The organism is Pseudomonas sp. GW821-FHT07E12 (genome assembly GCF_058986605.1).
This window is the reverse complement of sequence record NZ_JBYSVX010000025.1, coordinates 1-57671: the sequence shown is the minus strand read 5'-3', so window position 1 is coordinate 57671 and position 57671 is coordinate 1. Positions and strand designations below refer to the sequence as shown.

Annotated in this window: 48 protein-coding genes and 2 pseudogenes (1 of these 50 running past the window's edge); 30 read left to right on the top strand and 20 right to left on the bottom strand. The window is 65.5% G+C overall.

Annotated elements, in window-relative coordinates; all coding sequences use genetic code 11:
* From AC3WJE_RS14140 to AC3WJE_RS14130, 3 genes are all read left to right on the top strand, one after another.
* Positions 1 to 594, top strand: the final stretch of a protein-coding gene (locus AC3WJE_RS14140; protein ID WP_493731450.1) for a UDP-glucose dehydrogenase family protein. The gene continues 744 nt to the left of window position 1, outside the view; 594 of the gene's 1338 nt are visible here — the last part of the coding sequence; the start codon falls outside the window, past its left edge; its stop codon occupies positions 592 to 594.
* Positions 587 to 826 carry a SlyX family protein gene (locus AC3WJE_RS14135; protein ID WP_493731449.1) on the top strand — a complete coding sequence of 80 codons (240 nt, stop codon included), beginning with the start codon at positions 587 to 589 and terminating at the stop codon, positions 824 to 826. The genes AC3WJE_RS14140 and AC3WJE_RS14135 overlap by 8 nt, the downstream gene beginning before the upstream one ends.
* Positions 827 to 888: 62 nt before the next feature.
* The gene (locus AC3WJE_RS14130; protein ID WP_493731448.1) at positions 889 to 1530 is read left to right on the top strand and encodes a DUF2058 domain-containing protein; all 642 of its coding nucleotides are present in this window, start codon (positions 889 to 891) and stop codon (positions 1528 to 1530) included.
* 142 nt (positions 1531 to 1672) lie between these two features.
* Here AC3WJE_RS14130 and AC3WJE_RS14125 read toward each other — a convergent pair whose 3' ends face one another.
* From AC3WJE_RS14125 to AC3WJE_RS14115, 3 genes are read right to left on the bottom strand one after another with little or no spacing between them, the layout of a single operon-like run.
* On the bottom strand, positions 1673 to 3241 hold the full coding sequence (locus tag AC3WJE_RS14125; RefSeq protein ID WP_493731447.1) for an efflux transporter outer membrane subunit: 1569 nt from the start codon (positions 3239 to 3241) through the stop codon (positions 1673 to 1675).
* A 7-nt stretch (positions 3242 to 3248) separates the two neighbouring features.
* Entirely contained in the window at positions 3249 to 6377 is a 3129-nt protein-coding gene (locus tag AC3WJE_RS14120; protein ID WP_493731446.1) for an efflux RND transporter permease subunit, read from the bottom strand.
* On the bottom strand, positions 6374 to 7531 hold the full coding sequence (locus AC3WJE_RS14115; RefSeq protein WP_493731445.1) for an efflux RND transporter periplasmic adaptor subunit: 1158 nt from the start codon (positions 7529 to 7531) through the stop codon (positions 6374 to 6376). Before AC3WJE_RS14115 ends, AC3WJE_RS14120 begins: the two co-directional genes overlap by 4 nt.
* A 78-nt stretch (positions 7532 to 7609) precedes the next feature.
* On the opposite strand from AC3WJE_RS14115, the gene AC3WJE_RS14110 reads away from it, so the two are divergent.
* From AC3WJE_RS14110 to AC3WJE_RS14075, 8 genes are all read left to right on the top strand, one after another.
* A complete protein-coding gene (locus AC3WJE_RS14110; protein WP_493731444.1) occupies positions 7610 to 8281 on the top strand; it encodes a response regulator in 672 nt (223 codons plus the stop codon).
* A complete protein-coding gene (locus tag AC3WJE_RS14105; protein WP_493731443.1) occupies positions 8274 to 9644 on the top strand; it encodes a sensor histidine kinase in 1371 nt (456 codons plus the stop codon). The genes AC3WJE_RS14110 and AC3WJE_RS14105 overlap by 8 nt, the downstream gene beginning before the upstream one ends.
* A gap of 139 nt (positions 9645 to 9783) precedes the next feature.
* Positions 9784 to 10758, top strand: a complete 975-nt coding sequence (locus AC3WJE_RS14100) for an alpha/beta hydrolase (protein ID WP_493731442.1) — start codon at positions 9784 to 9786, stop codon at positions 10756 to 10758.
* A gap of 97 nt (positions 10759 to 10855) precedes the next feature.
* The gene (locus tag AC3WJE_RS14095; RefSeq protein ID WP_493731441.1) at positions 10856 to 12919 is read left to right on the top strand and encodes an acyltransferase family protein; all 2064 of its coding nucleotides are present in this window, start codon (positions 10856 to 10858) and stop codon (positions 12917 to 12919) included.
* 182 nt (positions 12920 to 13101) lie between these two features.
* Complete coding sequence (locus tag AC3WJE_RS14090; RefSeq protein ID WP_493731440.1) at positions 13102 to 14217, top strand: LacI family DNA-binding transcriptional regulator; 1116 nt, start codon at positions 13102 to 13104, stop codon at positions 14215 to 14217.
* Positions 14218 to 14278: 61 nt separating this feature from the next.
* The gene (gene fucP, locus AC3WJE_RS14085) at positions 14279 to 15565 is read left to right on the top strand and encodes an L-fucose:H+ symporter permease (protein ID WP_493731439.1); all 1287 of its coding nucleotides are present in this window, start codon (positions 14279 to 14281) and stop codon (positions 15563 to 15565) included.
* A complete protein-coding gene (locus AC3WJE_RS14080; protein ID WP_493731438.1) occupies positions 15562 to 16554 on the top strand; it encodes a carbohydrate kinase family protein in 993 nt (330 codons plus the stop codon). Before fucP ends, AC3WJE_RS14080 begins: the two co-directional genes overlap by 4 nt.
* Positions 16551 to 17759: an AGE family epimerase/isomerase gene (locus tag AC3WJE_RS14075; RefSeq protein ID WP_493731437.1), complete on the top strand. Its 1209-nt coding sequence runs from the start codon at positions 16551 to 16553 to the stop codon at positions 17757 to 17759. Before AC3WJE_RS14080 ends, AC3WJE_RS14075 begins: the two co-directional genes overlap by 4 nt.
* A gap of 213 nt (positions 17760 to 17972) precedes the next feature.
* On the opposite strand, the gene AC3WJE_RS14070 is transcribed toward AC3WJE_RS14075, so the two are convergent.
* The 4 genes and pseudogenes from AC3WJE_RS14070 to AC3WJE_RS14055 all read right to left on the bottom strand — a co-directional run bounded on the left by AC3WJE_RS14070 (position 17973) and on the right by AC3WJE_RS14055 (position 24197).
* Positions 17973 to 18869, bottom strand: coding sequence for an NAD-dependent epimerase/dehydratase family protein (locus AC3WJE_RS14070; protein ID WP_493731436.1), 897 nt, complete (start codon positions 18867 to 18869; stop codon positions 17973 to 17975).
* Positions 18870 to 18990: 121 nt separating this feature from the next.
* Positions 18991 to 21735: pseudogene (metH, locus tag AC3WJE_RS14065) on the bottom strand (methionine synthase); the annotation flags it as partial.
* A gap of 357 nt (positions 21736 to 22092) precedes the next feature.
* Positions 22093 to 23220, bottom strand: a pseudogene (locus AC3WJE_RS14060) (homocysteine S-methyltransferase family protein); the annotation flags it as partial.
* A gap of 2 nt (positions 23221 to 23222) precedes the next feature.
* Positions 23223 to 24197, bottom strand: a complete 975-nt coding sequence (locus AC3WJE_RS14055) for an ArsR/SmtB family transcription factor (protein WP_493731435.1) — start codon at positions 24195 to 24197, stop codon at positions 23223 to 23225.
* Between the two features lie 103 nt (positions 24198 to 24300).
* On the opposite strand from AC3WJE_RS14055, the gene AC3WJE_RS14050 reads away from it, so the two are divergent.
* Positions 24301 to 25470 carry an acyl-CoA dehydrogenase family protein gene (locus AC3WJE_RS14050; RefSeq protein WP_493731434.1) on the top strand — a complete coding sequence of 390 codons (1170 nt, stop codon included), beginning with the start codon at positions 24301 to 24303 and terminating at the stop codon, positions 25468 to 25470.
* Positions 25471 to 25602: 132 nt separating this feature from the next.
* Here the strand turns inward: AC3WJE_RS14050 and AC3WJE_RS14045 are convergent, their stop codons facing one another.
* Entirely contained in the window at positions 25603 to 26430 is an 828-nt protein-coding gene (locus AC3WJE_RS14045; protein ID WP_493731433.1) for an inositol monophosphatase family protein, read from the bottom strand.
* A gap of 116 nt (positions 26431 to 26546) precedes the next feature.
* Between AC3WJE_RS14045 and AC3WJE_RS14040 the strand changes: the two genes are divergently transcribed.
* Positions 26547 to 27323, top strand: coding sequence for an RNA methyltransferase (locus AC3WJE_RS14040; protein ID WP_493731432.1), 777 nt, complete (start codon positions 26547 to 26549; stop codon positions 27321 to 27323).
* A 218-nt stretch (positions 27324 to 27541) separates the two neighbouring features.
* Positions 27542 to 29674, top strand: a complete 2133-nt coding sequence (locus AC3WJE_RS14035) for a putative bifunctional diguanylate cyclase/phosphodiesterase (RefSeq protein WP_493731431.1) — start codon at positions 27542 to 27544, stop codon at positions 29672 to 29674.
* Positions 29675 to 29804: 130 nt separating this feature from the next.
* Here AC3WJE_RS14035 and epmB read toward each other — a convergent pair whose 3' ends face one another.
* On the bottom strand, positions 29805 to 30806 hold the full coding sequence (gene epmB, locus AC3WJE_RS14030; protein WP_493731430.1) for an EF-P beta-lysylation protein EpmB: 1002 nt from the start codon (positions 30804 to 30806) through the stop codon (positions 29805 to 29807).
* 123 nt (positions 30807 to 30929) lie between these two features.
* On the opposite strand from epmB, the gene efp reads away from it, so the two are divergent.
* The 5 genes from efp to AC3WJE_RS14005 all read left to right on the top strand — a co-directional run bounded on the left by efp (position 30930) and on the right by AC3WJE_RS14005 (position 35435).
* Positions 30930 to 31496, top strand: coding sequence for an elongation factor P (efp, locus tag AC3WJE_RS14025; protein WP_493731429.1), 567 nt, complete (start codon positions 30930 to 30932; stop codon positions 31494 to 31496).
* A gap of 330 nt (positions 31497 to 31826) precedes the next feature.
* Positions 31827 to 33173: a TRZ/ATZ family hydrolase gene (locus tag AC3WJE_RS14020; RefSeq protein ID WP_493731428.1), complete on the top strand. Its 1347-nt coding sequence runs from the start codon at positions 31827 to 31829 to the stop codon at positions 33171 to 33173.
* Between the two features lie 81 nt (positions 33174 to 33254).
* Positions 33255 to 33971: a bifunctional 2-polyprenyl-6-hydroxyphenol methylase/3-demethylubiquinol 3-O-methyltransferase UbiG gene (gene ubiG / locus AC3WJE_RS14015; RefSeq protein ID WP_493731427.1), complete on the top strand. Its 717-nt coding sequence runs from the start codon at positions 33255 to 33257 to the stop codon at positions 33969 to 33971.
* Positions 33953 to 34726 carry a phosphoglycolate phosphatase gene (locus AC3WJE_RS14010; protein ID WP_493731426.1) on the top strand — a complete coding sequence of 258 codons (774 nt, stop codon included), beginning with the start codon at positions 33953 to 33955 and terminating at the stop codon, positions 34724 to 34726. The genes ubiG and AC3WJE_RS14010 overlap by 19 nt, the downstream gene beginning before the upstream one ends.
* A gap of 19 nt (positions 34727 to 34745) precedes the next feature.
* The gene (locus AC3WJE_RS14005) at positions 34746 to 35435 is read left to right on the top strand and encodes a hypothetical protein (RefSeq protein WP_493731425.1); all 690 of its coding nucleotides are present in this window, start codon (positions 34746 to 34748) and stop codon (positions 35433 to 35435) included.
* 101 nt (positions 35436 to 35536) lie between these two features.
* On the opposite strand, the gene eutC is transcribed toward AC3WJE_RS14005, so the two are convergent.
* The 6 genes from eutC to yidD form a co-directional block, all read right to left on the bottom strand.
* The gene (gene eutC, locus AC3WJE_RS14000; protein ID WP_493731424.1) at positions 35537 to 36346 is read right to left on the bottom strand and encodes an ethanolamine ammonia-lyase subunit EutC; all 810 of its coding nucleotides are present in this window, start codon (positions 36344 to 36346) and stop codon (positions 35537 to 35539) included.
* Entirely contained in the window at positions 36343 to 37746 is a 1404-nt protein-coding gene (locus AC3WJE_RS13995; protein WP_493731423.1) for an ethanolamine ammonia-lyase subunit EutB, read from the bottom strand. Before AC3WJE_RS13995 ends, eutC begins: the two co-directional genes overlap by 4 nt.
* Positions 37743 to 39107, bottom strand: a complete 1365-nt coding sequence (gene eat / locus AC3WJE_RS13990; protein ID WP_493731422.1) for an ethanolamine permease — start codon at positions 39105 to 39107, stop codon at positions 37743 to 37745. The genes AC3WJE_RS13995 and eat overlap by 4 nt, the downstream gene beginning before the upstream one ends.
* Positions 39108 to 39499: 392 nt before the next feature.
* Complete coding sequence (locus tag AC3WJE_RS13985) at positions 39500 to 40345, bottom strand: M23 family metallopeptidase (RefSeq protein WP_493731421.1); 846 nt, start codon at positions 40343 to 40345, stop codon at positions 39500 to 39502.
* Entirely contained in the window at positions 40345 to 41697 is a 1353-nt protein-coding gene (locus AC3WJE_RS13980) for a dihydroorotase (protein WP_493731420.1), read from the bottom strand. Before AC3WJE_RS13980 ends, AC3WJE_RS13985 begins: the two co-directional genes overlap by 1 nt.
* Positions 41694 to 41945 carry a membrane protein insertion efficiency factor YidD gene (yidD, locus tag AC3WJE_RS13975; protein ID WP_493731464.1) on the bottom strand — a complete coding sequence of 84 codons (252 nt, stop codon included), beginning with the start codon at positions 41943 to 41945 and terminating at the stop codon, positions 41694 to 41696. Before yidD ends, AC3WJE_RS13980 begins: the two co-directional genes overlap by 4 nt.
* Positions 41946 to 42069: 124 nt before the next feature.
* On the opposite strand from yidD, the gene dksA reads away from it, so the two are divergent.
* Together dksA and AC3WJE_RS13965 are read left to right on the top strand one after the other, a co-directional pair.
* Entirely contained in the window at positions 42070 to 43098 is a 1029-nt protein-coding gene (dksA, locus tag AC3WJE_RS13970; protein WP_493731419.1) for an RNA polymerase-binding protein DksA, read from the top strand.
* 180 nt (positions 43099 to 43278) lie between these two features.
* Positions 43279 to 44142, top strand: coding sequence for a DUF72 domain-containing protein (locus AC3WJE_RS13965; protein WP_493731463.1), 864 nt, complete (start codon positions 43279 to 43281; stop codon positions 44140 to 44142).
* Positions 44143 to 44265: 123 nt separating this feature from the next.
* On the opposite strand, the gene AC3WJE_RS13960 is transcribed toward AC3WJE_RS13965, so the two are convergent.
* Positions 44266 to 44421: a hypothetical protein gene (locus tag AC3WJE_RS13960; protein ID WP_493731418.1), complete on the bottom strand. Its 156-nt coding sequence runs from the start codon at positions 44419 to 44421 to the stop codon at positions 44266 to 44268.
* Between the two features lie 525 nt (positions 44422 to 44946).
* Between AC3WJE_RS13960 and AC3WJE_RS13955 the strand changes: the two genes are divergently transcribed.
* Positions 44947 to 45150, top strand: a complete 204-nt coding sequence (locus AC3WJE_RS13955; RefSeq protein ID WP_493731417.1) for a hypothetical protein — start codon at positions 44947 to 44949, stop codon at positions 45148 to 45150.
* 214 nt (positions 45151 to 45364) lie between these two features.
* On the opposite strand, the gene AC3WJE_RS13950 is transcribed toward AC3WJE_RS13955, so the two are convergent.
* The 4 genes from AC3WJE_RS13950 to cysS all read right to left on the bottom strand — a co-directional run bounded on the left by AC3WJE_RS13950 (position 45365) and on the right by cysS (position 49430).
* A complete protein-coding gene (locus AC3WJE_RS13950; protein ID WP_493731416.1) occupies positions 45365 to 46096 on the bottom strand; it encodes a S24 family peptidase in 732 nt (243 codons plus the stop codon).
* Between the two features lie 141 nt (positions 46097 to 46237).
* Positions 46238 to 47485: an MFS transporter gene (locus tag AC3WJE_RS13945; protein WP_493731415.1), complete on the bottom strand. Its 1248-nt coding sequence runs from the start codon at positions 47483 to 47485 to the stop codon at positions 46238 to 46240.
* Positions 47482 to 47922: a SufE family protein gene (locus AC3WJE_RS13940; RefSeq protein WP_493731414.1), complete on the bottom strand. Its 441-nt coding sequence runs from the start codon at positions 47920 to 47922 to the stop codon at positions 47482 to 47484. The genes AC3WJE_RS13945 and AC3WJE_RS13940 overlap by 4 nt, the downstream gene beginning before the upstream one ends.
* Before the next feature lie 140 nt (positions 47923 to 48062).
* Positions 48063 to 49430, bottom strand: coding sequence for a cysteine--tRNA ligase (gene cysS / locus AC3WJE_RS13935; RefSeq protein WP_493731413.1), 1368 nt, complete (start codon positions 49428 to 49430; stop codon positions 48063 to 48065).
* A 220-nt stretch (positions 49431 to 49650) separates the two neighbouring features.
* Here cysS and AC3WJE_RS13930 point away from each other — a divergent pair, with 220 nt between their 5' ends.
* The 8 genes from AC3WJE_RS13930 to argC all read left to right on the top strand — a co-directional run bounded on the left by AC3WJE_RS13930 (position 49651) and on the right by argC (position 57609).
* On the top strand, positions 49651 to 50160 hold the full coding sequence (locus tag AC3WJE_RS13930) for a hypothetical protein (RefSeq protein WP_493731412.1): 510 nt from the start codon (positions 49651 to 49653) through the stop codon (positions 50158 to 50160).
* 455 nt (positions 50161 to 50615) lie between these two features.
* The gene (locus AC3WJE_RS13925; RefSeq protein WP_493731411.1) at positions 50616 to 51632 is read left to right on the top strand and encodes an N-acetylornithine carbamoyltransferase; all 1017 of its coding nucleotides are present in this window, start codon (positions 50616 to 50618) and stop codon (positions 51630 to 51632) included.
* A gap of 85 nt (positions 51633 to 51717) precedes the next feature.
* Positions 51718 to 52959: an argininosuccinate synthase gene (locus AC3WJE_RS13920; RefSeq protein ID WP_493731410.1), complete on the top strand. Its 1242-nt coding sequence runs from the start codon at positions 51718 to 51720 to the stop codon at positions 52957 to 52959.
* Between the two features lie 148 nt (positions 52960 to 53107).
* On the top strand, positions 53108 to 53551 hold the full coding sequence (locus AC3WJE_RS13915) for a GNAT family N-acetyltransferase (RefSeq protein ID WP_493731409.1): 444 nt from the start codon (positions 53108 to 53110) through the stop codon (positions 53549 to 53551).
* A gap of 10 nt (positions 53552 to 53561) precedes the next feature.
* Positions 53562 to 54686, top strand: a complete 1125-nt coding sequence (locus AC3WJE_RS13910; RefSeq protein WP_493731408.1) for an acetylornithine deacetylase — start codon at positions 53562 to 53564, stop codon at positions 54684 to 54686.
* Between the two features lie 34 nt (positions 54687 to 54720).
* The gene (locus AC3WJE_RS13905) at positions 54721 to 56046 is read left to right on the top strand and encodes an acetylglutamate kinase (RefSeq protein ID WP_493731407.1); all 1326 of its coding nucleotides are present in this window, start codon (positions 54721 to 54723) and stop codon (positions 56044 to 56046) included.
* A 1-nt stretch (position 56047) separates the two neighbouring features.
* Positions 56048 to 56659, top strand: a complete 612-nt coding sequence (locus AC3WJE_RS13900) for a GNAT family N-acetyltransferase (RefSeq protein ID WP_493731406.1) — start codon at positions 56048 to 56050, stop codon at positions 56657 to 56659.
* Entirely contained in the window at positions 56656 to 57609 is a 954-nt protein-coding gene (gene argC / locus AC3WJE_RS13895; RefSeq protein WP_493731405.1) for an N-acetyl-gamma-glutamyl-phosphate reductase, read from the top strand. Before AC3WJE_RS13900 ends, argC begins: the two co-directional genes overlap by 4 nt.
* The last annotated feature ends 62 nt before the right edge of the window (positions 57610 to 57671 follow it).

Sequence of the window (57671 nt, the reverse complement as noted above, 5' to 3'; positions counted from 1 at the left end):
CCGCGCATCGGTTGGCACTTTATCTACCCGGGTGCCGGCTATGGCGGCTCGTGCTTCCCGAAGGATGTGCAGGCGCTGGCCCGTACCTCCGAGCAGTATGGACACGAGCCCAGGCTGCTGAACGCGGTGGAGGCGGTCAACGATGCGCAGAAGGGCCACTTGTTCGAGCTGATCCAGCGCCACTACGGCGGCTCGGTCGCGGGCAAGACCTTCGCGGTGTGGGGGCTGGCGTTCAAGCCCAATACCGACGACATGCGCGCGGCGTCCAGCCGTCGGCTGTTGGCCCAGTTGTGGGAGGCCGGCGCCAAGGTGCGGGCTTATGATCCGGAAGCGATCGAGGAGGCCAAGCGCATCTTCGGCCAGCGTGACGATCTGGTGTTCTGTGATTCGGCTTTCGCGGCACTGGACGGCGCCGATGCGCTGGTCGTGGTGACCGAGTGGAAGCAGTTCCGCAGCCCGGATTTCGCCCGGATCGGGCAGGCGTTGAAGGACGACGTGGTGTTCGACGGTCGCAATCTGTACGATCCGCCGGAAATCGAGTCGGCCGGCCTGGCCTACTACGCCATCGGACGAGGTCGTTCGCTGCATGCATGAAGAAATGACGCCGCGCGAACAGGCCATCGAAGCGCGGCTGGTGGAGCTGGAGATGCGCCTGTCCTTCCAGGAACAGGCGCTGGCCGAACTGAGCGAGGCACTGGCCGATGCACGCATGGCCGGTGCACGCAATGCCGAGGTGATCCGTCACTTGCTGGATGACCTCGGCAAGGTGCGGTCGGCGTTGTACTCCGAAGATCCAGCGGACGAACCGCCGCCGCCGCATTATTAAGTCTCGGTAGGCTCGGCTCCACCGATTCCGTTCCATCGACGTTCCATCGAGTTGTCTGTCCCATGAGCGATACACTGCGCGACCAGTTACTTGGCCTGGGCTTCAAGCCTGCACCGAAGCCCGAACGCAAACCCGAGCGTAAACCCGAGCGCAGGCCTGACCACAAGCCTGACCAGCGTGGTGCGCATCCCGGCAAGGGCGCCAGGCCCGCAGGCGGCAAGCCGCATCCGGGGCAGGCGAAGGGTCAGCGTCCACATGGCGGCAAACCGCGCGAGCGCGAGGACATCGAGCTGGCCAAGGCCTATGCGATCCGTGCACAGAAGGAAAAGGACGAGCGGATCGAGGCCGAGCGACTCAAGCAGGAAGAAGCTCGCCTGCGTCGCGAGGCACGCACGAAGCTGGAGGAGATGCTCAAGGACAAGGGACTCAACCAGCCCGATGCCGAGATCGCCCGCCACTTCCCGTATGGCGGCAAGATCAAGCGCATCTACGTGACGGCCGACCAGCTCAAGGCGCTCAATGCCGGCGAGCTGGGTGTGGTCCAGCTCAACGGGCGTTATCTGCTGGTTACCGCGCAGGTGCTGACCGAGGCCGAGGCGATCTTCGCTCAGGCGGTGGCGCTGAGAGTCGATCCGAATGCGTCGGCGGAAGAGGATCCGTATGCGGATCCGAGGTATCAGGTGCCGGACGATCTGGTCTGGTAAGCGGCTGAGCCGGCATCTTCGTCCGGGACATCGTGCAATTGCCGGTGTCCCGCGACGGATGCGGATGAAAGCGCTGCGATTGTTTTTTCTACGGGCGGGCCGGTGACGGCGCCGCCCGTAATTTATCCGCTCACGAAGTTGCTCACGAAGCCGGGCGTGGGACTGGTTTGTCTTCGGGAGGGTTCTCCGCCTGCCACCAGCCACCGCCCAGCGCCTGGAACAGCGTGGCGGTGTTGCCCAGACGACTGGCCACGGCCTCGGTCTGGCCCAGCAAGGCTTCCCGATAGGTCTGTTCGGCCTGGATCAGCGCCAGTCGATCCAGATAGCCGCGATCGTGCTGGCGGCGGGTCAGGTCCAGCGCGGTCTTGGCCGCGGTCGTGGTTTCATCGGCGGCTTGCAGGGCCTCGGCATCGCTGTGGATCGCCTGCAGCGTATCGGCCACGTTCTGGAATGCGCTCAGCACGGTCGATCGGTACTGCGCTGCCGACTGACGCAGCGATTCGCGCGCGGCACGTTCGCGATGCTTCAGCGTGCCGCCGTCGAACAGCGACTGGCTGATGCCGAGCACCACTTCGAAGAACTGGCCGCTGGGCCAGAACATCTGATCGAAATGGCTGGCCGATCCGCCGAAGTTGGCGTCGATCGAGAACTGCGGCAGCCGTGCGGCGCGCGCCACGCCGACCTGCGCGGTGGCCGAGTGCAGTTGTTCTTCTGCCGCGCGCACGTCCGGGCGTTGCTCGATGAGCTGTGATGGCAGGCTCAGTGGCAGCTCTTCAGGCAGCTTGAAACTGTCCAGATCGAACGCCGGAACCTCTGCCTCTTGGGTCGCGCCGATCAAGGTGCGCATCAGATTGCGGTTCTGCTCGAACTGCTTGCGCAGCGGCGGCAACTGCTGCCTGGCCTGTGCCAGCGCGCTTTCCTGAGTGGCCAGATCCAGGCGCGAGGCATAGCCGGCCTGCAGTTGTCGCTGTGCGAGCCCGACCGCAACGACGTTGTCGTCGATCATCGCCTGGGTGATCTCGATCTGCCGGCGCAGCAGGGCATCCTGGAGCGCGGCGGCGACCACGTTCGTCGCCAGGGTGATTCGGGCCGCTTCGAACTGGAAGCGCTGGGCGTTCATTTCCGCCTGGGCCGACTCGACCTGACGGCGAATGCCGCCAAACACGTCCGGTGCATAGCCCACTGTCAACTGCGCGGTGTGGAAGTTGTAGATGACCGGCGAGTTGTAGGGCGCGGTGCCGCCGTCGCTGGCAGGCGTGCCTTCACCGGTGCTGATGACCGAGCCGTCGCCCTGGATGCCCGGCGAATTGCCTCCTTCGTTGCCGGCGAGCTTGGTGCGCGATGGCGAGTAGCTGGCCTGCAAGGTCGGGAAGAAGAAGCCGCGTTGCGCGTAGACGTTCTCCTGCGCGGCGCGCAAGGATGCCTGCGCCGCTTCCAGGTCCGGGTTGGCGGCGAAGGCTTGCTGGATCAGTGCATCGAGTTGCGATGACTGGAACAGCGTCCACCAATCGGCCTGGATATCGCGCTGTGCAGAGAAATGCTGCGCCGGCGCGGCTGCCGATGACACCGTGCTGTCGGGCAGCGCGGTGGGCGAATAGCCGTTGGCCTCGGGCAGGGTGGGGCGGACGTAGTTCGGTCCCACCGCGCAACCGGACAGGAGCGTGATGGCGGCCGCGAGCGTGGTGGTGACGAGAGCAGGTGCGGATTTCATGGTGCGCTTATGCCTCGCCTGGCTCGGCTGCGGTGAAGGTCAGGTCCGGCTCGGAGAATTTTCCAAACCGGCGCAGCGCCAGCGGCAGCACCAGCAGCGTGAACAGCGTGCCGGTGACGATGCCACCGACGATGACGCAGGCGAACGGGCGCTGGGTCTCGCTGCCGATGCCCTGCGAAAGCGCGGCAGGCAACAGGCCAAGCCCGGCCATCAAGGCGGTCATCAGGATCGGGCGCAGACGGATCACCGCACCTTCCACGGTGGCCAATGCCAGTTGCGATCCCTGACGCATGCGATGCATCACTTCTTCCACCATGATCACGCCGTTCTGGACCGAGATGCCGGCCACCGCGATGAAGCCCACCGCTGCGGATACCGACAGGTGCAAACCCGCCAGACCGAGTGCGGCCAGGCCGCCGACCACGGTGAACGGCACCATGCCCAGCACCAGCGCGGCCAGACGCACCGAGCGGAACGCCCAGAACAGCAGTGAGAAGATCAGCAGCACGGTCAGCGGGATGATCACCATCAAGCGCTTCGCGGCGCGCTGCGAGTTCTCGAACTGGCCGCCCCAGCTGAGGTTGTAGCCGGATGGCAGTTTCACCTGCTCGGCCACCACGCGCTGCGCCTCGGCGACAAAGCTGCCCTGGTCGCGACCTTGCAGGTTCATCTTCACGATCACGCTGCGCGAGCCTGCTTCGCGCAGGATGCGCGCGGCACCCTGACGAACTTCGACCGTGGCCACATCGCTCAGTGCGATGGTGCCGTTGCCCGAGGTGCTGTCCGGCAGCGCGAGTTGCAGTTGGCCGATGGCATCGGCGCTGTTGCGATCCTTCTCGGCGATGCGCACCACCACGTCGAAGCGGCGGTCCTCTTCGTAGAAGCTGGTCACACCGACCCCGGACATGGCCTGGGTCACCAGATCGTTGACGTCGCCGATGGTCAGGCCGTAGCGGGCCAGGCGCTGGCGATCGGGCGTGACCACCAGTTCGGTCTGCCCGCCGATCTTGGTGGCCTCGACGTCGGTCGCGCCGCGGATGCGCTTGATGACATCGACCACCTGATTGGCCTTGTCCTCAAGGATCTCCAGGTTGTTGCCGGTGATCTTGGCGACGATCTCGCCGCGGAAGCCCGACAACGATTCCTCGACGTTGTCCTGGATCACCTGCGAGAAGTTGGTGGTGATGCCGGGAATCGTCGCCAGATTCTTCGACATGTCGGCCACCAGCGCCTCCTTGTCGGAGAAGCGCCATTCACCGCGCGGTTTAAGATCGACCAGATTCTCCAGATTGTTCGGGCCCTTCGGATCGGAGCCGTCGTCGGGACGTCCGACCTGGCTGATCACGTGCCTGACCTCCGGATAGGCGAGCAGCCTGGCGCGGACCTGGCGTTCGATCGCCTTGGTGGTGTCCAGCGAGGCGGCGGTCGGCAGGGTGATGGTCAGCCAGATGTTGCCCTCGTCGAGCTTGGGCATGAACTCGCTGCCCAGTCGTGGTGCAAGCAGGAATGCGATCACCACCGGCAACCCGGCCAACAACAACGTGGCACGCGGGGTGCGCATCGTGAGATCGAGAAAACGCCGGTAACGCGTTTGCAACCATTCCAGCCAGGGCTTGTGCTTCTCGACCAGTGGGCGCTTCTGCACCAGGAACGACAGCAGCGTCGGCAGCAGCGTGTAGGTCAGCAGCACCGCACCGAGCAGCGCGAAGGTGAGGGTCAGCGCGACCGGCGTGAAGATCCTGCCTTCGACACGCTGGAAGGTGAAGATCGGCACGAACGCCAGGATGATGATGGCCTTGGAGAACAGCACCGGCGCCGACATGTCGCTCATCGTTCGCTGCAGCACGTGCATGCGATGGGTGCGGGCGGCTACCGGATCGGCGTTCTGGATCGGATTGATCGCCAGCCGCACCATCAGGGCTTCGACGATGACGACGGCGCTGTCGATGATGATGCCGAAATCGACCGCGCCCAGCGAAATCAGGTTGGCCGACACCCCCTGCAGATTCATCAGGATGAAGGCGAACAGCAGCGACAACGGAATCACCGTGGCCACCACCAGCGCGGCGCGCCAGCTGGACAGGAACACCACCAGCACCGCGATCACCAGCAAGGCGCCGACGATCAGGTTGTGGGCCACGGTGCCGACGGTGTGGCGTACCAGCTCGGTACGGTCGTAGATCGGCACGATCTTCACACCGGGCGGCAGTCGGGTCTGCAATTGCGCGATGCGTTCTTTCAGGTCCGCGTTGATCTTGGACGGATTGCCGCCACGGATCATCGACACGATGCCTTCGACGATGCTGTCGCGATGATCGGCGCCGACGATGCCGAAGCGCGGACGCTCGCCAATGCGCACCGTCGCCACGTCGCCGACCGTGATGGGGCGGCCTTCGTGTGCGGTGATCACGGTCCTGCGGATGTCGTCGAGATTGGTGAACAGGCCACTGGCGCGCACCACCAGCGAGGCATCGCCCTGATCGACCAGGCTGCCGCCGGCATTGCCGTTGCCATTGCCGACCGCGCGGCTGACCTGATCGAGCGTGATCTGGTATTTGCGCAGCGCAAGCGGATCGACCTCGATCTGGTACTCCTTGATCGCGCCGCCGAAGCTGACGATGTCGGCGACGCCGGGGGTCATGCGCAATGCGGGGCGGATCGTCCAGTCCTGCAGCGTGCGGATGTCGGCGTCTGACATCCCGGGGGCCTCGATGGTGTAGCGATACACCTCGCCGACGGCGGTGGAGAGCGGTGCCAGTTCCGGTTGCACGCCGCTGGGCAGATCGACGGTGGTGAGCTTCTCCAGCACCTGCTGGCGGGCGAAGTAGTTGTCGGTGTCGTCGGCAAAGGTGAGCGTGACGATCGACAGCCCGCTCATGGTGACCGAGCGGATGTTGATCAGCTGCGGCACGCCGGCCAGTTCGCGCTCGATCGGCATGGTCACCGAGCGCTCCATGTCCTCCGGCGCCTGGCCCTGCATCTGCGAGATGACCTGGACCTGCACGTCCTGCACGTCAGGAAACGCTTCGATCGGCAGATTCGACAACGCATGTACGCCGAAGCCAACCAGCGCGGCGACCAGTACCAGAATGAATACACGCTGGGTCAGCGTGAACGCGATCAGCCTGTCGATCATGACGGATCGTCCACGCCTGCATCCATCTGCGCATCGAGCAGCAACGCGCCCTTGGTGACGATGCGTTCGCCACCACTGAGGCCATTGCCGACGTAGCTGAAATCGCTGCCGCGGGTCAGCAGTTCGACCTGGCGCCGCTGGAATTCACTGGGCTTGGTCTCCACGAACACGTAGGCGTGCACGCCGCCGATCACGATCGCGCTGTTGGGCACGCGCACGCCGGTGCCGTTGGCCTGCAGGATCGAGGCGCGGACGAACATTTCCGGCAGCAGCTTGCGTTCGGGGTTGTCCAGGCGCGCGCGTACCGTCACCCGGCGGGTGCTCGGATCGACCACGCCGCCGATCTGCACGATCCTGGCGGTGAAGCGTTCGCCCGGATAGGCATCGCTTTCGATCTCGACCGCGCTACCGGTCTTGACCCGGCCCAGCAGAGCTTCGGGAAGGTCGATCATCAGCCACAGTCTGCTCGGGTCGGTGACCACGAACAGCGGGCTCGCCAGGCCTGGACCGACTTCCAGCGCGGGCGTCGCGTTGCGTTCGGTCACCACGCCGTTCAACGGGCTGGCCAGGCTGACACGCTGTCCCTGCACGGCGAGTCCGTGCGGATTGAGGTTCTTCAGGTGCTGTGAGGCGCGTGCGGTTTCGGCCTGGGCCTGCGCGTAATCGGCTTGTGCGGCCTCCCATTCCTTCGCGGCGATCGCTTCGCCCGGCACCAGATCTTTCGCGCGTTCCAGCGCCTGATGGGCCTGCGCTTCCTCGGCGCGTGCCTTGTCCAGCTCGGCACGCGCGGTGCCGAAGTCGGGCGAATCGATTTCTGCAAGGGGCTGACCGACGCGGACGGTGTCGCCCGGTTCCGCACGCAGCGCGACGATGCGGCCGGAGAACGCGACGGCGATACGGGCGGTCACATCCTCGTCATAGGCCACTCGTCCGCTCAGTACTTCGGTCAACGGCAATGGCGAAGCGGGAATGCTCTGCGACTGAATCATCGCCAACTGGGGCGCGCCACGCGGGTAGCGCACGGACTCCGGATCGCTACCGGCGGACGCCGCCGGTGGTGCATCCGTGTTCGGTTGATGCTGCTTGCTGCAGGCTGTCACGCCGATTGCCGCCAGTACCAGCAGGGTCGGTGTGACCCATCTCCAATTCGTCATGACCAGATTGAGTAAGCCCCAGGGTGCGGCGTAGATTGGGCGCCCAACCTTGCTTGAACCTTGCCCGGTACCGACCACGTGCGACTGCTGCTGATCGAGGATGACCTGGAACTGGCCAATGGGCTGATGAATGCCCTGGCGCAGTCCAACCACGCCACCGATGTGGTTCATTCGGGGGCTGCTGCCGTTGCCGCCTGCGCCACGACCCAGTACCAGTTGCTGGTCTTGGACCTCGGGCTGCCGGACGAGGACGGGATCCAACTGCTGAAACGTTTGCGGCAGCGTGGTGTGATGGCACCGGTGTTGATCCTCACCGCGCGCGATGAACTGCAGGATCGCGTGCGTGGCCTGGATGCCGGTGCCGACGACTATCTTTCCAAGCCGTTCGCACTGGTCGAACTGGAAGCGCGGATCCGCGCTTTGCTGCGAAGGGGGAATTCGTCGGGCGCTTCGGTGAGTTTCGGCGATGTCGAGTTCGATTCGACATCCAAGCGGGTCACGGTAAAAGGGCAGGAAATCGTGCTGACCGCACGGGAACTGGCGGTGCTGGAATTGCTGCTGCGTCGGCCGGGGCGCGTGGTGAGCAAGCAGCAGATGATGGAGTCGTTGTACACCTGGGATCAGGAGGCCAACCCGACGACGATCGAGGTGTTCGTGAGCCGGCTGCGTCGAAAACTGGAAGCGGCCGGTGCCGCCGTCGGTATCCGCGCTCTGCGCGGCCTGGGTTATCGGTTGGAACAGAATGGATAGACATCACGACCACAGCTTGCGGCGGCGATTGCTGGTCCGCCTGTGGGTGCCGTTGTTGCTGGTGATGGTGGCCAGTGCCTTGGGAACCTACGTGCTCGCGCAGCGGATCGGTACCTCGGTCTACGACCGCTGGCTGACCGACTCGGCGATGACGCTTGCGCAGCAGGTGCGTGTGCACGGCGATCGATCGACGTTGGATGTGTCCGACTCGGCCATCGCGATGTTCGAGTGGGACAGCGTGGATCGCATCTTCGAGGAAGTGCGTTCACGCAAGGGCGAGACGGTGTTCCGCAACGCGGCGTTTCCGCCGGCGCCACCTGATCTTGCCGCCGGTGAGCCGCACTTCTACGACGCGGTGATCGACAAGCAGCCTGTCCGTGTCGTCGCCGTGCTCGCCAGGCATCCGCGCGATGCGAGCGATGCCATCATCGTGCAGGTCGCCGAGACCAAGAACAAGCGCAAGTCGCTGGTCACCGATATTCTTTCGCTGGTGATCCCGTTGCAGACACTGATCATCATGCTGGTCGGTATTTCGATCTGGTATGCAGTGACGTCCAGCCTGCGCACGGTCGACAACATTGCCGCGCGTCTGGCGTCGTATCGCCCGGAAGGGCTTTCGGCAGTCGGTGATATCGCCGAGGCGCCGACCGAAGTCCGGCCGTTGCTGGATTCGATAAACCGGTTGATCGCCAAACTTGCCGATGCTCAGGAGACGCAGCGGCGCTTCATCGCCAATGCCGCGCATCAGCTGCGAACGCCGCTGGCGACGCTGCAGGTACAGACCGAGCGTGCCCTGCGCGAGTCCGATCCGGTGAAGCATGTCGATGCGCTGTCTCACGTCTTGACTGCGCTGGCGCGTTCGCAGCATGTGGCGCATCAGTTGCTGACCCTGGCGCGCTCGGAGCGTGTCGGTGAGCCCGGATTGCCGATGATGACCGTGGACCTGGCCGTCCTGGCGCGGGCCGAACTGGAGCGCTGGGTCGACAAGGCATCGACGCGCGATATCGACCTGGGGTACGACGGCCCGGAATCCGAGGTTTTCCTGCCAGGCGAGCCGCATCTGTTGCAGGAGTTGATGGGCAATCTGGTCGACAACGCGATTCGCTATGGTCGAGCGGGAGGCGTGGTTACGCTGAGCGTGAGCCCTTCACCGGTGGTGTTGCGCGTCGATGATGACGGGCCGGGTATCCCGGGTGAGGACCGGGATCTGGTGATCGAGCGTTTTTATCGTCGTCCTGCGAGCGCGGGTGATGGCTGCGGTCTTGGGTTGGCGATCGCGCGCGAGATTGCGGACAGGCATGGTGCGCAGTTGCGGATTGTGGACAACCCGCAGGGCGGTACGCGTGTTGAGGTGGTGTTCTAGGGCGCATCGATAGGCGGTCGGCACGTTTGCATCTGCAGTCCTTGCAGGTATTGCGGATGTCGATTCGACAAACGAGCATGTGATTGTTGGACGATGTGCATACCGGGCCAGCAGGCGCCGATGATTCAGGAGAACGAGGTTGGGTAAGTCGCTATCGATGGTGTTGGTTGCGTTGTTGCTTGCAGGTTGTGTCGATACGCAGAAGGAATCGGTGGTCAAGTCACCGCAGGAAAAGCCGGCCGAGGCCGCATCCGAACGCGCGGTAGCCACCGCGAAGGGCGGGCAGAGGGGCAACGGGCAACCCTATGAAGTGGTCGGCAGTGAGGTATGGGACGTGCCCGATCCGGTGTCCGGTCGCGATTACCAGGTATTCGTCGCCTTGCCGCCGTCGTACGCCGACAGCCCGGAACGGCGCTACCCGGTGCTCTACGTTACCGATGCTGACTACGGGTTTCCGCTGATCCGGCAGATCGCCCGGCGTTTGAATGGCAATGGCCCGGCGATCGATGACTTCATTCTGGTGGGGCTGTCCTACGCCAAGGGCGACGATGGCATGACCAGCCGCCGCCGCGACTACACGCCCACATCGAAGGGACCCAGCACGGCTCCTGCCGGCGCGGTGCACGGCATGGGCGCTGCCTATGTGACCTATCTGCGCGACCAGGCCCTGCCATTCGTGGCACGGCGTTATCGCACCGATGAAAGCAAACGGCTGTTCCTGGGACACTCCTACGGGGCGCTGCTGGGCACGCAGGTCCTGCTGACTGAGCCTGAGCTGTTCTCCGGATACATTCTGGGCAGTCCTTCCTACTGGTATGACGACCATTACATGGACGGTGTGGAATCGGCTTTCGCTGCTACCCACAAGGATCTGCCGGCCCGGGTCTACATGTACGTGGGCCAATACGAAGACATGAAGCCCGGTGATCCCCGCTATGCTCAAAGCGAAAACATGGTGACCGATGCTCGAAGAATGGAGCGGGTACTGCGCTCCAGGAGTTATCCGTCGTTGCGCTTGAAGCTGGACGTCCTCAACGACGAGGATCACCTGAGCGGGGCACCGCGTGGTTTCATCCATGGGCTGAAGTATCTGCTGGGTGCCGATGCGCACTGACCGCCCTCACGTCGTTGCAGCGCACATGGCCGTGACCGGCAGGACGGCCGGTCGGGAACGTGCTCCACAGACGTTCCACCCATAGGGGATAGGGATGATGTCGCGCCCGGGGAACGGTTATTTCGCGCATGTCGACGGCCTGCGTGCGATCGCGGTGCTGGCGGTCATCGCCTATCACCTGGATGCGCGTTGGCTGCCGGGCGGGTTCACCGGCGTGGACGTGTTCTTCGTCATCTCCGGTTTCGTGGTCAGTGCTTCGGTGGATCGGTTGCCGCGCGTCGGTGGCATGGCGGAGTTGCTGCGGTTCTATGCGCGCCGGCTGCGTCGGATCGCGCCGGCGCTGGTGGTGTGCCTGTTGCTGACCGCAATCGCCAGTGCGCTTTTCATTCCCGAGTCCTGGCTGAGCGAGACCAGTGACAGAACCGGGCGGATGGCGTTCGTCGGCCTGAGCAACTGGGTGCTGGCCAGTACCGGCAACGATTATTTCTCGCCGCGTACCGAGTTCAATCCGTACACGCACACCTGGTCATTGGGTGTGGAGGAGCAGTTCTATCTTCTGTTCCCGCTGCTGTTCATGGCGTGGACGCGTGGCCGTGGCGGGCGTGCACTGTCGCTGGCGTTGTTCGCGCTGGTGAGCGCCGCGTCGCTGGCATATGCGTGGATGCGTTCGCATGTGCCGGGCCACGAGATCGACTCGTTCTATCTGACGACCACGCGCTTCTGGCAGCTCGGGGCCGGGGTGCTGCTCTATCAGGGGATGACGCTGCGCGCGCGCGGCGGGCATGCGTGGATACCCGCGTGGCTGCGGACATGGCTTGCGCTGTGTTCGCTGGCGATCGTGGCTTACGGCCTGTGGTACGCACGGCCGGGGCATTCGCCCTGGATCGATGGCATCTGGCCGGTGTTGGGGACGTTGGGCCTGCTTGCGTTGCTGCATGGTCACGCCGGGTATGGGGTTGGGCGCTGGTTGTCGGCCGTACCGGTGGTGGCGATCGGTCGCATTTCCTATTCGCTGTATCTCTGGCACTGGCCGGTGCTGGTGGTGTTGCATTGGACCATCGGCCTCGACTCGCTGGCGGTGAAGGCGGGTGCATTGGCGCTCACGTTCGCGTTGGCGGCTGCGTCGTATCGCTGGGTGGAGTCGCCGCTTCGACACGCCGGCCCGCGCGCGTGGCGCAACGGCGGGCTGGTGCTGGCCGGTGTCGCCGCGCTGGTGTTCGCGGCGGGCTTGCAGTCGTTGGTGGTCAAGAGCCAGCCGTACACGTCGCTGAGTACGGTCAGCCGGCATCCGCTGGACTGGTATGCCTACGCGCGTGGCTTGCGCAAGGAATATCCGAATTGCAGGCAGGCTTCCTCGGTCGAGTCGGTCGACGGCATGCAGGTGCGGATCTATGGGCGCAGGGCTTGCGACCTCCCCGTCACGATGCAGCGCCAGTTGTTCGTGATCGGCGATTCGCATGCGCTGGCCTACAACGAACTGCTGCGGCGGCTGTCGGTGATCGATGGCGTGCCGGTGCGGTTGTACGGCCTGGGCGGTTGCGCGGTCGCGGACATGCAGGCCTGGCAGGGGCCCGATCCAGGATGCACGGCGCATTTGCAGGCGGCGATCGGGGACGTGCTTGCACGCGCACGGCCCGGCGACGTGGTATTCCTGCCCGGGTTGAGGATGCCGCGGCTGACCGATCAGGACACCCTGTTCGATCTCGCCTCGAACCTGGCCGAGATCCGCAGCCAGGCTGCCGTGCAAGGCCGTGCCGCCCTCGTATCGGCCACGGTCGCGCAATTGCGACCGTTGGACGAGCACGGCGTGCGGATCGTGATCGAAGCGCCCAAACCGCTGTTGCTGGCACCGCCGTATCGGTGTTCGGATGGGTTCAATCGCGGCAATCCGGTCTGCGCGAGGGGGATCCCGGTCGAGCGGAGGCTGATGGAGGCTTATCGCACCCCTGCGCTGGAAGCTCTGCGGGGGATCGCCGCGGCGCTTCCGGACGCCAGCCTCTGGGATCCGTTCCCGCAGTTGTGCGGCCCGGCGCGGTGCACCGGCGAGCAGGACGGGCATCCGCTGTACTTCGACGCCGACCACCTCAGCGGTTACGGCAACCGGGCCTTGCTGCCGTCGTTCCGGGCGCACCTGCTGCAACTGCCGCCGCCGGCCGGCTGACCAGGGCGGATACCTGTCGGGCTGCGGCCCGGCAATGCTGCGGTGCGGCATGCGTCCTGGCGGGCGAACACGTCTAATTGGATCGATCCAATTACAGGCCAGTTGATCCCGATGCCTAGGGCGTGTCATCAATTCCCAAGCAGGTCGCGCCCTGGCGCCGCCCTCCTGCTCGTGTCGTCTGCGTGGCGCCGTCTCGCGTGAAGGCGGCTGGTCGCAGCTCGGACGGGCAGGGGGCCAGCGTCACGCTGGTCGACGTGGCGCGCGCGGCCGGCGTGTCCCGTTCCACTGTGTCGCTGGTGCTGCGTGGCAGCCCACTGGTGCGGGCCGACACGCGCGCGCGGGTGGAGGCCGAACTGGACCGCCAGCAGTACGTCTACAACCGTGCCGCCGCTGCGCTGCGCCAGCGCACCTCGTCCAGCGTCGCGCTGGTCATCAACGATCTGTCCAACCCGTTCTTCGCCGAATTCGCCGCCGGTGCGGCCGAGGCGCTGGGCGAAGCCGGCTACGTCACGTTGCTCGGCAGTACCGGCGAGTCGCCGCAGCGCCAGCGGGCGGTGCTGGCCTCGCTGCTGGAACACGCGCCTGCCGGCGTGATCCTGTCGCCGGCCGAAGGCAGCGAGCCGACCGGGTTGCGCAATGCACTGGGGCGGATACGTAACGTGCTGTTGTTCAATCGTGAGGTGGAAGGTACGCCCTGGGACCTGCTGGCGCTCGACAACGAGGCCGGCGCCGGGCTGGCCACGCGCCACCTGATCGAATTGGGCTACCGGCGCATCGTGTTCTTCGGCGATCACGCCTCCAGTGCATGTCGCCAGCGCCGGGCCGGCTATCGGTATGCGATGGAGGCGGCAGGATTGCCGACGCGCGTCGTCGCCGCGCCACCGGTCCGCCAGGACGCCACGGCCGCCGCATTGCAGCTGTTCGGGAACCTCGACGCTTCTGATCGTCCCGACGCAGTCGTCTGCTACAACGACAGCGTCGCGCTTGGGCTGATGGCCGGATTGAGCATGCATGGCCTGCGTGCCGGCATCGACGTGGCGATCACCGGCTTCGATGACATCGCCGAAGCCGCGCTGGTGACGCCGGCCTTGACCACGATTGCCGCCGATCCGCGCTCACGTGGGCGCGAGGCGGCGGGCCTGCTGCTGCAACGCCTGGAGGTTCCGGATGCACCGCCGCGCAACGTCACCGCCGCAGTGGCCTTGCGCGTACGCGCCAGCAGCGGCGCACCGGCACAGACCTCTCCGTTCTTGCATGACCCTGGCGCCGCGGGCGCGCAGGTTTCCCTTGTTTTGTGAGCCCCTCACAAGAGCGCCGCACATCCCTGTGCGGGTGTCCTTTCCTACCAGCCAGTACCCCATGACCACCACTCAACATTCCGTCACCAATCGTGTCGCACTGACGGTCGTCACCACGATCTTCTTCATGTGGGGCTTCCTGACCTGTCTCAACGACATCCTGATCCCGCATCTGAAGGGGGTGTTCGAGCTGAATTTCGCGCAGGCGATGCTCGTGCAGTTCACCTTCTTCGGCGCCTATTTCCTGATGGCGCTGCCGGCCGAGCGGCTGGTCGCGCGGTTGGGCTACAAGAACGGCATCGTCGCCGGCCTGGCGATCGCCGGTGTCGGTGCGCTCGGCTTCTGGCCGGCGGCGGAGCTGCGCGTCTACAGCGCCTTCCTCGGTGCGCTGTTCGTGCTGGCCACCGGCATCACCGTGTTGCAGGTGGCGGCCAATCCGTACGTCTCGCTGCTTGGACCGGAGCGCAGCGCGTCTAGCCGGTTGACGCTGGCGCAGGCGTTCAACTCGCTGGGTACTGCGATTGCACCGCTGATCGGCGGCTGGCTGATCCTGTCCAACACGGTGATGAGCGGCGACCAGCTCGCGCAGCTGCCGCAGGCCGAGCAGGTTGCCTACCGGGTGCAGGAGGCGCAATCGGTGCAGGGGCCGTACCTGGGGCTGACCGTGGTGCTGCTGTTGCTGGCGGTGTTCGTCTATCTGTTCCGCCTGCCGAAGCTGGCCGAGGCCACCGAGAAGGGTGACGTCGCCCACCACCACACGCTGGGCGAGGCGCTGCGTCATCCGCATGTCGCCTTCGGCGTGCTGGCGATCTTCTTCTATGTCGGTGCCGAGGTGTCGATCGGCAGCCTGATGGTCAACTACTTCTCGATGCCGCAGATCGGCGGTTTCAGCGAGGCGCAGGCGACCCATTACGTGTCGGCCTACTGGACGATGGCGATGATCGGTCGCTTCATCGGCTCGGTGCTGCTGACCAAGGTCTCGCCGCGCCTGCTGTTGTCGCTGTTCGCGCTGATCAACGCCGCGCTGCTGATCGTGTCGGTGTCCACCACCGGCATGACCGCCGTGTACTCGCTGGTGGTCATCGGCCTGTTCAACTCGATCATGTTCCCGACCATCTTCGCGCTGGGCATCGAGCGGCTGGGGCCGCTGACCGGTCGTGCGTCGAGCCTGCTGGTGATGGCGATTGTCGGTGGCGCGATCGTGCCGTACGTGCAGGGCCTGCTGGCCGATCACATCGGCCTGCATCCGTCGTTCCTGCTGCCGGCGCTGTGCTACCTGTACATCGTGTTCTACGGCCTGTGGGGTTCGCGCCTGCGTGGTGAACTGGCAAAGGAGGCCCGCGCGTGAGTGAGGCAAGCAAGATTGTCTGTTTCGGCGAAGCCCTGATCGACATGCTGGCGCAAGCGCCGGCCACTGCCGACGCGCCACGTGCGTTCCTGCAGTTCGCCGGCGGTGCGCCGGCCAACGTGGCGGTGTCGGTGGCACGGTTGGGTGGCGACAGCCACTTCGCCGGGATGCTGGGCCAGGACATGTTCGGCGACTTCCTGCTGCAGAGCCTGCAGGACGCCGGCGTTGCCACCGATGGCGTGGTGCGTACCGGAGCGGCCAAGACCGCGCTGGCATTCGTCGCGCTGGATGAGCATGGCGAGCGCAGTTTCAGTTTCTACCGGCCGCCGGCGGCGGACCTGCTGTTCCGCGCCGAGCATTTCGCGCCCGGTCTGTTCGAACATGCGGCGGTGCTGCATGTGTGCTCCAACAGCATGACCGAGCCGGACATCGCCACCGCTACGCTGGAAGGCATGCGTCGTGCCCAGGCAGCCGGCGCGATCGTCAGTTTCGATCTCAACCTGCGGCCGATGCTGTGGCCGACCGGCGTGGATCCGGCGCCATGGCTATGGCAGGCATTGGCATTGGCCGATGTGGTCAAGCTTTCGCGCGAGGAGCTGGACTACCTGGCCGGCAAGCTCGATGCCGACGCCACGGCGGTCGAACGCAGGCTGTGGCAGGGACGCAGCCAGTTGCTATTGGTCACCGACGGCGGTGGCCCGCTGCGCTGGACTACGCGCGATGACGCCGGCGCAGTGCCGGCGTACCGCGTGCAGGTGCAGGACACCACCGCGGCTGGCGATGCCTTCGTCGGTGGACTGCTCTACCAGCTTGCGCGCCAGTTGCACGGCGTTGCCGCACTGAGGGGCTTCTGCGCTGATCGCGAGGCGATCGCGCGCACGCTGCGTTTCGCGGCGGCAGTCGGTGCATTGGCGGTGACCCGAAAGGGTGCTTTTGCGGCGATGCCGACGCTCGCCGATGTCGATACCTTGATCCAGGAACAATCATGACCCCACTTCCCGAGACCCCGACGCCGGATTTCCGTTCGGCCGATTTCCTGCGTGCCCACATCGCCGACACGATGGCGTTCTACCACCCGCGCTGCATCGACCCGGCCGGTGGCTTCTTCCATTACTTCCGCGACGACGGTTCGGTGTACGACGCCGGTCATCGCCATCTGGTCAGCAGCACGCGCTTCGTCTTCAACTACGCGATGGCGTATCGCGAGTACGGCAATGCCGAGTACCTGGATGCGGTCCGGCATGGCCTGGCCTATCTGCGCGATGTGCATCGCAACCCGGCCACCGGTGGCTACGCCTGGACCCTGCGCGACGGCAAGGTCGAGGACGACATGAACCACTGCTACGGCGTGGCGTTCGTGCTGCTGGCGTATTCGTGCGGGCTCAAGGCCGGCATCGAACAGGCGCGCGAGTGGATGGACGAGACCTGGAAGCTGCTGGAACTGCGCTTCTGGGAGCCGGAATTCGGCCTGTACAAGGACGAGGCCGACGCGCAGTGGAACTTCACCGGCTATCGTGGTCAGAACGCCAACATGCACATGTGCGAGGCAATGCTGGCGGCCTATGAGGCCAGCGGCGAGCAGCGCTATCTCGACCGTGCACTGCTGCTGGCCGACCACATGACCCGCCGTCAGGCGGCCAAGGCCGATGGCCTGGTGTGGGAGCATTACGACACGCACTGGGAGATCGACTGGGACTACAACCGCGACAATCCCAAGCACCTGTTCCGTCCGTGGGGTTTCCAGCCCGGCCATCAGACCGAGTGGGCCAAGCTGCTGATGCTGCTGGATCGCTACACCGGCGCCGAGTGGCTGCTGCCGGTCGCGCGGCATCTGTTCGATGTCGCCGCGGCGCGCTCGTGGGATGAGGAGCGGGGCGGTTTGTATTACGGCTTTGCTCCCGATGGTTCCATCTGCGACGACGACAAGTATTTCTGGGTCCAGGCCGAGTCGCTCGCGGCCGCCGCGCTGCTGGCTGCACGCACCGGCGATGAGGCCTATTGGCAGTGGTACGACCGGCTCTGGGCGTATTCGTGGAAGCACTTCGTCGATCATCGTTACGGCGCGTGGTATCGCATCCTGGATGCGGACAACCGCAAGTACAGCGATGAGAAGAGCCCGGCCGGCAAGACCGACTATCACACCATGGGCGCTTGCCATGAGGTGCTCAACGCGGTGAGGCCGAAGAAGGGCTGAGTGCGGTCAAGTCGAGGGAGCGACGAGGTGTTTTTTCTTGTCGCTCCCGCGCAGAGCCTGCCCCCGCGAAGGCGGGGGTGGTAGCCCAGTGACTTTGATCGCGATCTGACCACAAGTCGCTGGGTCCCCGCCTGCGCGGGGACGACGGGAGGGGCACCTCTGTAACAGGTAGCAACGTGTCTTGACGACGGAGCTTGTCGTTCCGGCAATGAGCTACTCGCGAGCGATGCCCGCCTCGGCGCGATAGGGCAGTACCTCGGGCACGCCAGCGTCATACTGCGCCAGCACTTCGTCGAAACCGAAGCGCGGCCGCCAGCCCAGCTCGGCGATGGCCCGTGCCGGGTTGTAGACGCGATCGATGCTCGTTGGCAGCGCCCAGTCGCGTTCGGCATAACGTCGCACCAACGCGGGCGCGCGTTCGGCCAGCATGGCCGGGGCGTTGTGCGCCAAGGCCACGGTGTCTTCCGGCCGGAACGGCGTAGCGCCTGAAATCATGAAGCGTTCCACTGTAGCGCCAGCATGTTCCACCGCTAGTGCGTGCGCGGCTGCCACGTCGCGCACGTCCACACCGCGATGCAGCCGGAACGCGGCCATCACCTGCACCGGCTCGGGAAAACAGCGCGACATGCGGATGATCCGCAGCGACGGGCCGCCTTGTTGCGCGGCCTGTTCGAGCAACTGTTCGGCTTCCAACTTGGTGTGGTGGTAGATGGTCTGCGGCTCTGGCAGCAGGTCTTCATCAACCCAACCGGCGCGCCCCGCTGGCGTCGCTGCCATGCCGTACAACGCGGTGGTGCTGGTGAACACGATGCGCCGCACGCCGGCGGCTGTTGCAGCGTCGAGCAGGCGTCGGGTGCCATCCACGTTGATCCTGCGGAACGTCGCTTCGGATACGTAGGGCACATGCGGGGCATGCAGTGCGGCGGTATGTGCCACTGCATCTGCGCCGGCCAGTGCGCGTGCAAGCAGCATTGGGTCGGTGAAGTCACCGACCTCCTCGCTGGTGGAACTGGGCGTGGTGTCGATGCCGGTCACGTCGTGTTCGTGTGACAACCGGATATGGATGGCGCGACCAACACGACCAGCGCTGCCGGTGACGACGATCTTCATTCGGACTCCATGGCGAGCAGGATCACGAAGCGGCGTACCGGCGCTGGCTCAACGCGATGCCGATGTTGAGTGCGTCGCGCCGACGACGGCGCAACGTGCATCGGCAGCCGTGTGCGGGGTGTCACTCCGGGTCGTAATCAAGATTCGAAGCGAGCCAGCGCTCGGCCTGTGCGAGATCGACACCCTTGCGACGTGCGTAATCGGCGACCTGCTCCTTGCCCAATCGGCCGACCACGAAGTACTGACTCTTCGGGTGGCTGAAGTAGTAACCGGATACCGCCGCTGTCGGCAGCATCGCGAAGCTCTCGGTCAGGGTCATGCCGGTATTGCGCTCGGCATCCAGCATCTCGAACAGCGTTCCCTTCTCGCTGTGCTCGGGGCAGGCCGGGTAGCCGGGGGCAGGGCGGATGCCGAGGTATTTCTCGGCGATCAGCGATTCGTTATCGAGTGTCTCATCGTCGGCATAGCCCCAGAACTCGGTGCGTACGCGCTGGTGCAGGCGCTCGGCCAGCGCCTCGGCGAGACGGTCGGCCAGTGCCTTGAGCAGGATGGAGTTGTAGTCATCATGCGCGGCCTCGAAGCGCGCCACGTGCGGGTCGATACCGATGCCGGCAGTGACCGCGAACGCACCGATCCAGTCCTGCCGCCCGGAGTCCTTCGGCGCGATGAAATCGGCCAGGCAGAAGTCGGGGCGGTCGGCAGGCTTGTCGACCTGTTGGCGCAAGAAATACAGGGGAATCCGGGACCGGGGACCCGGGACCCGGGACCCGGGAAAAGCAGCACGGACATCGGTGACCTCAGGCTTTTCCGGGTCCTGCAACACAACCTCTACATCATCACCCACGCTGTTCGCCGGCCATATCCCGAATACTGCCTTCGCGGTCAGCCACTTCTCCGCAACGATCGTATCCAGCATCGCGCGTGCATCGCGATACAGCTCACTGGCCTGGGGGCCGACGATTTCGTCGGTCAGGATCGCCGGGAACTTGCCGGCCAACTCCCAGGCCTGGAAGAACGGGGTCCAGTCGATGATGTCGATCAGATCTTGCAGCGGGTAGTCGTCGAACACGTGCAGGCCCGGCTGCTTCGGTGTCGGTGGCACGTATTCGTCCCAGCCGCCGTCGAACTTCTGTCCGCGCGCATGCGCCAGCGAGACCAGTCGCTTGGCGTCGCCACGGTTCTTGTGGCGCTGGCGGATCTCGGCGTAGTCAGCATCGTTGGCAGCGACAAAGGCCTCGCGCAGGTCGCGCGAAATCAGCGACTGTGCCACGCCGACCGCGCGCGAGGCGTCCTTCACCCAGACCGTCGGTGCGGTGTAGTGCGGGTCGATCTTCAGTGCGGTATGCGCACGCGAGGTGGTGGCACCGCCGATCATCAGCGGCATCGTGAAGCCCTGCCTCTGCATTTCACGCGCGACATGAGTCATCTCCTCCAGCGAGGGCGTGATCAATCCGGACAGGCCGATGATGTCGGCGTTCTCGGCGCGGGCGCGGTCGAGGATGGTCTGCGTCGGCACCATCACGCCCAGGTCGACCACCTCGAAGTTGTTGCAGGCGAGCACCACGCCGACGATGTTCTTGCCGATGTCGTGCACGTCACCCTTGACCGTGGCCATGATGATCTTGCCGTTGTTCTTGCCGATATCGCCGGTGCGCAGCTTCTCGGCCTCGATGTAGGGCAGCAGGTAGGCCACCGCTTTCTTCATCACACGCGCGGACTTCACCACCTGCGGCAGGAACATCTTGCCGGCGCCGAACAGGTCGCCGACTACGTTCATGCCGTTCATCAGCGGGCCTTCGATCACATCGAGCGGACGCGCGGACTGCTGGCGTGCCTCTTCGGTGTCCTCATCGACGAAGGCATCGATGCCGTGCACCAGCGCGTGCGCCAGGCGCTCGCGCACGGGTTTGTCACGCCAGGCCAGGTCTTCGCCTTTCTTCTCGCCCTTCTTGCCCTTGTAGCGTTCGGCGATTTCCAGCAGGCGCTCGGTGCCGTCCTTGCGACGGTTGAGGATCACGTCCTCGACGCGCTCGCGCAGTTCCGGCTCCAACTCGTCGTAGATCGGCATGCCGCCGGCGTTGACGATGCCCATGTCCATGCCGGCGGCGATGGCGTGATACAGGAACACCGAATGGATCGCCGCGCGCACCGGCTCGTTGCCGCGGAACGAGAACGAGACGTTGGAGACGCCGCCGGAGACGTGGCAGTGCGGCAATGTCTGCTTGATGATGCGGGTGGCCTCGATGAAGTCCACCGCGTAGTTGTCGTGCTCCTCGATGCCGGTGGCGACTGCGAAGATGTTCGGGTCGAAGATGATGTCTTCCGGCGGGAATCCGACCTGCTCGGTGAGGATCTTGTATGCCCGCGTGCAGATCTCGACCTTGCGCGCACAGGTGTCGGCCTGGCCGACCTCGTCGAACGCCATCACCACTGCGGCAGCACCGTAGCGCAACACCTTGCGCGCGTGCTCGACGAACAGTTCCTCGCCTTCCTTCAGCGAGATCGAGTTGACCACGCTCTTGCCCTGCAGGCACTTCAGCCCGGCCTCGATCACGCTCCACTTGGACGAATCGACCATGACCGGAATGCGGGCGATGTCCGGCTCGGACATGATCAGGTTGAGGAAGCGCGACATCGCCTTCTCGGAATCGATCAGGCCCTCGTCCATGTTGACGTCGAGGATCTGCGCGCCGCTGGCGACCTGCTGGCGCGCGACTTCGACCGCTTCCTCGTAGCGCTCTTCCTTGATCAGCTTGCGGAACTGCGCGCTGCCGGTGACGTTGGTGCGCTCGCCGACGTTGACGAACAGCAGGTCCGGCGCGATGAGCAGCGGTTCCAGGCCGGACAGACGGGTGTAGCGGGGGAGGGCGGACATGATCGGTGATTCAGGCTGCGTGGAGTTCGGCATTCGTCATCGCGGTTTGCGCGGGAACGTATCTACCGTCATCCCCGCGAACGCGGGGATCCAGGGACTTTCGGACAGGCGAGGTGATGGTTGCGGGACGTCGGGCTTCCACTTGTGAGGAACGCGTACGTCCATGGATCTTCGATCCCCGGCCATCGTGCATAGCCCGATGGCGCTCAGCGCCGCGCGAGCCAGCGGCTTGCCAGCAGCGGCGCTTCGCCCCCGTGTTCGAGGGGATGACGGTGGGCGGAAGGCGCTGGGTTCCCGCCTGCGCGGGAACGACGGTGGAGGTGTTCATGCGGCTTTTTCCAGCGCGCCCGGCAGCGCACGCGGCGCAATCCCCGCCACTGCCTGGGCGATCGCACGGATATGGTCCGGCGTGGTGCCACAACAGCCGCCGACCAGATTGAGCAGGCCGGACTGGGCGAATTCCTTCAGCGTCGCCGCAGTTTCCTCGGGCGTCTCGTCGTACTCGCCGAAGGCGTTGGGCAAACCGGCGTTCGGATGCGCGCTGACGTAGCAGTCGGAGACCGTGGACAGCGTCTCCACGTGCGGCCGCAGGTCCTTCGCACCAAGCGCGCAGTTCAGGCCCACCGACAGCGGTCGACCGTGCGCGACCGAGGCGTAGAAGGCCTCGGCGGTCTGCCCGGACAGGGTGCGGCCGGAGGCGTCGGTAATGGTGCCGGAGATCATCACCGGCAGGCGTCCGCCGCGCTGATCGAAGACCTCCTCGATTGCGTACAGCGCCGCCTTGGCGTTGAGCGTGTCGAAGATCGTCTCGACCATCAGCGTGTCTGCGCCGCCGTCAATCAGCCCGTCGATGGCCTCGCGATAGGTGCCGCGCAGCTCATCGAAGCTGGTGTTGCGGAAGCCCGGGTCGTTGACGTCAGGGCTGATCGAGGCGGTACGGCTGGTCGGGCCGAGCACGCCGATCACGAAGCGCGGCTTGTCCGGCGTGATCGCCTCGATCTCATCGCAGACGGCACGTGCGACCTGCGCCCCGGCCTTGTTGAGTTCGTAGACCAGATGTTCCAGGTGATAGTCGGCCTGGCTGATCGAGGTCGCATTGAAGGTGTTGGTTTCGACCAGATCGGCACCGGCCTCAAGATAGGCGCGATGGATACCGGCAATAAGCTCGGGTTTGGTCAGCAACAGCAGGTCGTTGTTGCCTTTCAGGTCGTGGCCCTGCGGCGCGTGGTCGCAGCCGGGGCCGTGTACGTGGTCAGCCGTGGGCGAGTGCGCACTGTCGTAGCCCTCGGCGAAACGCTCACCGCGATAGTCATCCTCCTCCAGCCGATGGCGCTGGATCATCGTGCCCATCGCGCCATCGATGATCAGGATGCGTTCGGCCAGCGCGGCGAACAGCTTTCCGGCGCGATCGGGGTGCAGCCAGCAGGGAGGGGAGGCCAGGGGCCGGAGGCCAGGGGTCAGGGTGGAAGTGGACATTGTCATGACAGCGCCTTTTTCCCCGATCCCTGGCCCCCGGCCTCTGGTCCCTGCTTCACCGCAATCAACGAAATCACCTCGAAATGCGGCGGACGCTTCTCGCGGGTGACGGTCTCCAGACTGGAAACCTCCAGGCCGGCCTTGTCGACGAACTTGCGCAGTTCCTTGTCGGCAAAGCCCAGGTTGACGTGACCGTAGGCCGCCACCGCAGCACGGTGCTCGTGCTTGGCCAGCGAGCACAGCAGCAGCCGGCCGCCCGGACGCAGCACGCGCGCGGCCTCGGCCACCGCCTGCGCCGGCTTGGCGGCGTAGGTCAGCGCATGCATCAGCACCACCAGATCGAAGCTGCGGTCCGGGAACGGCAGCGCATGCATGTCGCCCTCCTGCACTTCCACGTTCTTGAGCTTGCGCAACCGCTCGCTGGCGGCGGCGACCACGCGGGCGCTGGTGTCGATGCAGACGTAGCGGCTCGAATGCGGCGCGACCAGTTCAGCCAGCACGCCGTCGCCGGAGGCGATGTCGAGCACGTCGCCGGTTTCCAGCAGCGGCAGCGCGGTACGCGCCAGCGCTTCCCAGGTGCGGCCCGGCGAGTAGTGGCGTTCCATGTCGCCGGCCACGGTGTCGGCCCAGTTCTGGTCGGCCGCGCGCATCGCCAGCACGCTCGGCACGCGCTCGGCGTCCTGGCGCAGCAGCGGGTCGTCGCTGCCGGTGCTCAGCGCATGCCAGAGCGCACGCTGGGCCGGGTCGAGCTGGGCGTCGTCGAAGCGGTAGTAGGCCGACACGCCGGCACGGCGGTCGCGCACCAGCCCGGCTTCCTTGAGCTTGGCCAGGTGGGTGGATACGCGCGGCTGGGCCAGGCGGGTGATCGCCGAGAGTTCGGCCACGGTCAGTTCTTCCTGCTCCAGCAAGGCCAGCAGGCGTACACGGGTGGCGTCGGCGAAGACCTTCAGGCGGGTCGACCAGTCTTCCAGGTCCATAAATATCTCTATATCGCGATAGCGAGATATTTTCGCGGTCGCGGCGCCCCGGGTCAACCTACATACGCATGCGAATGGTTGTGGCTAGAATGGACCCATCGCCATGCCCTGGGAGGGCCAATCCGTGGATTTCAGCTTTACTGAAGAACAACTAATGATCCAGGACGTCGCGCGCCGGATCGCCCAGGAGAAGATCGCGCCGAGCGCCGAGCACTTCGACCGGGTTGGCGAGTTCCCGCTGGAGAACATCCAACTGCTGGGCGAGAACGGGCTGATGGGCATCGAGGTGCCGGCCGAATACGGCGGTGCCGGCATGGACCCGATCTGCTATGTGCTGGCGATGGTCGAGGTCGCCGCCGGCGATGGTGCCCATTCGACCATCATGTCGGTCAACAACTCGCTGTTCTGCACCGGCATCCTCAAGAACGGCACCGAGCAGCAGAAGCAGACCTACGTGCGTGCGATCGCCGAGGGCACCCACATCGGTGCGTTCGCGCTGACCGAGCCGCAGTCCGGTTCGGACGCCTCGGCGATGCGTTGCCGCGCGGTCAAGCAGGCCGACGGCAGCTTCGTCATCAATGGCAAGAAGAGCTGGATCACCTCCGGCCCGGTCGCCAGGTACATCGTGTTGTTCGCGATGACCGAGCCGGACAAGGGCTCGCGCGGCATCACCGCGTTCATGGTCGACACCGACAAGCCGGGGTTCTTCCGCGGCAAGACCGAGCCGAAGCTGGGCATCCGCGCCTCGGCGACCTGCGAGATCGAGTTCGTCGACTACGTGGCTCAGCCCGAGGACGTGGTCGGCGCGGAGGGCGAGGGCTTCAAGACCGCGATGAGCGTGCTCGACGCCGGCCGCATCGGCATCGCTTCGCAGGCGGTGGGCATCGCGCGTGCGGCCTACGAGGCCACGCTGGAGTACGTGAAGGACCGCAAGGCGTTCGGCCATGCGATCGGCAGCTTCCAGATGACCCAGGCCAAGATCGCCGACATGAAGTGCAAGCTCGACGCAGCGTTGCTGCTGACGCTGCGCGCGGCGTGGCTGAAAGGACAGGGCCAGAAGTTCGGCACCGAGGCGTCGGTGGCCAAGCTGGTGGCTTCCGAAGCAGCGATGTGGATCACCCACCAGGCCGTGCAGATCCACGGCGGCATGGGCTATTCGAAGGAGATGCCGCTGGAACGGTATTTCCGCGACGCGAAGATCACCGAGATCTACGAGGGCACGTCGGAAATCCAGCGCTTGGTGATCGCGCGCAACGAGACCGGGTTGCGCTAAGGCGTGCTGCCATCGTAGGAGCGGGTCTGCGTGGCCTAGGGCCATCAGCCGCGATGAGGCCTTGCCGGTAAAGCCCCATCACGGCTGATGGCCCTAGGCCACGCAGACCCGCTCCTACGGAAAAGCATGCGCTCAGAATTTCGCGTCGAATTCCCGCGCGTAGCCGCTGTTGACGATCACCTTCTGCAGCGCATCGGAGACTTTGACATTGCCGGCGACGACCTGGAAGTTCTCCGGGCCCTTGTTGTCCATGCGCGGCAGGGTGGCGCCCTTGAAGTCGCAGACGCGGCCGCCGGCCTCGCGGACCAGCAGTACGCCGGCGGCGATGTCCCAGGCCTTCACGCCGGCCTCGAAGTAGGCATCGGCGCGGCCGCAGGCGACGTAGGCCAGGTCCAGCGCGGCCGAGCCGGTGCGGCGGATGTCCTCGGCCTGTACCAGCAGCGCGTCCACGCACTTGAGCTGGGCGCTGACGCGGGCGCGTTCGCGCGGCGGGAAGCCGGTGTTGATCATCGCCCCTTCCAGATCCTTGCGGTCGGTGACGCGGAGGCGACGGTCGTTGAGCACGGCGCCGGCGCCCTTGCTGGCGGTGAACAGCTCGTTGCGCAGCGGATCGAAGATCACCGCGTCGGTCGGCTCGCCGTTGTCGACCAGCGCGATGGAGACGCAGTAGTGCGGGAAGCCGTGCAGGTAGTTGCTGGTGCCGTCGAGCGGGTCGATCACCCACATCAGCCGGCCGTTGCCCTGCACGCCGCCTTCCTCGCCGAACACGCCGTATTCGGGATAGGCGCGCTTGAGTTCCTTGACGATCACCTTCTCGGCGTCGGCATCCACCTCGCTGGCATAGTCCATGCGCCCCTTCTGCACCACGTTCAGGGCTTCGAGCTTGTTGATGTTGCGCAACAGCACGTTGCCGGCGAGGCGGGCGGCCTTGACCATGACGGTGACGGCGGGTTTCTGCATGGTGAAGGCTCCCGTGAAGGCAGAAGGGTAGGACTGGCGGGGGAAAAGAGCGGTCCAGCGCGAGGCCGGTCGAGCAGTTTACCATTTACCGCTGATCCGCTCCCGAATGGCCGTTCATGTCTGTCTCCCGTCGCATCCGCTTCGTTCTCGTTGGCACCCAGCACCCCGGCAATATCGGCGCCGCCGCGCGGGCGATGAAGACGATGGGCCTGGCGCGGCTGGTGCTGGTGGCCCCGGAGCGCGCGCTCGACGAGGATGCCTACCGGCGCTCGGCCGGAGCCGAGGATCTGCTGGGGGATGCGCCGGTGTTCGCCACCCTGGCCGAGGCCGTGGCCGACTGCACGCTGGTGCTGGGTTGCACCGCGCGCTCGCGTCGGGTGCAGCTGGAAGAGCTGCTGCCGGCCGATGCGGGCAAGCGCGCGATCGACAAGGCACTGGCCGACAGCGAGGTCGCGTTCGTGTTCGGCCGCGAGCGCACCGGGCTGACCAACGAAGAGCTGCAGCTGTGCCATCTGGCGGTGCATATCCCGTCCGATCCCGATTTCAGTTCGCTCAATCTGGCCGCCGCGGTGCAGGTGCTGTCTTACGAAGTACGGTTGGCGACGCTGGCGGCAGCGGGTACGCCGGCTGCGTCCGAAGTCGATCCCGGTTTTGGCGAGGCGGCGGCCAGCCACGCCCAGATCGAAGGCTTGTTCGGTCAGCTCGGCCAGACCCTCGACGAGATCGATTTCCACAAGGGGCGCTCGCCGGATTCGGCGATGCGCAAGCTGCGCCGGCTGTTCGCCAAGGCCGAGCTGACCGAGCAGGAAGTGCGTCTGCTGCGCGGCATCCTGTCCGACACCCAGCGCATGGTCGGGCTGGCGCATAAGGATGTATCGCAGGGAAAGCCGTGAGCGGTGCGCGGTACGCCTGAGACTGCGCCGGCGCCGTGCTGCACATGGCGCAGCGATGTTGGATGCCTTCAAGGCGCCATTTCGCCGATGCGCGGTTTCCGCTAGGCTTTCCCGGGGTTTATGGGCGGCCGGGGGGCGCTCTTACCGGTTTTCGCGATTGATGAATCTGCTTGGCACCTGTGAGAACCATTCGCTGGCTGCGCCACCAGGCGCCGGCCATGAGTGATGGTGGAAGCGTGACCACCAGGATGCGGTTCGGACTGCAAGCCCGTTTTCTGCTGGGAATGGGCCTGGGCTTCGTGCTGCTGGCGGCGATCCTGGCGCTGCTGCTGCAACGCCAGACCTCGATGCAGCGCGAAGTGCGCACGCTCAGTGGCGGCGTCATCCATGAACTGTTCGAACAAGGCTTGCGCGCGCGCGGGGAATCGATCGCGAACGCGCTGGCCGACGTGGTAGCCGATCCACTGGGCGAATCGGACCTGAAGGAAGTCGAGCGGCTGGCCCGCAACGTGGCAGGCCAGCGGCTGGTGAGCTATGCACGGGTGTACGACACGCACGGCCGCCTGCTTGTCGACGGAGCGAATGCAGCCGGGGAAGCACAACCGGACCCGCGTGCGATGGCCGCGATCACGGCCGCGCAGATGCAGGTGCGGCCTGTCGACGGTGTGCTGGACGTGGCGATGCCGGTGGGCGCGGCAGGCAGGCCCATCGGCTGCGTGCGCGTGGGCATGTCGCTGACCATGGCCGGGGAGCTGGAAGCTGCCGCCAACGATCGCCTGCACCAGCGCCTGGAGAAGGTGGGCCAGCGCGACCTGCTCTGGCTGCTGCTGTTGCTGGCGGCACTGGTCGGGGTGGGGGTGGTGTTCGCGTTCTATGTCCAACGCACGCTGGTGGCGCCGATCCGATGGCTAGCCGGCGCGGCGCGGCGGATCGAGAACGGCGATTACACGGTGAAGCCGCGTGGGACTACGCGCCGGGACGAACTGGGCGAACTGCTGCGCGCGTTCGGACGCATGAGCGAGAGCATCGAGCGGCACGATCGCGAAGTGCGGCACATGGCATTTACCGACGCGCTGACCGGGTTGGCCAATCGGCTGGCATTCCGCCAGTTGCTGGATCATCGGCTGGAGGCGGCGCCGACCTCCGGCGGCCAGCTCGCGCTGCTGTTCGCCGACGTGGACGACTTCAAGCGGGTCAACGACACGCTGGGGCACGAGGCCGGCGATCAGGTGTTGCTGCAGTTCGCCGCGCGCATCGACGCGGCGGTGCGCGAAATCGGCGGCCAGGATGCGGTGCTGGCGCGCTTTGGCGGCGACGAATTCGTGATCCTGGTGCAGGCCGGGGATGCGCAGGCGACGTCGGTGCGGTTGGCCGAGCGCGTCGTGCAGGAATTGCGACGGCCGCTGCAGGTGCAGGGGCGCGAAGTATTCCTGGGCACTTCGATCGGCATCGCGCTGGTCCCGGATGACGCCATCGACGCGACCACGCTGCTGAAGAAGGGCGACATCGCGATGTACCAGGCCAAGATGGCCGGCAAGAACTGCCACCGCTTCTACAACCGGGCGATGGACTACGCGCTGGAACGTCGCGTGCACATGGAGCAGGAGCTGCGCGGAGCCTGGGAGCGCGATGAGCTGCGGCTGGTCTATCAGCCGATCCACCGCATTTCCGATCGCGTACTGGTCGGCGTGGAAGTGCTGCTGCGCTGGCAGCATCCGACGCTGGGCACGATTCCCCCGTCCACCTTCATCGACATCGCCGAGCAGAGCGGATTGATCGAGGAGATCGGCCCCAAGGTGCTGCGCGCGGCCTGCCTGGACGCGGTGCGCTGGCCGCTGCGCGACGGCGAGCCTGCGCTGTTCATCTCGGTCAACGTGTCCTCGCGCCAGCTGCGCAGTGGTGAGCTGACCGACCTGGTGGCCGGTTGCCTGGCCGAATCCGGCCTGTCGCCGTCGCGGCTGCATCTGGAGCTGACCGAGACCGCGGTGATCGGTGACGAAATGCTGGCCGCGAGCCTGCTCGACAAGCTGCACCGCACCGGCGTGAAGGTCTGGCTGGACGACTTCGGTACCGGCTTTTCCGGGCTCAGCCACCTGCGCCAGGCACCGGTGGACGGGGTGAAGATCGACAAGAGCTTCGTCGCCGATCTGCCACGCGACCCCGACGACCTGGCGTTGACCACCGCGATCATCGCAATGGCGCATTCGCTGGGGATCACCGTGGTGGCCGAGGGTATCGAGCAGGAGGCGCAGTTCGAACTGCTGCGCGAGCGCAACTGCGACCTGGGGCAGGGCTACTGGTTCAGCCAGCCGCTGAGCAATGACGATCTGGTGCGGTTGCTGCAGCCCTGAGCGGGCGCGCAGGATGTTGTAGGAGCGGCGTTAGCCGCGATGGGGCTTTCCCATTTAAGTCCCCGCACATGGATGTGCGGGCTTTTGCAGAGGGACCTGCATGAAAGCCCCATCGCGGCTAACGCCGCTCCTACAAGGGCCGTTTGCCGGTATCGCCCTGGATCTCGCGTACCAGCTTCGGCACCAGATAACCGGACAGCCGCGCCGCCAGCGCCGCATGCAGCGCGCGGGCACGCTCGTCGCTGACTTCGAAATGCGCCACGCCGGCCACCCGGTCGAGCTGGTGCAGGTAGTACGGCAGCGCGCCGGCGGCGAAGCTGCGCTCACTGAGCGCGACCAGCGTTTCGACATCGTCGTTGACGCCGCGTAGCAGCACCGCCTGATTCAGCAGCTGGACGCCGACACCGCGCAGCGCGGCAAGTGCGGCATCGACCGAGGCATCGAATTCATTGGCATGGTTGGCATGGATCACCAGCGCCACCGGCCATGGCAGGGAGGCGAGCCAGTCCAGCAGCGGGCCGTCGACACGCTCGGGCAACACCACCGGCAGCCGGCTGTGGATGCGCAGGCGCTTCAGGTGCGGGATCGCGCGCAGCGCGTCGGTCAGCTCGGCCAGTTTGGGCGTGGCCAGCGACAGCGGGTCGCCACCGGACAGCAGTACCTCGTCGATCGTGGGATCGGCGGCGATCGCGGCCACCGCCTCGCGCCAGCCCTCACGCGCGGCGGTCTCATCGGCATATGGGAAGTGCCGGCGGAAGCAGTAGCGGCAATGCACCGCGCAGCTGCCGGTGGCGACCAGCAGGGCGCGGCCGCGGTATTTCTGAATGACGCCGGTGGCCTTCCTGGCGGCACCGTCGCCGACCGCGTCGAGAGCGAAGCCCGGTACGACCTGCATCTCGTCGGTGATCGGCAGCACCTGGCGCAGCAGCGGGTCGGTCAGGTCGCCGGCGCGCATGCGGGCGACAAAACCGCGCGGCACCCGCAATGCGAACTGGGCCGCGGCTTCGTCGGAGATCCGGGCGGCTTCGTGCTCAAGACCGAGCATGCCGAGCAGCTCGCGCGGGTCGCGTATGGCCTCGCGCCAGGCCTGTTGCCAGCGGCTGGCGGCGGCGCGGAGCAGGGATGGCTGCAAGGGAAGGGGGGCTGCGGTTATCATTTGCGGTCAGAAAACAAACGCCCGCCGGTCGCGGCGGGCTCCCCATTCTATCCGGCCGGCCGCTCAGCGCGGCGGTTTTGCCTTATTCGAGGAGTGCACATGGCCACTGTTGGCATGAATGACGTCAAGAACGGGATGAAGATCCTGGTCAACAATGAACCAGCGGTCATCACCGAGACCGAGTACGTCAAGCCGGGCAAGGGCCAGGCGTTCACCCGCATGAAGTACCGCTTCATCAAGTCCGGCCGCGTGGTCGAAATGACTATGAAGGCCACCGACGACGTGGAAGTGGCCGACGTGGTCGATACCGACATGCGCTACCTGTACAGCGATGGCGAGTACTGGCACTTCATGGACCCGGAATCCTTCGAGCAGGTGCAGGCCGACAAGGCCGGCATGGGCGGCGCCGACAAGTGGCTGAAGGGCGAGGAAGACTGCATCGTGACGCTGTGGAACGGTTCCCCGATCTGGGTGCAGCCGCCGAACTTCGTCGAGCTGAAGATCACCGAGACCGATCCGGGCGTGCGTGGCGATACCTCCGGCGGCGGCGGCAAGCCGGCGACCCTGGAGACCGGTGCCGTCGTGCGCGTGCCGCTGTTCGTCAATCAGGACGAGATCATCAAGGTCGACACCCGCTCGGGCGAGTACTCCGCACGCGTCAAGTGACGCAACGGCGCGCTTGCGCATAGCGCAAGCGCCTTTGCCGTTGCGTCATCCCCGCGAAAGCGGGGATCCAGGGACGTTGCTTCTGCTTTCGGCTTCTGTTTTTGCTTCAGCGTCATCCCCGCGCAAGCGGGGATCCAGCGTCTCCAGCTTCTGCGGTTGCCTGAAGCAGCGGCCCCAAAGCCGAAAAGCAAAAAACCAAAGTCCCTGGGCCCCCGCCCACGCGGGGGCGACGGTAGAAGGACCTCTCTGCGAACCGCCTGAATGCCGGCGCCGGAAACCTGCTTTCCCGAGTGCCACCGGCGGCTTTCCCCCCACACATCGACGGCCCCCATGACCGACACCACGAGCACCCCCGAATCCTGCGACCTGCTGATCGAAGCCGGCTACGTGGTCCCGATCGAGCCGCATGCGGTGGTACTGGAGGATCATGCGGTGGCGGTGCGCAACGGCGAGATCGTCGCGCTGCTGCCGCGCGCAGAGGCACGTGCGCGCTTCGCGCCGGCCGACGTGGTTTCGCGGCCCGAGGCCGCACTGATCCCGGGTCTGGTCAACGCGCACACCCACAATCCGATGACGCTGCTGCGTGGCGTCGCCGATGATCTGCCTTTGATGACTTGGCTGCGTGAGCACATCTGGCCGGTCGAGAGCGCGGTGATCGGGCCGGAATTCGTCGCCGACGGCACCACCCTGGCGATCGCCGAGATGCTGCGCGGCGGTACCACCTGCGCCAACGAGAACTACTTCTTCGCCGACGTGCAGGCCGCGGTCTACAAGAAGCATAGCTTCCGCGCGCTGGTCGGCGCGGCGATCATCGATTTCCCGACCGCCTGGGCCAAGTCCGACGACGAGTATTTCGACCGCGCCGGCGAGCTGCATGACCAGTGGCGTGGCGATCCGCTGATCGGCACCGCGTTCGCACCGCACGCGCCGTACACGGTCAGTGACGCCAACTTCGAGCGGGTGCGGATGCTGTCCGACCAGCTCGACGTGCCGGTGCACCTGCACACCCACGAAACCGCGCAGGAAATCGCCGATTCGATCAGCCAGTATGGACAACGCCCGCTGGCGCGGCTGGACCGGCTCGGCCTGGTCAACGACCGCCTGATCGCGGTGCACATGACCCAACTGATCGAAAGCGAGATCCACCTGTGCGCCGAGCGCGGCGTGCACGTGGTGCATTGCCCGGAATCCAACCTCAAGCTGGCCTCCGGCTTCTGCCCGGCCTGCGCGCTGGTGCGGGCCGGTGTGAACCTGGCAATCGGCACCGACGGCTGCGCCAGCAACAACGATCTGGACATGTTCAGCGAGAACCGCACGGCCGCAATTCTGGCCAAGGCGGTCGCCAACGACGCCACCGCGCTGGACGCGGCGACCACGCTGCGCGCGGCCACGCTGGGCGGCGCACGCGCGCTGGGCTTCGGCGAGAAGATCGGCTCGATCGAGGTCGGCAAGCAGGCCGACCTGGCCTGCGTGGACCTGTCGGCGCTGGAGACCCAGCCGCTGCATAACGTGCTCTCGCAACTGGTCTACGCCACCGGCCGCCAGCAGGTCAGCGACGTGTGGATCGCCGGCAAGCCCAAGCTGGTGCAGCGCGAGCTGGTCGGCATGGATGTGGCCGGGCTGGTCGCCAATGCACGCCAGTGGCGGGCGCGGATTGCTACGATCCGGGCCAGCTGAGCTTCCTGTCATTCCCGCTTTACCAGCCATTCGGCTGTGGAAGAGCGTTTCGCGGGAATGACGAATCGAGAGAACCACAAAATGAACAGCCCGCATTCCCAGAGCGCCAACTTCAACCAGGCCGAACTCGACAAGTTCGCCGCGCTGGCCACCCGCTGGTGGGATGAGGATGGCCCGCAGAAGGCGCTGCACGCGCTCAATCCGGTGCGCTTGCAGTACGTGGCCTCGCGTGTCGCGCTGCCCGGTGCGCGCGTGCTCGACGTCGGTTGCGGCGGAGGTCTGCTCAGCGAGGCGCTGGCCCGGCAGGGCGCGCAGGTCACCGCGCTCGATCTGGCGCCTGAACTGGTCAAGGTCGCGCGCCTGCACGGCCTGGAGTCGGGTGTGCAGGTGGATTACCGCGTGCAGGCCGTGGAAGACCTCGCCGCGGCCGAGCCGGCCTCGTTCGATGCGGTCACCTGCATGGAAATGCTGGAGCACGTACCCGATCCGACCTCGATCATCGACGCCTGCGCGCGCCTGCTGAAACCGGGGGGCACGCTGTTCCTGTCGACGATCAACCGCACCCCGGCCGCATTCGCGCTGGCGGTGGTCGGTGCCGAGTACGTGGCGCGGCTGCTGCCGAAGGGCACGCACCGCTATCAGGACTTCATCAAGCCGGCCGAGCTGGCCTCGTGGCTGCGCGAAGCCGGGCTGCAACTGCAAGACGTCAGCGGCATGGCTTACGAGCCCTGGCGCAACCGCGCGCGGCTGTCGTCGCGGACCGAGGTCAATTACCTGGCATGTGCGGTGAAGGCGTGATGGGGGGCAGGGACCCGGGAAAGCCGGAGCCGGGAAAAGGTCACGATCGCTTTCCCGGGTCCCCGGTCCCCGGTCCCGGGTCCCGGTTTCCCGGCGCGGTGCTGTTCGATCTCGACGGCACCTTGCTCGACAGCGCGCCGGACATGCTGGTGACGGCCAATCAGATGCTGGCCGAGCGTGGTCGCGCGCCGCTGGCGCTGGAGCAGCTGCGGCCGGTGGTGTCCAAGGGTTCGCGGGCGATGTTGGGTGTGGCCTTTCCCGAGTTGGAGCCTGCCGAGCGTGAAGCGCTGGTGCCCGAGTTCCTTGATCGCTATCAGGCGTTGCTTGGGCAGCATGCGGTGCTGTTCGATGGCGTTGCCGCGATGCTCGACACGCTCGAAGCTGCCGGTGTTGCCTGGGGCATCGTCACCAACAAGCCGGAATACCTGGCGCGACTGATCCTGCCCCAACTGGGCTGGGAGACGCGCTGCGCGGTGCTGATCGGTGGCGACACGCTGGCCGAGCGCAAGCCACATCCGTTGCCGCTGCTGGTCGCGGCCGAGCGCATCGGGTTTGCTGCCGGTGAGTGTGTCTATGTCGGCGACGACGAGCGCGACATCCTCGCCGCGCAGGCTGCCGGCATGCCGTCGGTGGCGGTGCTGTGGGGCTATCGTCTGGATGGCGACGATCCGCTGACGTGGCGCGCCGACGTGCTTGTCGAGCAGCCTTCGCAACTGTTGGCGCCGGACGCATGGCCGGCCACGGTTGGTGGCTGAGATGTTGTCGCAAGCCAGCATGAGCCCTTCCGCACTCGACAGCTTTCTCGACAAGTGGCGCACCCGCTGGCCGGAATGGGCGGTGGCCGAGCCGTTCGTGCCGGAAGCACAGCGCCCGCTGACAGTGGCGTGGTTCGCGCTGCTGCAGGAGTTCGAGGACATCATGAACATCGCCGGCGACCCGCTGCCGGCCGACGCCAAGCTGGCGTGGTGGCAGCAGGAGTTGCGTGATTGGAGCGCCCAGCGCTCGCGTCATCCGCTGGGACGACTGCTCGAACCGGTGCGCGCGCCATGGGCGGAGCTGGCCGAGACCTTGCCGTTGATGCAGGAGGCGCGGACGCCGCCGGTATCGCTGGAACAGGCGGTGCAGGACCTGCTGCCGTTCGCCGAGGCGGCGGCTGCGGTAGAGCGGGTGTTGTTCGAGCGCAATACGGGTCGTGACGACGCACGCGCGATTGCGGTGCAGTGGCTGCAGGCGAGGACAGCGGCGGCTGGTACCGCGGGTCGTCCTGCGGGCATCGATGCAGCGCGCTGGAGCGCCGAGCTGCTGCGTGCGTGGCCGGCCAAGCCAGCGCTGGCTCGTCCGCATCGAATCTGGTCACGACTCGCGAGGCTGCGCCTGCAGCGCGAACACGCCGGCAAGCCTGCGTTCGCGCCGCCGCTGCAACAACTCTGGCACAGCTGGCGCGCCGCCAGCGGCGGAGCATGATGCTTCGTACGTTTTCGTAGGAGCGGTGTCAGCCGCGATGGGGCTTCATCACCGAGAACGCCGCATCGCGGCTGATGGCCCTAGGCCACGCAGACCCGCGTCTACAAATCCGGCAGCAAGAAATTACCTGCACGCGCACCATCGCTTTCCAGCGCCGCCACTGGCGCACTGGCTTCATCCTTCAACTGCACACCCGAAAGCCGGCGCCGAAACGCCTCGCCGAGCAGGTAGTCGAGCTTGTGCACGGCCTCCGCGTAGCTCAATCCTTCGCCCCGGATGTTGGATATGCAGTTGCGCAACGCGTCGTTGCAGCCCACGTGCGGTGCCCAGGTGAGGTAGAGGCCGAGGCTGTCGGGTGAACTCAAGCCTGGGCGTTCACCGATCAGCACCACGAGCGCACGCACGCCCAGCAGTTCGCCGACTTCGTCGCCAACCGCGACGCGGCCCTGTGCGACCAACGCCACCGGCGCCAGCGACCAGCCATGGCGTGCGGCCAATGCGTCGATCCGGTCCAGCATCGTCGGTGCGTGCCGGTGTACCGCCAGCGCCGACAGGCCGTCGGCGACCACCACGCCCAGATCGGCCCCGCCGCCGCGCAGTGCGACATGGGCACGCAGTTCCTCGACCGAGGCCGCGTCCAATCGTCGGCCCAGATCGGGACGCTGCAGATAGACATGCCGATCCGCTGCCGCGCTGTGCAATCGCAGGTACGAACGCTGACGTGCATCCAGTGATGCACACAGCGGCTGCGGATCGAACGGCAGGTGCACCGCATCGCGTGCCTGCGCATGCGCGAGCTGGAAATCCAGGTGCGCCGCCGTCGGCAGGCTGGTGCCGACGCGACCGAGTGCGATCCGCGCCGGGGTGAGGCGGCGCAACCGCGTCCACGGATCAGCGCGCATGTCGCTCATGCGGCCTTGTCCTCCCAGCGCTGCAGTGCCTTGCGGAACGCCGGCGGCAGTTCGCCGCCGAGTTCGAAACGACCATCGTGCAGGCGCAGGATGCCGTGGCTCTCCAGCCACGCCTCGAATTCCGGGGCAGGGCGCAGCCCCAGCACCTGACGTGCGTACAGCGCGTCGTGGAACGAGGTGGTCTGGTAGTTCAGCATCACATCGTCCGAGCCGGGGATGCCCATGATGAAGTTGATCCCGGCGGTGCCGAGCAGGGTCAGCAGCACGTCCATGTCGTCCTGGTCGGCCTCGGCGTGATTGGTGTAGCAGATGTCGCAGCCCATCGGCACGCCCAGCAGCTTGCCGCAGAAGTGGTCTTCCAGCCCGGCGCGGATGATCTGCTTGCCGTCGTACAGGTACTCCGGGCCGATGAAGCCGACCACGGTATTGACCAGCAGCGGCTTGAACTTGCGCGCCACTGCATAGGCGCGGGTCTCGCAGGTCTGCTGGTCCACGCCGAAATGGGCGCCGGCCGACAGCGCGCTGCCCTGGCCGGTCTCGAAATACATGACGTTCTGACCGACGCTGCCGCGCTGCTGCGACAACCCGGCCTCATAGCCCTCCTGCAGCAGTGCCAGATCGATGCCGAAGCTGGCATTGGCAGCTTGGGTGCCGGCGATCGACTGGAACACCAGATCGACCGGCACGCCGCGCGCGATCGCCTCGATCGTGGTGGTCACGTGCGCCAGCACGCAGGACTGGGTCGGAATGCCGTAGCTCTGGATCACCCCGTCGAGCAGGCGCAGCAGTTCGCAGGTGGCCGGCAGCGAGTCACTGGCCGGATTGATGCCGATCACCGCATCGCCATTGGCATACAGCAGCCCGTCCAGCACGCTGGCGGCGACCCCGGCCGCGTCGTCGGTGGGATGGTTGGGCTGCAGTCGCGTGCTCAGCCGTCCGCGCAGGCCGAGCGTGTTGCGGAACGCGGTGGTCACGCGGATCTTCTGCGCGACCAGCACCAGATCCTGCACCCGCATCAGCTTGGAGACCGCCGCGGCCATTTCCGGAGTAAGCCCCGGCGCAAGCGCGGCAAGTGCTGTTTCGTTGGCATCCTCGCAGAGCAGCCAGTCGCGCAGACCACCCACGGTGAGGTGCGCGATCGGGGCGAATGCACCCGCATCGTGCTCATCGACGATCAGCCGGGTGACCTCGTCGTCCTCGTAGGGGATCACCGTTTCGTGGAGAAAGTGCCGCAGCGGCAGCTCGGCCAGTGCCATCTGCGCGGCGACACGTTCGCGGGCCGTGGCGGCGGCGACGCCTGCCAGCGCGTCGCCGGAACGCGCTGGCGTGGCCTTCGCCAGCAGATCCTTCAGGTCGGCGAACACGAAGCGCTCGCCGCCCACGGCATGGACGAAACTCATGCCGGCTCGGTGGCCTCGCCGATGGTCGGAGTGTCCTGACGCAGACTGAGCACGCAGCTGCCGATACCCAGCAGCATCAGTCCGGCGAAGATCGCGGCGACCAGCAGATTGAACCAGATCATCGCCGCCAGACACACCAGCGCCAGCACCAGGGCGATGCCCGGCACCACCGGATAACCCGGCGCGCGGAAGCTGCGCTCCAGGTGCGGCTCGCTGCGGCGCAGCTTGAACAGGCTGAGCATGCTCATCACGTACATCACGATCGCGCCGAACACCGACATCGTGATCATCGCCGCGGTCAGCGACATGCCCTGGATCTGCACCACGCCGTCGCTGAGGATCGCGGCGATGCCGATCACGCCACCGGCCAGGATCGCCCGGTGCGGGGTGCGGAAGCGCGACAGCTTGGCCAGCCCGTGCGGCAGGAAGCCGGCACGGGCCAATGCGAAGAACTGCCGCGAGTAGCCCAGGATGATGCCGTGGAAGCTGGCGATCAGGCCGAACAGGCCGATCCACACCAGCATGTGCAGCCACGCCGAGCTGTGCCCGACCACCGTCTTCATCGCCTGCGGCAGCGGATCGTTGATGTTGGACAGCTGGCGCCAGTCGCCGACGCCGCCGGCGAACACCATCACCCCGACGGCCAGCACCACCAGGGTCAATATGCCGGTGATGTAGGCACGCGGAATGGTGCGCTTGGGATCCTTGGCTTCCTCGGCGGCCATCGCCGCGCCTTCGATCGCCAGGAAGAACCAGATCGCGAACGGGATTGCCGCGAAAATGCCGCCGATCGCAGCAGGGCTGAAGCTGTCGCTGCCGGCCCAGCCGTTGGCGGCAAAGTTGGCGAAGCTGAAACCGGGCGCGACCACGCCCATGAACACCAGCAGCTCGATCACCGCCAGGATGGTGACGATCAACTCGAAGGTGGCCGCGATCGCCACGCCAACGATGTTGAGGGCCATGAACACCGCATAGGCACCGATCGCCGCAACGCGTGGATCGAGCGCGGGAAACTGCACGTTGAGATAGGCGCCGATCGCCATGGCGATGGCCGGTGGCGCGAACACGAACTCGATCAACGTGGCGATGCCGGCGATCATGCCGCCCCGGGCGCCGAATGCGCGCAGGCTGTAGGCGAACGGGCCGCCGGCGTTCGGGATCGCGGTGGTCAGCTCGGTGAAGCTGAAGATGAAGCAGGTGTACATCACCGCCACCATCACCGCGGTGACCAGGAAGCCGAGCGTGCCGGCGGTGCCCCAGCCGTAGCTCCAGCCGAAGTACTCGCCGGAGATCACCAAGCCCACGGCGATGCCCCACAACTGCCAGGTGCCAAGGGTGGGTTTGAGTTTCTCGAGTGTCATCGTGCGGATCTCCGGCGGGCAGTGGGGGCGCGTCCGGCATGAGATGGCGCCGTGCGGCTGCCACCCCGGGCGCGGGGATCGCCATTGCCGCGTACGCGGCAACACTTTGCTTATAAGCCCGGTGTGGACACCGGATACCGGCGACGGCGGGTAGGTCTGGAAGAGGTGGGTAGGTAGCGGCTACCGGGCGGCTTCTCCGGGTCGATCTGCACCGAATATCGCGCGCGCCCTACCGTCGTCCCCGCGCAGGCGGGGACCCAGTGTCTTGGCTTGTCGTGGGACTCAAGCGGCTGAATCGAAGAGACTTTGTGGGAGGGACTTCAGTCCCGACAGCCGGCCGGTAAAGCCCGTCGGGACTGAAGTCCCTCCCACAGGCGCAACAGGCGTAGTAGCTATTTCGTACGATCCAGCACCAGCAAGGGATCGATCCGCACGTCGAACCAATTCATTCCCCAGTGCAGGTGCGGTCCCGTCGCGCGCCCGGTGGCACCAACGGCGCCGATCACCTGGCCCTGTTCCACGCGATCACCCACTTTCACATCGATGCGCGACAGGTGCAGGAAGTTGGAGCTGACCCCGAAACCATGATCGAGCAGCAGCGTGCCACCGGTCAGATACAGGTCCGGCGCGGCGAAAGTGATCACGCCGGCGGCCGGTGCTTTCACCGGCGTGCCGGTCGGCACCGCGATGTCCATGCCCGAGTGTCCCGAACCCGCGGTCTGGCCGTTGTAGACGCGGGCGTTGCCGAAGCGGCCGCTGATCCGGCCCTGCACCGGCCAGATGAACGGCTGGGCGAAGTCGGTACGGGCATCGTCGCGGTCGCGCGCGGCGGTGACCTGGGCCTGCTCGCGCCGGATCCGTTCGGCGATCTCCGGCGGCGGATTGACGGTCTTGGGCGGCACGCCGTTGACGTATTCGACCGGCCAGTCGCGCGGCGTGACGATGATGCTGGCGGTGTCGCTGCCACCGTCCGCCCGGGTGATACGCACCTGCACCGGCCCTTTCTCGTCACGGCCGATGCCGAACACGACACTGCCGTAGCTGCTGACGCGCAGGTTGCGCCCGGCGTACTCGACCTTGCTGCCGGCCGGTACCTTGCCGATCACCAGCGCGCCCTGCGAGACGCTGGCCGGGAACACGCTGCGCGTGTCGGCCGTTGCCTGGGCGTGCGCTTCCGGCAGATCCGCGCACAGCAGCGGTGCGCTCGCCAGCACCGCCAGTGCCACCAGCCGACGCATCAACGATCGAACGCCAGACGCTGCCCGGCCGGCGTGCCGACCAGTTCGCTGCCATTCCAGACCTGACGGCCGTTGACCCAGGTCGAGGCCACGCGCGAACGGAAGGTGGTGCCTTCGAACGGCGACCAGCCGCACTTGGACAGCACGTCCTCGCGCTTGACGGTGAACGGCACGTCCTCGACCAGCACCAGATCGGCCCAGTAACCCTCGCGCAGGAAGCCGCGTTCGGCCACATCGAACAACTGCGCCGGCGCATGCGCGAACTTGCGTACCACCGTGGCGATGTCGAGCTTGCCCTCGTGCACCAGCTCCAGCGCCGCGACCAGTGCGTACTGCACCAGCGGCAGGCCCGATGGCGCCTGCGCGTAGGGCTTCTGCTTCTCTTCCCAGGTGTGCGGGGCGTGGTCGGTGGCGAGCACGTCGATCACGTCCTCGACCAGCGCGGCGGTCAGCGCCTCACGGTCGCTGGCGTCCTTGATCGCCGGATTGCACTTGATCAGGTTGCCCAGCCGCGCGTAGTCGGCGCGGTCGAAGCGCAGGAAATGGATGCAGGTCTCGGCAGTGATGCGCTTGCGCAGCTTGCCGTTCTCGTCCACCAGCGGGCCGCGCTCGAACAGCGCCAGCTCGTCGGCGGTGGAGATGTGCAGCACGTGCAGGCGGGTGCCGTGCTTCTTCGCCAGCGAGGTCGCCAGCAGCGAGGACTTCAGGCAGGCCTCGCGCGAGCGGATGTCCGGGTGCATGTCCGGCGTCAGCGCATCGCCGTACTTTTCCTTGAACGCGGCCATCGTGGCATCGATGGTCGGGGTGTCCTCGCAGTGGGTGATGATCGGCGTCGGCGCATCGCGGAAGATCGCATCGAGCGTCTCCGGGTTGTCCACCAGCATGTTGCCGGTGGAGGCGCCCATGAACACCTTGATGCCCGGCGCGGTCTTCGGATCCAGCGACTGGATCGCCGCCAGGTTGTCGTTGCTGGCGCCCATGTAGAAGCCGTAGTTGCCCCAGGCGCGGCCGGCGGCGGCGTCGTACTTGGCCTGCAATGCGGCGGCATCGAGCGTGGGCGGATTGGTGTTGGGCATGTCCATGAAGCTGGTCAGGCCGCCGGCGACCGCGGCGGCCGACTCGGTCGCGATATCGCCCTTGTGGGTGAGACCGGGTTCACGGAAGTGCACCTGGTCGTCGATCATCCCGGGCAACAGCCAGCGTCCGGCGGCATCGACCACGGTTTCGCCCGGCTCGGGCGCAATCTGCGGCGCAATGCGCTCGATCCGGCCATCCGCGCCAATGCGCAGGTCGGCCTCGAACTGTTGGCCTTCGTTGACCAGGCGGGCGTTGCGGATGAGGGTGCGGGTCATGGATGTTTTCCTGTACAGCGGCATGAGGGAGGGGATGCGTCGGGCACCGGATCGTAGCCGCCCGGATGGAAGGGGTGGCAGCGGGCCAGGCGGCGCGCGCCGAGCCAACAGCCGCGCAGCGGGCCGTAGCGGGCGATGGCGGTCATCGCGTATTGGGAACAACTGGGTTCGAAACGGCAGCGCGGCCCCAGCAGGGGGCTGATGAACCGCTTGTAGAAGCGCAGCAGCGCGATGAGCAGACGGGCGATCACTGAGGCATGATATGCCACTCTCCCAAATGGGTGGATTAAATGCGTGGTTGCCGTCGCGGCTTAGGGTGGGCTATAAAGTTCCGCTTTCCCGGGCCCCGGGGGAACCAAGGAAGAGCGTTTCGTGGCTGCTAAAACACCTGCAAAGAAGGCCGTAAAGGCCGCCAAGAAGACCGCCAAGCCTGTTGTAAAGAAGGTCGCGGCGGCAAAGCCCGCTTCCAAGCCGGTCGCCAAGGCCGTCAAGAAGCCAACTGCTGTCAAGCAACCGGTTGCCAAGAAGGCGCCCGCGAAGAAGGCTGCTCCCGTCAAGACCGCGGCAGTAGCCAAGCCCGTAAAGAAACCCGTAGCCAAGACCGTTGCCGTAGCCAAGAAGCCGGCAGCGAAGAAGGCGACGCCGGTAGTCACCGCCAAGCCGGTCGCTGCCAAGCCCGCGCCGAAGCCGGCCAGCAAGCCGGCACCGGTCAAGTCTGTTCCGGCCAAGGCCCCCGCGCCGGCCCCCGTTTCGGCCCCGAAGAAGGCCGAGGCCAAGCCGTCTGCCAAGCCTGCAACCCCCTCAAGCAAGAATCCCGTGCCCGTTTCGAAATCCTCAGCAAAAACCCCCAGCAAAACCCAATCGCCCGCCAAGCCGGTCATCACGCGCCCGGTCGGCAAGGTTGCCGTCGCGGTGACCTCCAGGCCCGCCGCGCCGACGCCGCGCAACAAGTACAAGGTGGTCGAGTACAAGATCGACGAAGCCACCGGCCGCCCGATCCTGCCAGCCGGCTACAAGCCTGCGGCGGATGAGGAGTACATGAGCACGCTGCAGCAGGAGTACTTCCGCCAGCGCCTGCTGCATTGGCGCATCGACCTGGTCGAGGAATCCAAGCAGACCATCGAGAACCTGCGCGAAGAAGTACGCGACATCGGCGACGAAGCCGAGCGTGCGACCCGCGAGACCGAGAACTCGCTGGAACTGCGTACCCGCGACCGCTACCGCAAGCTGATCGGCAAGATCGACAGCACGCTCAAGCGCCTGGATGCCGGTGACTACGGCTATTGCGTCGATACCGGTGAGGAAATCGGCCTGGAGCGCCTGGAGGCGCGCCTGACCGCCGAGCGCACCATCGATGCTCAGGAGCGTTGGGAGCACATGCAGAAGCAGCAGGGCGACTGATCCCGCTCGCATCTGCGTAACGACCCGAAGCCCCGCGCTCTGCGCGGGGTTTTTTTGTGAGCCCCTCGCAGGCGCGCGGCACATCCATCAAGTGCGAGGTTCTTTCTCGTAGCGCGTGGCGTGGCCGCTTAGACTGTCTCGCCCCGGTTTCCTGCGTTTCGTCCGTTCATCGTGCCGCCCATTTCCGATCGCCTGCCTTACCGCCTCGGCTGCCCATCGTGGAATGAGCCAGCCTGGCGAGGTGCTTTCTATCCCGCCGACCTGCGTCCGGCCGACAGCCTTGGCCACTACGTGCAGGTGTTCAACGCGGTGGAGGGCAACACCACCTTCCATGCGCGTCCGGCGCCGGCCACCGTGCAGCGCTGGGCCGTGGTGATGCCTGAGGATTTCCGCTTCTGCGCCAAGCTGCCGCGTGACATCAGCCACGAAGGTGACCTGCGCGAGCGGCTGAAGGCCACCGAGGCTTTTCTCGATTTGCTGATGCCACTCGGCGGCCGGGTCGCGCCGTTGTGGCTGCAACTGCCGGCTGGCTTCGGCCCGGAGCGGCTGGGCGAGCTGACGGTATGGCTGGACCATTTCGCCGCGCACGCGTTGGCGGTGGAAGTGCGCCATCCGGCGTTCTTCGCACGAGGCGAGGAGGAGCGGATGCTCAATCGTCTGCTGCAGGCGCGCGGGGTAGAACGGATCTGCTTCGATTCGCGCGCGCTGTTCGCCTGCACCGCGGACGATCCGGCAGTGGCGCACGCGCAGGCAAAGAAGCCGAGGCTGCCAGTGCGCGCGGCGGCCTTCAGCCAGAGCCCGCAGGTGCGCTTCATCGGCGGCCCCGATCTGGATGCGAATCAGGTCTACCTGGAGCCTTGGGCGGACAAGGTCGCGGCCTGGATCGAAGCGGGGCGCACGCCGTATGTGTTCCTGCACACACCCGACAACCATCTGGCGGCAGAACAGGCGCTGCGCTTCCACAGTTTGCTGCGGACACGTTTGCCGGGCTTGCCGGAACTACGGATGCCCTTGCCGGAAGTGGTGCAGTTGGGCTTGCTCTGAGCAAGTTCAGAACCGCGTGGAGCCGAGCTTGCCCGGCTGGAGCTTTCCCGACGAAAGCCTCAGCGGAGCCCCGAAAAGGGATGCAAGCACAAGCTCCGCACTACCGCAGCGCTGGAATCAGCCTCAATGCAGGTCACGCAGATTCAAGCGGCGCAGCTTTGGTGCTTTCCACGCGGTGGTCGCGACCACCACCAGGGTCACGCAGCGGCCCGTCACCGCCGCTGGTACCAGACAGATCGGGTGTGCCGCGGCTGCCTCGTGGGTAGCGGAGTAGAGCATCTTATAAGTGTGTGAATGAACCACCTAGTGTTCAGCTCTCGCTATAAAATTGGGCCGCTAAAAACTTGACCTTTTTGCTAAATTTATTTAGCATTATTCTGTGGTCAACACTGAGCACGAAAGTGGCGATAAATGAGCTGATAGCTATGGCTGAGGTGGCTGAGGTGGCTGAGTCAGGTGCCTTTTGAGCATCTCTCGTTGGCTGCAATGGCTTGGTCTGATCAATTTTTGGTATGACTTACAGCATGGAACGAGGAACACGAATGAAACAGAGTGGGAATGTGCCGGCAATGCCGGTGGAGTGTGAGTGGATCGAAGGTGAGATTGTTCGCGGCGTGCAAACTGGAGACGCGACTGGGTGGGCAACCGGTTTGACCAAGCGTGAGCTGTTGGCCGCGATCGCAATGCAAGGACATCTTGCAAATGAAGTGAACAGGAATAGCCATCCGAGGCTTATTGCCCGGTATTCAGTGGACTGTGCAGACGCACTACTTGCTGAGCTGGCTGAGCTACCTGAGGAGCCGGTTGAGTGAGCTGGGTGTCATTGGTGCAGGCCTGCTTATCGGATTAGTGTTCCAGGGCTGTGTCGTGGACATCAGTGGCTGTATCGGCTGGCTGGTCAAGCTAGCCGTGTCCATCCTTGTTGGAGCTCAAGTTATAGGATATCCATGGAACAAATTTGAAGAAGCGGATATTGCTGGCGTGTTTGGCTTTGCGGCAGAGTATTGAGTAACTCTGATCGATCCTTCACGTGATGAGTAGGTGCTCGGTTGATGCAGCTTCCGGATGTTGAATGCGAGGCTTTGGAGGCAATGGTCCTGATTATGGTCTTAGCATCATCGAGTGCGGAACCAATTGATTGGCGACATCGGGGCGCTGCGGAGGTTTGTTACGGACCTACATTCATTGGTGAGTGCGGTACTGGTGTGGGATTGCCACTGATTCAAAAGCCAAGCCCGCCACTCCCCATCTTGTCGATGACTTGGCCAATGATGTAGATCACCCCAAGTTCATTGGGCTGAATAATTTCGTCGGGGTAGCGACTCTTGTCAGGATTACTGCTGACGATACGTAGCCCACCACCGGGTAGCTTGAATAGCCGCTTCACACGGGCTTCTCCAGCGTAGATGAGTGAGTAGACGCAATCGTCCACGATTCGTCTGCGGTTTGTATGGATGACCACCTTGTCACCATCGTAAAGGACCGGCTCCATAGAGGAGCCTCGGACCTTGGCGATTAGGATGTCTTTGGGTTTGGCGTCCCAGCGATTCAGCCAGTCAATCTGGTAGGGCAGTCGATACTTGGTCTCGACGTATTCGGGGATGATGACACCAGGGCCGCCGGATACATCTATGTCGTGTACTGGGATCGCGACATCGGTGGAGGAGTCTATGCCGTCCTCTCCATCCACCGCCCTAATTTGATATGCATAGACCTTGACGTGTTCGCCTTCGTTCGGCATCCACGGGTAGCCATCATTTGTTGAGGATAGATCGTTAATCCACTGGGGCCGCACTTGATAAGCACGGGCCACTTCAAACAACCAGTCCTGCCCGACAGACTGGACGGTGCTGGATGGGGCTTCCCACATCCCGACATTACCTCGGTCGCATCCAATGGCGTTGGCCGCCGTACGCTGGCTTTTGAAGCCTGCACGTACACGGACGCGTTTCATGCGCTCTTTGAATGTCTCGGCCACGTAATAGAGTTTAGCGAAAGTTTGCGGGAAAATTCGTTGCTAGAAGTACTCTGCGGGAGCTTTTCCTGGTGAAAGCTGCGGCGAAGCAAGCTCCGCTCACGGCGATCCGAATCAACATCAATGCAGGTCGCGCAGATTCAAGCGGCGCAGCTTCGGTGCTTTCCACGCGGTAGTCGCGACCACCACCAGGGTCACGCAGCCGCCCATCACCACAGCGGGCACCAGGCCGATCAGGCGCGCCATCGTGCCGTCGTAGAACGCGCCCAGTTCGTTGGATGAGCCGATGAAAATGCCACTGATCGACGACACGCGGCCGCGCATGTCATCCGGGGTGGCCAGTTGCAGGATGGTCTGGCGCACCACCACGGAGACGCCGTCACACATGCCGTAGGCGAGCAGGATCACCGCCGACAGCCAGAAATGCCGTGACAGCCCGAACGCGATCGTGCACAGGCCGAATCCGGCCACCGCAAACAGCAGCACGCGCCCTGCGTTGCGCTGCAGCGGACGCCGCGCCAGCCACAGTCCCACCAGCACCGAGCCCAGCGCCGGGGCGCCGCGCAGGATGCCGAGCCCCTCGGGGCCGTAATGCAGGATGTCGTGGATGAAGGCCGGCAGCATCGATACCGCGCCGCCGAGCAGCACCGAGAACATGTCCAGCGCCATCGCGCCGAGCATGATCTGGTTGGAGAACACGAAGCGCGCGCCCTCGGCGATGCTGCGGAAGATCGGTGCGCGCGTGTCGGACGGCGCCGGCTCCTCCACCTTCAATACCAGCAGCGCCGCCACGGCTGCCAGCGCGACGCACGCGGCGACGGTATAGGCCAGCGCGCTGCCGCCGAAGCCGACCAGTACACCGCCCAACGCCGGGCCGAGCACCATGCCGCTTTGGAACACCACGCTGCCCAGGCTGGCGCCGCGGGCGTAGGCCTCGCGCGGCAACGTGCGTGCGAACAGTGCGTTGTAGACCGGTGACAGGAACGAACGCACCATGCCGGTCAGCGAGATCGCCGCGTAGATCGGCCAGACCCCGCGCAGCGGGATCCAGCCCCTGGCCACGGCCATCAAGATCACGGCGGTGGTGACCAGCCCGAAGGTGGCGGCCACGCCGAGGCGGCGCCGTGGCAGGTGGTCGACGAGATAGCCGGCGAACGGCGCCACGCAGAAGAACGGCAGGATCTCGGCCAGCCCGATCAGGCCCAGCGAGAAGGGGTTGCCGGTGATCTGATAGATGTGCCAGCCGACCGTGACCGCGACGATCTGGTAGGACAGCATCGCGCAGATGCGATAGGCCAGCACCAGCACGAAGCCGGGATGGGCGAACAGGCCGCGAATTCCGCCGTCGGCGGGGATTTCGCCGCTCACTGGGCCTGCGCCTGGGCGGTGTCGCGGATGAAGCCCAGCATCGCTGCCACGCCGTTGCTGCGGGTGGGCGAGAGGTGCTTGGACAGGCCGATGTCGGCGATGTAGGTCGGTTCGGTGGCAAGGATTTCCGCCGCGCTGCGGCCGGAGTAGACCCGCAGCGCCAGATAGATCAGTCCGGAGACGATCGCCGAGTCACTGATCGCGTGGAACGCGAGTTGCTCGGCATTGCCCTCCGGCACGATCCACACCATCGATTGGCAGCCGTGCAGGCGATGCTCTTCGGTTTTCCACTCTTCCGGGAAGACGGGGAGCTTGCGGCCGAGGTCGATCAGGTACTGGTAGCGTTCGGACCAGTCGCCGAAGAACGAGAACTCGTCGGCAATGGCGGCCTGGGCCTCGGTGGCGGTGGGTTCGAGCGGGAAGGGGGAGTTGGTCACGTGGTGTTTCTCGTTGTTGCCATTCCGGGCGGCATGCGTGGAGTGCCGGTATTCGTAGGAGCGGCGTCAGCCGCGATCGGGCTCTATCGGCAATGCCTCATCGCGGCTGACGCCGCTCGTACGGATGTTGGCCGGCGCTGTCAGGCGCGCTTCCAGCGCACGCCCTGCGGTGTGTCCTCCAGCACGATGCCCTCGCCAGCGAGCTGGTCGCGGATGGCGTCGGCACGCGCGAAGTCGCGGGCCTTCTTGGCATTGGTGCGGGCTTCGATCAGCTCCTGGATGCGCACGTCGTCCTCATCGGAAACGCCGCGGTTGAACCAGCTTTCCGGCGTCTGTTGCAACAAACCGAGCGCAAGGCCTGCGCCGAGCAACTGCGACTTCAGCCGGATCCTCTCTTCCTTGTTCTCCGCCTTGCGGGCTTCGGCGGCGATGCGGGCGATCTCGGCCAACGCCTGCGGCGTGTTGAGATCATCGTCCAGCGCCGCCTCGACCGTGGTCGGGATGGCGGCATCGGCCGAGATATCAGCCAGATCCCTCAGCGTGCCGTACAGCCGGTCCAGCGTATTGCAGGACTGTTCGATCAGCGCATCCGACCAGTCCAGCGGCTGCCGGTAGTGGGCCGAGAGCAGGGCGTAGCGCAGTGCTTCCGGCGGATGCTTCTGCACCAGGTCGTGCACGCGCTCGATGTTGCCGATCGACTTGCTCATCTTGGCGCCGCCGAAGTTGAGCATGCCGTTGTGCAGCCAGAACCGGGCGAAGGTGGCGCCACCGTGGGCGCACTCGCTCTGCGCGATCTCGTTCTCGTGGTGCGGGAACTGCAGGTCGACGCCGCCGGCATGGATGTCGATGGTGTCGCCCAGGTGCGCGGCGGCCATTGCCGAGCATTCGATGTGCCAGCCCGGACGGCCGCGCCCCCACGGCGAATCCCAGCCGGGCAGGTCATCGGAGGAGGGCTTCCACAGCACGAAGTCGCCGGGGTCCTTCTTGTAGGGGGCAACTTCGACACGGGCGCCGGCCAGCATTTCCTCCGGGTCGCGACCGGAGAGCTTGCCGTAGCGGTCGAAGCTGGCGACCGCGAACAGCACATGACCCTCGGCGGCGTAGGCGTGACCGGCTTCGATCAGGCGTTCGATCATCGCCACGATCTGCGGGATATGCGCGGTGGCCTCCGGCTCGATGTCCGGCGGGGCCACGCCGAGCGCGGCCATGTCCTCGCGGTAGGCGGCGGCGAAGCGGTCGGTGATCGCCGAGATCGGCACGCCCTGTTCCTTGGCGGCGGCGTTGATCTTGTCGTCCACGTCGGTGATGTTGCGGGCGTAGCGCAGCGCGCCGTAGCGACGGCGCAGCAGGGCGGCCAGCACCCCGAACACCACCGGGCCACGGGCGTTGCCGATGTGGACGTAGTTGTAGACGGTTGGCCCGCAGACGTACATCGTCGGGCTGGCGGGATCGAGCGGCGCGAACGGTTCGACCCGCCGCGTCAGGTTGTTGTGCAGGCGCAGGCTCATCGGCATCGGGGGTAGAGAAGCCGGTCGATTCTACGCGCAGCTCCCGCCCACGCACACTCCAGGGCCTGCGCCGGGATTCCGGCGCGGGAGTTGATGTCGCGCCCTGGCACATACCCTTCGCCCCCGGATGGGTGGCGTTCAGCCCAAGACGCAGGTCCGTCCCTACACTTAAGGAAATTCTTACATCCACCTGCTGGTGCTGATGCGCTCTTCTTTTCTTTTGTCCGTGCTATGCCTGCTGGCTTGCCAACCGCTGCGCGTCTGTGCGCAGGGACAGGACGATACGGGCAAGAACCGGGTGGTGGTGGTCGAGAACGTCAAGCTCGATTACGCGCAGGTGCTCAACGTCGAGCCGGTCTACCAGACGCTGCGCGCCACGCGCATGGAAGAGCAGTGTGGTCCCGAGACCGAACCCGAAGAGGCCGCCAAGCCGGCACGCAGCGAGGAAGGGCGGTTCTCGCGGATGATGGATTCGGTGAAGGACATCTTCAGCAAGCGCTCGGAAACTCCCGAGCCGACTCCGACGCCGCCACCGACCAGTACCCGGCGCAACTGCCGGATCATCGAGGTGCCGCGCGAGTTCCGCCGACCGATCGCCTACGACGTGGACTACGTCTACAAGGGCACCAAGTACCGCTCGCGCCTGCCGGAGGACCCCGGCAACCGGCTGCGGGTGCGGGTGTCGGTGACGCCCTATATCCCCGACGCGATCCTGGCACCGGCGCGCTGAGCGGGATGGTTGTGGGAGGGGCTTCAGCCCCGACCGCTTCACAGGTAAAGCCCGTCGGGGCTGAAGCCCCTCCCACAAGGAGTTTGTAGCTTCGCCATGTCGCACAAGGATGCTTGCGCAGGCCCGCCATGCGTGCGAGGATGCGCGCCCTATGAAGCCGAACGCCCACCAGCACGACACCAGCGCCGCCCGGATGGCCTCCGGCATGACTTCGCGTGCGCGTCGACCGGAACCCCACATTCTCGCTGGGTAACCCGGAGCATCGTACTGTCCGTTCGGAAAACCCAGCCCAGGCTGGGTTTTTTCGTTTTCAGGGCGGCAAGGTTTCAACGGTAATAAATAAAAAGGACACCCGCACATGGATGTGCGGGCTCTTGTGAGGGATTCACAATAGACAGCGCATCCCGCGCACCCGCCACACCCCTCGGCGGCCCCACGCAACAAAGGAACGATCGATGTCCCTCAAGCACTTCCTGAACACCCAGGACTGGAGCCGCGCCGAACTGGACGCGCTGTTGACCCAGGCCGCACTGTTCAAACAGAACAAGCTCGGCAGCGAGCTGAAGGGCAAGTCGATCGCACTGGTGTTCTTCAATCCGTCGATGCGTACCCGTACCAGTTTCGAGCTGGGCGCGTTCCAGCTGGGTGGGCACGCGGTGGTGCTGCAGCCGGGCAAGGATGCATGGCCGATCGAGTTCAACCTGGGCACGGTGATGGACGGCGATACCGAGGAGCACATCGCCGAGGTCGCCAAGGTGCTGGGTCGCTACGTAGATCTGATCGGTGTGCGCGCGTTCCCGAAGTTCGTGGACTGGGCCTACGACCGCCAGGACATCGTGCTGAAGTCCTTCGCCAAGTATTCGCCGGTGCCGGTCATCAACATGGAGACCATCACCCATCCTTGCCAGGAGCTGGCGCACGCGCTGGCGCTGCAGGAGCACTTCGGTACCAGTGATCTGCGCGGCAAGAAGTACGTGTTGACCTGGACCTACCATCCCAAGCCGCTCAACACCGCCGTGGCCAACTCGGCGCTGACCATCGCGACCCGTCTGGGCATGGACGTGACCCTGCTGTGCCCGACCCCGGACTACATCCTGGACGAGCGCTACATGGGCTGGGCGCAGCAGAACGTCGCCGAGAGCGGTGGCTCGCTGCAGGTCAGCCATGACGTCGACAGCGCCTATGCCGGTGCCGACGTGGTCTACGCCAAGAGCTGGGGCGCGCTGCCGTTCTTCGGCAACTGGGAGCCGGAAAAGCCGATCCGCGACCAGTACAAGCACTTCATCGTCGACGAGCGGAAGATGGCGCTGACCAACAACGGCGTGTTCAGCCACTGCCTGCCGCTTCGCCGCAACGTCAAGGCAACCGACGCGGTGATGGATTCGCCAAACTGCATCGCCATCGACGAGGCGGAGAATCGCCTGCATGTGCAGAAGGCGATCATGGCGGCCCTGGTGGGGCGCCATCCGTGATTTGTGATTCGTGATTGGTGATTCGAAACGGCAAGAGCCGATCACAACCTGCTCCTGATCATTCACTTGTAGAGAGATTTCCCCCATGTCGCAGCAAACCGCTTCTCCGAATCACGAATCACCCATCACCCATCACGGCTCCAAGGACATCGTCCTGGCCTTCTCCGGCGGGCTCGACACCAGCTTCTGCGTGCCCTACCTGCAGGAGCGCGGCTGGAAGGTGCACACCGTGTTCGCCGACACCGGCGGCGTGGATGCCGAAGAGCGTGATTTCATCGAGAAGCGCGCCGCCGAATTGGGTGTCGCCAGCCATGTCACCGTCGATGGTGGTCCGGCAATCTGGAACGGCTTCGTCAAGCCGTTCGTCTGGGCAGGCGAGGGCTATCAGGGCCAGTACCCGCTGCTGGTATCGGACCGTTATCTGATCGTCGATGCCGCGCTCAAGCGCGCTGCCGAGCTGGGTACCAATGCGATTGCTCATGGCTGTACCGGCATGGGCAATGACCAGGTGCGTTTCGACCTGGCGGTCAAGGCGCTGGGCGACTACCAGATCGTGGCGCCGATCCGCGAGATCCAGAAGGAACACACCCAGACTCGCGCCTACGAGCAGAAGTATCTGGAGGAGCGCGGCTTCGGCGTGCGCGCCAAGCAGAAGGCTTACACGATCAACGAGAACCTGCTGGGCCTGACCATGTCCGGTGGCGAGATCGACAAGTGGGAAGCTCCGGGCGAGGGCGCGCGTGGCTGGTGCGCGCCGCGCAGCGCGTGGCCGATCGAGCCGCTGACCGTCACCTTGAAGTTCGTCGAGGGCGAGGCGGTCGAGCTGGACGGCAAGGCGCTGCCGGGCGAGCAGATCCTGGCCAAGCTCAACAAGCTGTTCGCGCCGTACGGCGTGGGCCGTGGCGTGTATACCGGCGACACCGTGATCGGCCTGAAGGGCCGCATCGTGTTCGAAGCACCGGGCCTGATCTCGCTGCTGGCCGCGCACCGCGCGCTGGAAGACGCCGTGCTGACCAAGCAGCAGAACCGCTTCAAGCCGGAGGTGGCGCGCAAGTGGGTGGAGCTGGTGTACGAAGGCTTCTACCACGACCCGCTCAAGACCGACATCGAGGCGTTCCTGAAGTCCTCGCAGAGCAAGGTCAACGGTGAGGTGGTGCTGGAGACCCGTGGCGGCCGCGTCGATGCGGTGGCAGTGCGTTCGCCGCACATCCTCAATGCCAAGGGCGCGACCTACGCGCAGTCGGCGGATTGGGGCGTGGAAGAGGCCGAGGGTTTCATCAAGCTGTTCGGTATGAGCTCTACGCTGTACGCGCAGGTCAATCGCTGAAGCCTGCTTCCTTCTCCCGCTCGCGGGAGAAGGTGGCGCGCAGCGCCGGATGAGGGCACCGCATGTCGGCAAGAAATTGCCCTCATCCGCCCTTCGGGCACCTTCCCCCGCAGGCGGGGGAAGGGAACATTTTCGTCTGGTCTGGAAGATGAGCCGGTTACGCATCAGCACCGACAAGCACGAGCTGGACGTGGATCTGATCCACCGCTTCCTCTCGACCGAGGCCTACTGGAGTCGTGGGATTCCGCGGGCGACGGTGGAGCGTGCGATCGCCGGCGCGCTGTGCTTCGGCGGCTACGTCGAGGGCGCGGGACAGGTGGCGTTTGCGCGGGTGATCACCGATGGTGCGACCTTCGGCTATCTCGCCGACGTGTTCGTGCTGCCGGAGCATCGCGGTCGCGGTTACAGCAAGCAGCTGGTGGCCGCGATCATGGCGGATCCGCAACTGCAGGGGCTGCGCCGGTTCATGCTGGCGACGTCCGACGCACACGGGCTGTACGCATCGTTCGGCTTCGCCGCGCCGTCAAAGCCGCAGACGCTGATGGAAATATCGCGTCCCGATATCTACCAGGTCGCCGCGGCGGCCCACTGATCCGATCCTCATGACCGACCTGCTCGAAAACACGTTGACCCACCTGGAAAAGCTGGTGTCCTTCGACACCCGCAATCCGCCGCGCGCGATCGGTACCGACGGTATCTTCGATTACCTGCGCGCGAACCTGCCTGGCTTCAATGTCGAGGTGATCGACCACGGCGCCGGCGCGGTCAGCCTGTACGCGGTGCGTGGTACGCCGAAGTACCTGTTCAACGTGCATCTGGATACGGTGCCGGACTCGCCGCATTGGAGTGCCGACCCGCACGTGATGCGCCGCCTGGATGACCGCGTGGTCGGTCTTGGCGTGTGCGACATCAAGGGGGCGGCGGCTGCGCTGGTGGCGGCTGCGAATGCAGGCGATGGTGATGCGGCATTCCTGTTCTCCTCCGACGAGGAAGCCAACGACCCGCGCTGTATTGCCGGGTTCCTGGCCGCACATCCCCCGATCTCCGGTCCCCGGTCCCCGGTCCCGGCTTTTGAAGCCGTATTGGTGGCCGAGCCGACGATGAGCGAGGCGGTGCTGGCGCATCGCGGCATCAGTTCGGTGCTGATGAAGTTCAAGGGCCGCGCCGGGCACGCTTCCGGCAAGCAGGATGCGGCGGCGAGCGCGCTGCATCAGGCGATCCGCTGGGGTGATCGCGCGCTGGACCACGTCGAGTCGCTGGCGCACGCGCGCTTCGGTGGCCTGACCGGGCTGCGTTTCAACATCGGCCGGGTCGAAGGTGGGATCAAGGCCAACATGATCGCGCCGGAGGCCGAGCTGCGTTTCGGTTTCCGGCCGTTGCCGTCGATGGATATCGATGCGCTGCTGGCGACCTTCGCCGGTTTCGCCGAGCCTGCTGCGGCACATTTTGAAGAAACCTTCCGTGGGCCGAGCCTGCCGTCGGGCGACATCGCGCGTGCAGAGGAACGCCGGCTGGCCGCGCGCGACGTTGCCGACGCACTCGATCTGCCGATCGGCAATGCGGTGGATTTCTGGACCGAGGCCTCGCTGTTCTCGGCCGGCGGCTATACCGCGCTGGTCTACGGCCCGGGCGACATCGCCCAGGCGCACACTGCCGATGAGTTCGTGACGCTGGAGCAATTGCAGCGCTATGCCACGTCGGTCCATCGCATCATCAATGGCGGCTGAGCCGCGCCTACCTCCTGCCCGCATGAACATCGAAATGTCGCTGCCCGCCACCACCAAACAGACCCGCCAGACCATCGTGCGCCTGCTTTCGAGCATGGCCAGCGCGAAGGAAATCAGCCAGTACCTCAAGCGCTTCTCGCAGCTGGACGCCAAGCGCTTCGCCGTGGTCAAGGTCGGCGGCGCGGTGCTGCGTGACGAGCTGGACGACCTGACGTCCTCGCTGACCTTCTTGCAGGAAGTCGGATTGACCCCGATCGTGCTGCACGGTGCCGGCCCTCAGCTGGATGCGGAGCTGTCCGCGGCTGGCATCGAGAAGCAGACCGTCAACGGCTTGCGCGTGACCTCGCCGCAGGCGCTGGCGATCGTGCGCAAGGTGTTCCAGGCCTCCAATCTGCGGCTGGTCGAAGCGTTGCAGCAGAACGGTGCGCGCGCCACGTCGATCACCGGTGGCGTGTTCGAGGCCGATTACCTCGATCAGTCCACCTATGGATTGGTCGGCGAGGTCAAGGCGGTCAATCTGGCGCCGATCGAGGCCAGCCTGAAGGCCGGTTCGATCCCGGTGATCACCAGCCTGGGGGAGACCGCCAGCGGCCAGATCCTCAACATCAACGCCGATTTCGCCGCCAACGAACTGGTGCGCGAGTTGCAGCCGTACAAGATCATTTTCCTGACCGGTACCGGCGGCTTGCTCGACGAGCACGGCAAGGTGATCGATTCGATCAACCTGTCCACCGAGTACGAGCACCTGATCCAGCAGCCGTGGATCCACGGCGGCATGAAGGTCAAGATCGAGCAGATCAAGGATCTGCTGGATCGGCTGCCGCTGGAATCGTCGGTGTCGATCACGCGCCCGGCCGATCTGGCCAAGGAACTGTTCACGCACAAGGGCTCGGGGACGCTGGTGCGGCGTGGCGAGCGCGTGCTGCGCGCGACTTCCTGGGATGAACTGGACCTGCCGCGCTTGCAGGGCTTGATCGAATCCAGTTTCGGTCGCGAGCTGCTGCCGGATTACTTCGAGAAGACCAAGCTGCTGCGTGCCTACGTCAGCGAGAACTACCGCACCGCGGTGATCCTCACCGACGAGCCGGAAGGTGTGTACCTGGACAAGTTCGCGGTGCTCGACGACGCGCAGGGCGAGGGCCTGGGCCGCGCGGTATGGAACGTGATGCGCGAGGAAACCCCGCGTCTGTTCTGGCGCTCGCGTCACAACAACCAGGTCAACATCTTCTACTACGCCGAGTCCGACGGCTGCTTCAAGCAGGAGAAGTGGAAGGTGTTCTGGTACGGCGTGGACAGCTTCGAGCAGATCCAGCGTTGCGTGGCGCATTGCGCGACACGTCAACCGACGCTGGTGGGCTGAGATGGCCGCCGATCTTCTGCCGCAGGCCTGGAGCGAGGTGCCGACGTTGCGTGGCGTTCACGCCACGCTGGAGCCATTGCGGGCTGTGCACGCTGATGGCTTGCGTGCGGCGCTGGCCGGTAGCGGACTGGATCGGCTCTGGTACACCAACGTGCCCGCTGCGGAGCGCGTGGACGGCTATATCGCCGCCGCGTTGCAGGTGCAGGCCGAGGGCAAGGTGCTGCCGTTCGTGGTGCGCGATGCCGAGGGCGCGATCGTCGGCACGACGCGGTTGTACGGGTTGGAGGCGGACGTGCCGAAGTTGCTGATCGGCTACACCTGGTACGCGCCGCGCGTGCAGCGCAGTGGCGTCAATACCGAGTGCAAGTTGATGCTGTTGACGCATGCGTTCGAAACGCTGGGCTGCATCAGCGTGGCATTCGAGACCAGCTGGTTCAACCACGCCTCGCGCACCGCGATCGCGCGGCTGGGCGCCAGGCAGGACGGCGTGCTGCGCAACCACAAGCGACACGTCGACGGCAGCCCGCGCGATACCGTCGTTTTCTCCATCATCGATACGGAATGGCCGGCGATCAAACGGCACCTGCAATTCCGTCTGGAAACACACGCATGACTGACAAGAAGTACACCCTCGGCATCGTCGGCGCGCGCGGCCATACCGGCAGTGAGCTGATCAAGCTGGTCGCCGCGCATCCGCATATCGAACTGGCGTTCGTGTCCTCGCGAGAGCTGGCTGGCCAGCGCGTGGCCGAGCACAACGACGCTTACAGCGGCGAGTTGCGCTTCGAGAGCCTGGATGGTGAGGCAGTCGCAGCCAAGGGCGCCGATGCGGTGATCCTGGCGCTGCCCAACGGCAAGGCCGCGCCGTTCGTCGAGGCACTGGACCGACTCACGCCGAAGACGGTGATCGTCGATCTGTCCGCCGATTACCGCTTCGACACGGGCTGGTACTACGGCCTGCCGGAGCTGACCCGCGAGCGTTACACCGGTTCGAAGCGGATCAGCAATCCGGGTTGCTATGCCACGGCGATGCAACTGGCGATCTCGCCGTTGCTGGAGCAGCTGGCCGGTCCGCCGCAGTGCTTTGGCGTATCGGGCTACTCCGGTGCAGGCACCACGCCCTCGGACAAGAACAACCCCGAGCTGCTGGCCGACAACCTGATGCCGTACTCGTTGACCAATCACATGCACGAGCGCGAGGTCACCGCCCACCTCGGTGTGCCGGTGGAGTTCATGCCGCATGTGGCGCCGCATTTTCGTGGCATCACGATGACGGTGAACCTGTGGTTGCAGCGCCCGGTCAAGCGCGAGCAGATCAAGGCGCTGTACGAAGCGCGTTATGCGCACGAGCCGCTGGTCGAGGTGGTCGACGAGGCGCCGTGGGTGAGTCGTATCGCAGGCCAGCATGGCGTGCAGATCGGTGCATTCACGGTGGCGCCGGATGGCAAGCGCGTGGTGGTGGTGTCGACCTTGGATAATTTGCTCAAGGGCGCGGCAACCCAGGCGATGCAGAACCTCAATCGCGCGCTGGGCTTTGACGAGCTGACCGCGATCCCGCATTGAATTTTGTAGGAGCGGCTTCAGCCGCGATGGGCTTTACCGGTAAAGCCCATCGCGGCTGAAGC

Bases quoted from the DNA above. Each gene is read 5' to 3' on its own strand.
- AC3WJE_RS14135 (WP_493731449.1), top strand. From the start codon at position 587: ATGCATGAAGAAATGACGCCGCGCGAACAGGCCATCGAAGCGCGGCTG.
- AC3WJE_RS14130 (WP_493731448.1), top strand. From the start codon at position 889: ATGAGCGATACACTGCGCGACCAGTTACTTGGCCTGGGCTTCAAGCCT.
- AC3WJE_RS14125 (WP_493731447.1), bottom strand. From the start codon at position 3,241: ATGAAATCCGCACCTGCTCTCGTCACCACCACGCTCGCGGCCGCCATC.
- AC3WJE_RS14120 (WP_493731446.1), bottom strand. From the start codon at position 6,377: ATGATCGACAGGCTGATCGCGTTCACGCTGACCCAGCGTGTATTCATT.
- AC3WJE_RS14115 (WP_493731445.1), bottom strand. From the start codon at position 7,531: ATGACGAATTGGAGATGGGTCACACCGACCCTGCTGGTACTGGCGGCA.
- AC3WJE_RS14105 (WP_493731443.1), top strand. From the start codon at position 8,274: ATGGATAGACATCACGACCACAGCTTGCGGCGGCGATTGCTGGTCCGC.
- AC3WJE_RS14095 (WP_493731441.1), top strand. From the start codon at position 10,856: ATGTCGCGCCCGGGGAACGGTTATTTCGCGCATGTCGACGGCCTGCGT.
- fucP (WP_493731439.1), top strand. From the start codon at position 14,279: ATGACCACCACTCAACATTCCGTCACCAATCGTGTCGCACTGACGGTC.
- AC3WJE_RS14075 (WP_493731437.1), top strand. From the start codon at position 16,551: ATGACCCCACTTCCCGAGACCCCGACGCCGGATTTCCGTTCGGCCGAT.
- AC3WJE_RS14070 (WP_493731436.1), bottom strand. From the start codon at position 18,869: ATGAAGATCGTCGTCACCGGCAGCGCTGGTCGTGTTGGTCGCGCCATC.
- AC3WJE_RS14055 (WP_493731435.1), bottom strand. From the start codon at position 24,197: ATGGACCTGGAAGACTGGTCGACCCGCCTGAAGGTCTTCGCCGACGCC.
- AC3WJE_RS14050 (WP_493731434.1), top strand. From the start codon at position 24,301: ATGCCCTGGGAGGGCCAATCCGTGGATTTCAGCTTTACTGAAGAACAA.
- AC3WJE_RS14045 (WP_493731433.1), bottom strand. From the start codon at position 26,430: ATGCAGAAACCCGCCGTCACCGTCATGGTCAAGGCCGCCCGCCTCGCC.
- AC3WJE_RS14040 (WP_493731432.1), top strand. From the start codon at position 26,547: ATGTCTGTCTCCCGTCGCATCCGCTTCGTTCTCGTTGGCACCCAGCAC.
- AC3WJE_RS14035 (WP_493731431.1), top strand. From the start codon at position 27,542: ATGAGTGATGGTGGAAGCGTGACCACCAGGATGCGGTTCGGACTGCAA.
- efp (WP_493731429.1), top strand. From the start codon at position 30,930: ATGGCCACTGTTGGCATGAATGACGTCAAGAACGGGATGAAGATCCTG.
- AC3WJE_RS14020 (WP_493731428.1), top strand. From the start codon at position 31,827: ATGACCGACACCACGAGCACCCCCGAATCCTGCGACCTGCTGATCGAA.
- ubiG (WP_493731427.1), top strand. From the start codon at position 33,255: ATGAACAGCCCGCATTCCCAGAGCGCCAACTTCAACCAGGCCGAACTC.
- AC3WJE_RS14010 (WP_493731426.1), top strand. From the start codon at position 33,953: ATGTGCGGTGAAGGCGTGATGGGGGGCAGGGACCCGGGAAAGCCGGAG.
- AC3WJE_RS14005 (WP_493731425.1), top strand. From the start codon at position 34,746: ATGAGCCCTTCCGCACTCGACAGCTTTCTCGACAAGTGGCGCACCCGC.
- eutC (WP_493731424.1), bottom strand. From the start codon at position 36,346: ATGAGCGACATGCGCGCTGATCCGTGGACGCGGTTGCGCCGCCTCACC.
- AC3WJE_RS13995 (WP_493731423.1), bottom strand. From the start codon at position 37,746: ATGAGTTTCGTCCATGCCGTGGGCGGCGAGCGCTTCGTGTTCGCCGAC.
- eat (WP_493731422.1), bottom strand. From the start codon at position 39,107: ATGACACTCGAGAAACTCAAACCCACCCTTGGCACCTGGCAGTTGTGG.
- AC3WJE_RS13985 (WP_493731421.1), bottom strand. From the start codon at position 40,345: ATGCGTCGGCTGGTGGCACTGGCGGTGCTGGCGAGCGCACCGCTGCTG.
- AC3WJE_RS13980 (WP_493731420.1), bottom strand. From the start codon at position 41,697: ATGACCCGCACCCTCATCCGCAACGCCCGCCTGGTCAACGAAGGCCAA.
- AC3WJE_RS13960 (WP_493731418.1), bottom strand. From the start codon at position 44,421: ATGCTCTACTCCGCTACCCACGAGGCAGCCGCGGCACACCCGATCTGT.
- AC3WJE_RS13950 (WP_493731416.1), bottom strand. From the start codon at position 46,096: ATGAAACGCGTCCGTGTACGTGCAGGCTTCAAAAGCCAGCGTACGGCG.
- cysS (WP_493731413.1), bottom strand. From the start codon at position 49,430: ATGAGCCTGCGCCTGCACAACAACCTGACGCGGCGGGTCGAACCGTTC.
- AC3WJE_RS13925 (WP_493731411.1), top strand. From the start codon at position 50,616: ATGTCCCTCAAGCACTTCCTGAACACCCAGGACTGGAGCCGCGCCGAA.
- AC3WJE_RS13920 (WP_493731410.1), top strand. From the start codon at position 51,718: ATGTCGCAGCAAACCGCTTCTCCGAATCACGAATCACCCATCACCCAT.
- AC3WJE_RS13915 (WP_493731409.1), top strand. From the start codon at position 53,108: ATGAGCCGGTTACGCATCAGCACCGACAAGCACGAGCTGGACGTGGAT.
- AC3WJE_RS13910 (WP_493731408.1), top strand. From the start codon at position 53,562: ATGACCGACCTGCTCGAAAACACGTTGACCCACCTGGAAAAGCTGGTG.
- AC3WJE_RS13905 (WP_493731407.1), top strand. From the start codon at position 54,721: ATGTCGCTGCCCGCCACCACCAAACAGACCCGCCAGACCATCGTGCGC.
- AC3WJE_RS13900 (WP_493731406.1), top strand. From the start codon at position 56,048: ATGGCCGCCGATCTTCTGCCGCAGGCCTGGAGCGAGGTGCCGACGTTG.
- argC (WP_493731405.1), top strand. From the start codon at position 56,656: ATGACTGACAAGAAGTACACCCTCGGCATCGTCGGCGCGCGCGGCCAT.